Annotated in this window: 61 protein-coding genes (2 of these 61 running past the window's edge); 25 read left to right on the forward strand and 36 right to left on the reverse strand. The window is 62.1% G+C overall.

The window, feature by feature from the left end:
• Positions 1-134, reverse strand: partial view of a DUF6894 family protein gene (locus tag JQ574_RS23420; protein ID WP_212212817.1) — the 5' portion only. 100 nt of this gene lie to the left of the window's left edge; the window shows 134 of its 234 coding nt (coding positions 1-134); its start codon is at positions 132-134; its stop codon lies beyond the left edge, outside the window.
• Between the two features lie 413 nt (positions 135-547).
• Positions 548-730, reverse strand: coding sequence for a hypothetical protein (locus JQ574_RS23425; RefSeq protein WP_212212820.1), 183 nt, complete (start codon positions 728-730; stop codon positions 548-550).
• Between the two features lie 242 nt (positions 731-972).
• On the opposite strand from JQ574_RS23425, the gene JQ574_RS23430 reads away from it, so the two are divergent.
• From JQ574_RS23430 to JQ574_RS23440, 3 genes are all read left to right on the forward strand, one after another.
• Complete coding sequence (locus tag JQ574_RS23430; RefSeq protein WP_212212823.1) at positions 973-2,379, forward strand: adenylate/guanylate cyclase domain-containing protein; 1,407 nt, start codon at positions 973-975, stop codon at positions 2,377-2,379.
• A gap of 158 nt (positions 2,380-2,537) precedes the next feature.
• Entirely contained in the window at positions 2,538-2,924 is a 387-nt protein-coding gene (locus tag JQ574_RS23435) for a YodC family protein (RefSeq protein WP_212212826.1), read from the forward strand.
• Between the two features lie 196 nt (positions 2,925-3,120).
• Positions 3,121-3,699 carry a septal ring lytic transglycosylase RlpA family protein gene (locus JQ574_RS23440; RefSeq protein ID WP_212212829.1) on the forward strand — a complete coding sequence of 193 codons (579 nt, stop codon included), beginning with the start codon at positions 3,121-3,123 and terminating at the stop codon, positions 3,697-3,699.
• A gap of 26 nt (positions 3,700-3,725) precedes the next feature.
• Here JQ574_RS23440 and JQ574_RS23445 read toward each other — a convergent pair whose 3' ends face one another.
• From JQ574_RS23445 to JQ574_RS23455, 3 genes are read right to left on the reverse strand one after another with little or no spacing between them, the layout of a single operon-like run.
• Positions 3,726-4,298, reverse strand: a complete 573-nt coding sequence (locus JQ574_RS23445) for a histidine phosphatase family protein (protein WP_212212832.1) — start codon at positions 4,296-4,298, stop codon at positions 3,726-3,728.
• A 28-nt stretch (positions 4,299-4,326) separates the two neighbouring features.
• Positions 4,327-4,815: a DUF6644 family protein gene (locus JQ574_RS23450; protein ID WP_212212835.1), complete on the reverse strand. Its 489-nt coding sequence runs from the start codon at positions 4,813-4,815 to the stop codon at positions 4,327-4,329.
• A 6-nt stretch (positions 4,816-4,821) separates the two neighbouring features.
• A complete protein-coding gene (locus JQ574_RS23455; RefSeq protein ID WP_212212838.1) occupies positions 4,822-5,178 on the reverse strand; it encodes a DUF6152 family protein in 357 nt (118 codons plus the stop codon).
• 217 nt (positions 5,179-5,395) lie between these two features.
• Between JQ574_RS23455 and JQ574_RS23460 the strand changes: the two genes are divergently transcribed.
• Positions 5,396-6,460 (forward strand): AI-2E family transporter, encoded by a 1,065-nt coding sequence (locus JQ574_RS23460; protein ID WP_212212900.1) that lies wholly within the window; start codon positions 5,396-5,398, stop codon positions 6,458-6,460.
• Between the two features lie 60 nt (positions 6,461-6,520).
• Here JQ574_RS23460 and JQ574_RS23465 read toward each other — a convergent pair whose 3' ends face one another.
• From JQ574_RS23465 to JQ574_RS23500, 8 genes are all read right to left on the reverse strand, one after another.
• Complete coding sequence (locus JQ574_RS23465; RefSeq protein WP_212212841.1) at positions 6,521-7,432, reverse strand: ketopantoate reductase family protein; 912 nt, start codon at positions 7,430-7,432, stop codon at positions 6,521-6,523.
• 7 nt (positions 7,433-7,439) lie between these two features.
• Positions 7,440-8,042, reverse strand: coding sequence for a pyridoxamine 5'-phosphate oxidase family protein (locus tag JQ574_RS23470; protein ID WP_212212844.1), 603 nt, complete (start codon positions 8,040-8,042; stop codon positions 7,440-7,442).
• Positions 8,043-8,079: 37 nt separating this feature from the next.
• A complete protein-coding gene (locus JQ574_RS23475; protein ID WP_212212846.1) occupies positions 8,080-9,162 on the reverse strand; it encodes a helix-turn-helix transcriptional regulator in 1,083 nt (360 codons plus the stop codon).
• 82 nt (positions 9,163-9,244) lie between these two features.
• Entirely contained in the window at positions 9,245-10,330 is a 1,086-nt protein-coding gene (hisC, locus tag JQ574_RS23480) for a histidinol-phosphate transaminase (protein WP_212212849.1), read from the reverse strand.
• A 164-nt stretch (positions 10,331-10,494) separates the two neighbouring features.
• Positions 10,495-10,644: a bacteriocin gene (locus JQ574_RS23485; RefSeq protein WP_212212852.1), complete on the reverse strand. Its 150-nt coding sequence runs from the start codon at positions 10,642-10,644 to the stop codon at positions 10,495-10,497.
• A gap of 95 nt (positions 10,645-10,739) precedes the next feature.
• A complete protein-coding gene (gene pdxY / locus JQ574_RS23490) occupies positions 10,740-11,624 on the reverse strand; it encodes a pyridoxal kinase PdxY (RefSeq protein ID WP_212212855.1) in 885 nt (294 codons plus the stop codon).
• Between the two features lie 222 nt (positions 11,625-11,846).
• A complete protein-coding gene (locus tag JQ574_RS23495; protein WP_212212857.1) occupies positions 11,847-12,191 on the reverse strand; it encodes a tRNA-binding protein in 345 nt (114 codons plus the stop codon).
• A 138-nt stretch (positions 12,192-12,329) separates the two neighbouring features.
• Positions 12,330-12,617: a hypothetical protein gene (locus JQ574_RS23500; RefSeq protein WP_212212860.1), complete on the reverse strand. Its 288-nt coding sequence runs from the start codon at positions 12,615-12,617 to the stop codon at positions 12,330-12,332.
• A 221-nt stretch (positions 12,618-12,838) separates the two neighbouring features.
• On the opposite strand from JQ574_RS23500, the gene JQ574_RS23505 reads away from it, so the two are divergent.
• Positions 12,839-13,900: a dipeptidase gene (locus JQ574_RS23505; RefSeq protein ID WP_212212863.1), complete on the forward strand. Its 1,062-nt coding sequence runs from the start codon at positions 12,839-12,841 to the stop codon at positions 13,898-13,900.
• A 977-nt stretch (positions 13,901-14,877) separates the two neighbouring features.
• On the opposite strand, the gene JQ574_RS23510 is transcribed toward JQ574_RS23505, so the two are convergent.
• Positions 14,878-15,093: a hypothetical protein gene (locus JQ574_RS23510; protein ID WP_212212866.1), complete on the reverse strand. Its 216-nt coding sequence runs from the start codon at positions 15,091-15,093 to the stop codon at positions 14,878-14,880.
• Positions 15,094-15,287: 194 nt separating this feature from the next.
• The gene (locus JQ574_RS23515) at positions 15,288-16,127 is read right to left on the reverse strand and encodes a hypothetical protein (RefSeq protein WP_249119538.1); all 840 of its coding nucleotides are present in this window, start codon (positions 16,125-16,127) and stop codon (positions 15,288-15,290) included.
• A gap of 310 nt (positions 16,128-16,437) precedes the next feature.
• Between JQ574_RS23515 and JQ574_RS23520 the strand changes: the two genes are divergently transcribed.
• Positions 16,438-16,707 carry a hypothetical protein gene (locus JQ574_RS23520; RefSeq protein ID WP_212212872.1) on the forward strand — a complete coding sequence of 90 codons (270 nt, stop codon included), beginning with the start codon at positions 16,438-16,440 and terminating at the stop codon, positions 16,705-16,707.
• Between the two features lie 1,170 nt (positions 16,708-17,877).
• Here the strand turns inward: JQ574_RS23520 and JQ574_RS23525 are convergent.
• The 4 genes from JQ574_RS23525 to JQ574_RS23540 all read right to left on the reverse strand — a co-directional run bounded on the left by JQ574_RS23525 (position 17,878) and on the right by JQ574_RS23540 (position 19,471).
• The gene (locus tag JQ574_RS23525) at positions 17,878-18,075 is read right to left on the reverse strand and encodes a hypothetical protein (RefSeq protein WP_212206593.1); all 198 of its coding nucleotides are present in this window, start codon (positions 18,073-18,075) and stop codon (positions 17,878-17,880) included.
• A 230-nt stretch (positions 18,076-18,305) separates the two neighbouring features.
• Complete coding sequence (locus JQ574_RS23530; RefSeq protein WP_212206594.1) at positions 18,306-18,740, reverse strand: hypothetical protein; 435 nt, start codon at positions 18,738-18,740, stop codon at positions 18,306-18,308.
• Between the two features lie 182 nt (positions 18,741-18,922).
• On the reverse strand, positions 18,923-19,111 hold the full coding sequence (locus JQ574_RS23535) for a hypothetical protein (RefSeq protein WP_212206595.1): 189 nt from the start codon (positions 19,109-19,111) through the stop codon (positions 18,923-18,925).
• Positions 19,112-19,303: 192 nt separating this feature from the next.
• Positions 19,304-19,471, reverse strand: coding sequence for a hypothetical protein (locus JQ574_RS23540; RefSeq protein ID WP_212206596.1), 168 nt, complete (start codon positions 19,469-19,471; stop codon positions 19,304-19,306).
• An 867-nt stretch (positions 19,472-20,338) separates the two neighbouring features.
• Between JQ574_RS23540 and JQ574_RS23545 the strand changes: the two genes are divergently transcribed.
• The 4 genes from JQ574_RS23545 (at position 20,339) to JQ574_RS23560 (ending at position 21,857) form a co-directional block, all read left to right on the forward strand.
• On the forward strand, positions 20,339-20,689 hold the full coding sequence (locus JQ574_RS23545; protein ID WP_249119539.1) for a hypothetical protein: 351 nt from the start codon (positions 20,339-20,341) through the stop codon (positions 20,687-20,689).
• Between the two features lie 151 nt (positions 20,690-20,840).
• A complete protein-coding gene (locus tag JQ574_RS23550) occupies positions 20,841-21,356 on the forward strand; it encodes a hypothetical protein (RefSeq protein WP_212206597.1) in 516 nt (171 codons plus the stop codon).
• 204 nt (positions 21,357-21,560) lie between these two features.
• Positions 21,561-21,707, forward strand: a complete 147-nt coding sequence (locus JQ574_RS23555; RefSeq protein ID WP_212206599.1) for a hypothetical protein — start codon at positions 21,561-21,563, stop codon at positions 21,705-21,707.
• Positions 21,708-21,710: 3 nt separating this feature from the next.
• Positions 21,711-21,857, forward strand: coding sequence for a hypothetical protein (locus JQ574_RS23560; protein WP_212206601.1), 147 nt, complete (start codon positions 21,711-21,713; stop codon positions 21,855-21,857).
• Between the two features lie 84 nt (positions 21,858-21,941).
• On the opposite strand, the gene JQ574_RS23565 is transcribed toward JQ574_RS23560, so the two are convergent.
• Positions 21,942-22,160 carry a hypothetical protein gene (locus tag JQ574_RS23565; RefSeq protein ID WP_212206603.1) on the reverse strand — a complete coding sequence of 73 codons (219 nt, stop codon included), beginning with the start codon at positions 22,158-22,160 and terminating at the stop codon, positions 21,942-21,944.
• A gap of 310 nt (positions 22,161-22,470) precedes the next feature.
• Between JQ574_RS23565 and JQ574_RS23570 the strand changes: the two genes are divergently transcribed.
• Positions 22,471-22,638, forward strand: a complete 168-nt coding sequence (locus JQ574_RS23570) for a hypothetical protein (RefSeq protein WP_212206605.1) — start codon at positions 22,471-22,473, stop codon at positions 22,636-22,638.
• Between the two features lie 363 nt (positions 22,639-23,001).
• On the opposite strand, the gene JQ574_RS23575 is transcribed toward JQ574_RS23570, so the two are convergent.
• The 3 genes from JQ574_RS23575 to JQ574_RS23585 all read right to left on the reverse strand — a co-directional run bounded on the left by JQ574_RS23575 (position 23,002) and on the right by JQ574_RS23585 (position 28,274).
• Complete coding sequence (locus JQ574_RS23575) at positions 23,002-23,634, reverse strand: hypothetical protein (protein WP_212206607.1); 633 nt, start codon at positions 23,632-23,634, stop codon at positions 23,002-23,004.
• Positions 23,635-23,737: 103 nt separating this feature from the next.
• Positions 23,738-24,424 (reverse strand): hypothetical protein, encoded by a 687-nt coding sequence (locus JQ574_RS23580; RefSeq protein WP_212206609.1) that lies wholly within the window; start codon positions 24,422-24,424, stop codon positions 23,738-23,740.
• Positions 24,425-24,500: 76 nt separating this feature from the next.
• Positions 24,501-28,274, reverse strand: coding sequence for a vitamin B12-dependent ribonucleotide reductase (locus tag JQ574_RS23585; RefSeq protein ID WP_212206610.1), 3,774 nt, complete (start codon positions 28,272-28,274; stop codon positions 24,501-24,503).
• Between the two features lie 808 nt (positions 28,275-29,082).
• Here JQ574_RS23585 and JQ574_RS23590 point away from each other — a divergent pair.
• A complete protein-coding gene (locus JQ574_RS23590; RefSeq protein ID WP_212206612.1) occupies positions 29,083-29,982 on the forward strand; it encodes a DMT family transporter in 900 nt (299 codons plus the stop codon).
• Positions 29,983-30,010: 28 nt separating this feature from the next.
• On the opposite strand, the gene JQ574_RS23595 is transcribed toward JQ574_RS23590, so the two are convergent.
• On the reverse strand, positions 30,011-30,922 hold the full coding sequence (locus JQ574_RS23595) for a DUF2189 domain-containing protein (protein WP_212206614.1): 912 nt from the start codon (positions 30,920-30,922) through the stop codon (positions 30,011-30,013).
• Positions 30,923-31,466: 544 nt separating this feature from the next.
• Between JQ574_RS23595 and JQ574_RS23600 the strand changes: the two genes are divergently transcribed.
• The 7 genes from JQ574_RS23600 (at position 31,467) to JQ574_RS23630 (ending at position 37,363) form a co-directional block, all read left to right on the forward strand.
• Positions 31,467-32,300, forward strand: coding sequence for a cytochrome c oxidase subunit II (locus JQ574_RS23600; protein ID WP_212206616.1), 834 nt, complete (start codon positions 31,467-31,469; stop codon positions 32,298-32,300).
• A 76-nt stretch (positions 32,301-32,376) separates the two neighbouring features.
• Positions 32,377-34,152 (forward strand): cbb3-type cytochrome c oxidase subunit I, encoded by a 1,776-nt coding sequence (locus tag JQ574_RS23605; RefSeq protein ID WP_212206618.1) that lies wholly within the window; start codon positions 32,377-32,379, stop codon positions 34,150-34,152.
• Entirely contained in the window at positions 34,149-34,853 is a 705-nt protein-coding gene (locus JQ574_RS23610; RefSeq protein WP_212206620.1) for a cytochrome c oxidase subunit 3, read from the forward strand. Before JQ574_RS23605 ends, JQ574_RS23610 begins: the two co-directional genes overlap by 4 nt.
• Positions 34,854-34,863: 10 nt before the next feature.
• On the forward strand, positions 34,864-35,586 hold the full coding sequence (locus tag JQ574_RS23615) for a heme-copper oxidase subunit III family protein (RefSeq protein WP_212206622.1): 723 nt from the start codon (positions 34,864-34,866) through the stop codon (positions 35,584-35,586).
• 9 nt (positions 35,587-35,595) lie between these two features.
• Positions 35,596-35,997, forward strand: a complete 402-nt coding sequence (locus tag JQ574_RS23620; RefSeq protein WP_212206624.1) for a cytochrome C oxidase subunit IV family protein — start codon at positions 35,596-35,598, stop codon at positions 35,995-35,997.
• Between the two features lie 32 nt (positions 35,998-36,029).
• The gene (locus JQ574_RS23625; RefSeq protein WP_212206626.1) at positions 36,030-36,323 is read left to right on the forward strand and encodes a GYD domain-containing protein; all 294 of its coding nucleotides are present in this window, start codon (positions 36,030-36,032) and stop codon (positions 36,321-36,323) included.
• A gap of 125 nt (positions 36,324-36,448) precedes the next feature.
• The gene (locus JQ574_RS23630; protein WP_212206628.1) at positions 36,449-37,363 is read left to right on the forward strand and encodes a heme o synthase; all 915 of its coding nucleotides are present in this window, start codon (positions 36,449-36,451) and stop codon (positions 37,361-37,363) included.
• 414 nt (positions 37,364-37,777) lie between these two features.
• On the opposite strand, the gene JQ574_RS23635 is transcribed toward JQ574_RS23630, so the two are convergent.
• Positions 37,778-40,012 (reverse strand): CHASE3 domain-containing protein, encoded by a 2,235-nt coding sequence (locus JQ574_RS23635; RefSeq protein ID WP_212206632.1) that lies wholly within the window; start codon positions 40,010-40,012, stop codon positions 37,778-37,780.
• A gap of 14 nt (positions 40,013-40,026) precedes the next feature.
• Entirely contained in the window at positions 40,027-40,434 is a 408-nt protein-coding gene (locus JQ574_RS23640) for a response regulator (RefSeq protein WP_212206634.1), read from the reverse strand.
• Between the two features lie 215 nt (positions 40,435-40,649).
• On the opposite strand from JQ574_RS23640, the gene JQ574_RS23645 reads away from it, so the two are divergent.
• Positions 40,650-41,513, forward strand: a complete 864-nt coding sequence (locus tag JQ574_RS23645) for a DMT family transporter (protein WP_212206650.1) — start codon at positions 40,650-40,652, stop codon at positions 41,511-41,513.
• Positions 41,514-41,568: 55 nt separating this feature from the next.
• Here the strand turns inward: JQ574_RS23645 and JQ574_RS23650 are convergent, their stop codons facing one another.
• Entirely contained in the window at positions 41,569-42,237 is a 669-nt protein-coding gene (locus JQ574_RS23650; protein WP_212206652.1) for a BA14K family protein, read from the reverse strand.
• 269 nt (positions 42,238-42,506) lie between these two features.
• Between JQ574_RS23650 and JQ574_RS23655 the strand changes: the two genes are divergently transcribed.
• Entirely contained in the window at positions 42,507-42,917 is a 411-nt protein-coding gene (locus JQ574_RS23655) for an NADH:ubiquinone oxidoreductase subunit NDUFA12 (protein WP_212206654.1), read from the forward strand.
• 372 nt (positions 42,918-43,289) lie between these two features.
• On the opposite strand, the gene JQ574_RS23660 is transcribed toward JQ574_RS23655, so the two are convergent.
• Positions 43,290-43,976 (reverse strand): DJ-1/PfpI family protein, encoded by a 687-nt coding sequence (locus JQ574_RS23660; RefSeq protein WP_212206656.1) that lies wholly within the window; start codon positions 43,974-43,976, stop codon positions 43,290-43,292.
• A 211-nt stretch (positions 43,977-44,187) separates the two neighbouring features.
• On the opposite strand from JQ574_RS23660, the gene JQ574_RS23665 reads away from it, so the two are divergent.
• Positions 44,188-45,126 carry a GlxA family transcriptional regulator gene (locus JQ574_RS23665; protein ID WP_212206658.1) on the forward strand — a complete coding sequence of 313 codons (939 nt, stop codon included), beginning with the start codon at positions 44,188-44,190 and terminating at the stop codon, positions 45,124-45,126.
• 27 nt (positions 45,127-45,153) lie between these two features.
• Complete coding sequence (locus JQ574_RS23670) at positions 45,154-45,675, forward strand: N-acetyltransferase (RefSeq protein ID WP_212206660.1); 522 nt, start codon at positions 45,154-45,156, stop codon at positions 45,673-45,675.
• Positions 45,676-45,730: 55 nt separating this feature from the next.
• Here the strand turns inward: JQ574_RS23670 and JQ574_RS23675 are convergent, their stop codons facing one another.
• The 3 genes from JQ574_RS23675 to JQ574_RS23685 all read right to left on the reverse strand — a co-directional run bounded on the left by JQ574_RS23675 (position 45,731) and on the right by JQ574_RS23685 (position 48,816).
• On the reverse strand, positions 45,731-46,939 hold the full coding sequence (locus tag JQ574_RS23675; protein ID WP_312014736.1) for a citrate transporter: 1,209 nt from the start codon (positions 46,937-46,939) through the stop codon (positions 45,731-45,733).
• A 34-nt stretch (positions 46,940-46,973) separates the two neighbouring features.
• Complete coding sequence (locus tag JQ574_RS23680) at positions 46,974-47,921, reverse strand: alpha/beta hydrolase (RefSeq protein WP_212206664.1); 948 nt, start codon at positions 47,919-47,921, stop codon at positions 46,974-46,976.
• A 115-nt stretch (positions 47,922-48,036) separates the two neighbouring features.
• Entirely contained in the window at positions 48,037-48,816 is a 780-nt protein-coding gene (locus JQ574_RS23685) for an SDR family NAD(P)-dependent oxidoreductase (RefSeq protein ID WP_212206672.1), read from the reverse strand.
• Between the two features lie 260 nt (positions 48,817-49,076).
• On the opposite strand from JQ574_RS23685, the gene JQ574_RS23690 reads away from it, so the two are divergent.
• Entirely contained in the window at positions 49,077-50,057 is a 981-nt protein-coding gene (locus JQ574_RS23690; RefSeq protein ID WP_212206675.1) for a DUF2155 domain-containing protein, read from the forward strand.
• Between the two features lie 90 nt (positions 50,058-50,147).
• On the opposite strand, the gene JQ574_RS23695 is transcribed toward JQ574_RS23690, so the two are convergent.
• On the reverse strand, positions 50,148-51,281 hold the full coding sequence (locus JQ574_RS23695) for an ATP-dependent Clp protease proteolytic subunit (protein ID WP_212206677.1): 1,134 nt from the start codon (positions 51,279-51,281) through the stop codon (positions 50,148-50,150).
• A 118-nt stretch (positions 51,282-51,399) separates the two neighbouring features.
• A complete protein-coding gene (gene aat, locus JQ574_RS23700) occupies positions 51,400-52,080 on the reverse strand; it encodes a leucyl/phenylalanyl-tRNA--protein transferase (protein WP_212206679.1) in 681 nt (226 codons plus the stop codon).
• 115 nt (positions 52,081-52,195) lie between these two features.
• Here aat and JQ574_RS23705 point away from each other — a divergent pair, with 115 nt between their 5' ends.
• Positions 52,196-53,167 (forward strand): tripartite tricarboxylate transporter substrate binding protein, encoded by a 972-nt coding sequence (locus JQ574_RS23705; RefSeq protein ID WP_212206681.1) that lies wholly within the window; start codon positions 52,196-52,198, stop codon positions 53,165-53,167.
• Positions 53,168-53,283: 116 nt separating this feature from the next.
• Here the strand turns inward: JQ574_RS23705 and JQ574_RS23710 are convergent, their stop codons facing one another.
• The 3 genes in view from JQ574_RS23710 to JQ574_RS23720 are tightly spaced (each overlapping or abutting the next) and all read right to left on the reverse strand, a layout consistent with a single transcriptional unit that may run on beyond the window.
• The gene (locus JQ574_RS23710; protein WP_212206689.1) at positions 53,284-54,375 is read right to left on the reverse strand and encodes a sensor histidine kinase; all 1,092 of its coding nucleotides are present in this window, start codon (positions 54,373-54,375) and stop codon (positions 53,284-53,286) included.
• The gene (locus tag JQ574_RS23715) at positions 54,372-54,812 is read right to left on the reverse strand and encodes a response regulator (protein ID WP_212206692.1); all 441 of its coding nucleotides are present in this window, start codon (positions 54,810-54,812) and stop codon (positions 54,372-54,374) included. Before JQ574_RS23715 ends, JQ574_RS23710 begins: the two co-directional genes overlap by 4 nt.
• Positions 54,809-55,252, reverse strand: partial view of a CHASE3 domain-containing protein gene (locus tag JQ574_RS23720; protein WP_212206694.1) — the 3' end only. Its footprint extends 1,089 nt past the window's final position; only the last 444 of its 1,533 coding nucleotides appear in the window; its start codon lies off the right edge, out of view — the gene reads right to left on this strand; its stop codon occupies positions 54,809-54,811. Before JQ574_RS23720 ends, JQ574_RS23715 begins: the two co-directional genes overlap by 4 nt.

The following is a 55,252-nucleotide window of genomic DNA, read 5'->3' on the forward strand; positions in this document are numbered from 1 at the left end:
CTTTGTTCCATGATCAGCGATCGCACCACGCAGGCGGCGCGGTCGCGCGCCTCGGCGAGGTTGCTCACCACCGCGCCGAACTGATCGACGCGAACTTCGCGGGAGCTGGAGCAGTGGAAATAGACCTGGGCCATTTTCGGTCTCCTTCACAAAGCGAATCGAATCTGCGGTTCAAAAATAGCAGCGGCGGATTCCGCTGGATATTCCGGTAGATCCCCGACGGGGAATTACGGGGATGTCCCGCAACGTGACACCAAACCTACCGGGACGAATCGCGCCCTTCCGTGATTCACATCACGCTGATTCTGTTAACGTTCGATTAACCAAACTCACGCAGGATTTCCGACATAGGATCGCAGCGGAACCGGATTCGAGCCGGCAGTTGCAAGAGAGGCCGGTGGCGTAACGCCCGCCGGCCTTTTCTCTTGGTGGCTCGTGATTGACTTCCGGTTCGAGCTTCAAACAAGCGTGATTGCTAATCCCCTCCAGGATGCGGCGATCACGCTCACGTCAGGGATGACGTAGGCATAGGCGAGTTCGTGATGGCTTACGCGCGCGCGTTGCGCGCAAAGGTCATGCTGATCTCGGAGCGCGTCTTGCTGACGTTGGAGAGGATCTCGCCCATCAGCTTCAGGTTGGTCATCATCTCCTGGATCAGGAAGCCACCCGCCACGAGTTCGAGCTGTTCGGGGGCAAGCTGCTGCACCTTTGTATCGTGATCGCACGTCATGGCGTTCTCCTTGCGGGTTGACGTAGGGGATTGCATCCACGCGCGGCAGCCTCGTTCAGAAACACGGGCTCGGCCGTGATCCCGATCACGTTGTGGGAAAATCGCCTTGGCCTTTCGCCTTCGCCCGTTGGCGCTACGCCGGGACCGGTCGCTCGCAATGACGATTTTTTGACGTCAGGAGTGCTTCGCAAGGGATCGCTTAGCGGGTGTTCCCGTCGCCTTCTTTCAGGTAGAATCGACGCATGAGCGAAACCGAGACCTTGTTTGCCGCCCTGCGCCAGTCGGCCGACGAAACCATCGTGGACATGTTCGAGCGTATGGTGCGGGACGCCCCGGACCATGCGCTGAACAAGATGAACGCGTTGGAGATCGCAACCAAACAGGACCTTGACGAGGAGCGGGTCATCGCAACACTCCTGAATGCGGTCGGGCTCGGCATGTTCGAGATGACATGGAACGTGATGTGCCCGAGTTGCGCCGGGGTGCTTTCCGCCAACAGGAGCCTGAAGACGCTCAACAGTGCGCAGTACAATTGCGCGTTCTGCGCCGCGGGTTATGAGACGACGCTCGACAATCTGGTCGAGGTGACCTTCACGGTAAGCCCGCGCGTTCGGAAGATCGCGGCCCATAGCCCTGACGAATTGTCGGCGGCTGAATATTATCGCCAGATCTTCTGGAGTTCGGCGATCGATCTTCCCGGCGATGTCGAGAAGCTGCTGGGTGAGGTCACGCTCGAAATGGTCGACTTGCCGCCGGGCGAAAGGGCCATCCTTTCCCTGCACGCGCCGGAGGGCACCTTGATCGTGTTCGATCCCGTGACGCATGCGGCGCAGTTCATCGAGGTCAAGGGCGAGGAGACCGGCGAGCGCCAGAATCTGTCCGTGATGTTCAACAAGGTCCAGGTTCCCGTCGACACCGTCGCCTTGCGCCCCGGACCGCTGCGGCTGGCGCTGGAAAACCGTACCGACGGCCGCGTGTTGCCGGCGGTATGGGTGGCGAACGCGGCGCTGGACGCCATCCTGACGCTACGCAAGCCCGTGCTCTCCGCAACGCGTCTCCTCACCAACCAGACTTTTCGCGATATCTACCGGACCGACACGCTCGCGATCGGCCAGAGGCTCAAGATCCTGAGCCTGACGTTCCTGTTCAGCGATCTCAGGGGCTCCACCGAACTCTACGAGCGCGTCGGCGACCTCACGGCCTTCGATCTCGTCAACGAGCATTTCCGCCTGCTGCAGGAGATCATCGCGTCCGAACGGGGCGCCGTCGTCAAAACCATTGGCGATGCCGTGATGGCGACCTTCGAGACACCGGACCGTGCCATCGCCGCCGCGATCCGCATGCGCGAGGCGATGAGCGATCTTGGCGCCGAGCGGCAGCATCAGAGCCTGAGCTTGAAGATGGGTATCCATGAAGGGTCGTGCCTCGCGGTAACGCTGAACGCCCAGCAGGACTATTTCGGCCAGACGGTGAATATCGCTTCGCGCGTTCAGGGCCTTGCGGCGTCACGCTCGATCGTGGTGACGGAGCAGGTGGTGGAGAACGCCAAGGCCCGGTCTTTGCTTGAGACAAAGGGGCTGAAGCCAACACCCAGAAGCGTGGCCCTGAGCGGCATCGCGGACAAGGTGTCGGTCTACGAGATATCCTGAGCCGGCCATTGCGTGTGAACTGTGGAACCGCGACCGGGCAAGTTCCCTTAGCTGCCGGTGCGAGATCTGCTCCAGGCATCTTTAGCGTGTTGCCGCGATTTGCTATTGTTGCGGTGCAACCGAGCCTAGATTCGCATATTTTACCGAGGGTTTTACCAATGACCGCTATCAAGTCAGGCGATCTCGTGGTGCTCAAATCCGGCGGGCCGACAATGACCGTCGATACGGTCAACACGGATATTTTCGACGACAACAAAATCACCGGTGTGCTTTGCGTATGGTTCGTTGGGGACAACCTCCAGCGCGTGAGGTTCGATCATGGCGCTATCGAGCCTGTACAATTGAAGTCAGCGCAATTGGAGAAAGCCCTTCCCGATGATGCGCCTTCGCAGGAAGCGAGCGTTGATTACAAAGGGGTCCTTGAAGAGATGGTTGATGCCTTGAACCTCCCGGCGGAGGAGGCGAAGGCAGCTTCTAGCGCTGTCCCCGGAAAATCGAAGCGCGCGAGGGCTCCCAAGCAAAGCGAAATTGTTCGACACAACTAACTGACGACGTCCGGTTCACCGGGCAAAAGCCGGCAACCAGCCGCCCTGCGCTGTGGCCCAATCACCACACTGCAACGGAATTGCGCTGGCGGACCGGGCCTGACTTGTTCCGGCCCCGGTTCCGCCCCGATTGGATTCGGAACATTGGGCGTGGTGGTTTTCGGCTTGGGCTGGGGCGCAAGTTGGGGATTGCAACATGTCCATCGAGCGCGCTGGTATTTCGTACGTCGACATCGGAACCGACCGCACGCTGCGCTGGGCGCATTCGCCGGCCGCAGGGAAAATAATTCGGCTGCTTGCCGTTGCCGTAGCAGCGGCGTCGCTTGCGGCCTGTCAGACTTCGGCCGTCAGTCAGAAATCCGAATTGCGCGCCAGCCGGGTAGCCTCGCTCGACAACGAACGGGCGACGTCCCCCATGATCAAGCGGCGCGTGGCAGCGACCAGAAGGTATACAAGGTTGGCCGCGCGCAGGAATGGCGGCGAACCCAAGACGACGGCCTCGCATGGCGTGGCGAGCTTCTACACCGAGGGCACCAAGACGGCGAGCGGCGAACGGTTCAACACGATGGACATGACCGCGGCGCATCCGACTTTGCCTTTTGGCACCAAGCTACGCGTGACCGATGTCGCGAGCGGCAAGTCGGTGACCGTGCGGGTCAATGACCGCGGTCCCTACGTTCCGGGGCGCGTCGTGGACGTCTCCTATTCAGCGGCGGACGCGCTGGGAATGGTCGGAAAGGGCCTCACCAACGTCAAACTCGATGTGGTTCAGTAGCCGACAGGGACAGGCCGAATTGCGCGTCAATCGAGCAGCAGGCGGCCGACAGGCTCAACGCCGCCGGCACTTCCGCTTCGGACCACGACGATCTCGCCGCTTGCCGGCGAGATGCCGGTGAGCGCCGATATGTTCGCGCCGTGGGTCACGACCAGCAAGTTTCCGCGCCCGGTCCATTTGCCGATCATCGCGCGGGCACCGGCGGTCAAAGCCTCGGTCTGATCGCGCAGCACGACCACATTGCCGAACGTCGGCGCGGTTTCAACCGGGCCGAGTTCCAGCAGGGTTGCCGTGTCCATGCAGCGACACCATGGCGAGGCGAGGATTTGCTCGACTGCGATCCCCTCCGACTTGAGCCGCGCGCCGATCCTTTTGGCGTCGGCGCGGCCCTTGGCGCTGAGATTGCGCTGGGTGGTGCAGTCATCGACCCGGAAGCCCGGCGGATCGCCGACGCCCCCCGGCGCATCGGCATGGCGCATCAGCGCGACATGCCCGCCCGCGCGCAGCGCTGACCAGGCGGCCTCGTCGGCGCGCGCGGTCTCCGCCGCGGCGGCAAGGCCGAGGACGAGGGCGACGATAGCGAAACCGTTGCGACGCATAGCGGCGACCCCTTTCAGAAAATGTACGTCAAAGATAAGCGATCAGACGCCCGGCGCAGACGGCGCCGAGCCACAGCAGCAGCGACACCAGCGCGGTAACCTTGGCGCCGGCGGGGGCTTCACCGTGCCAGAGCGCCACGCGCCGCCACGGGCCGGCATGGGCGATCACGACGTTGACCAAGGCGGCGGCGATCAGCAACAGCTTGGCCTGGAACGCTGGGTTGCGTACCACGTGCGATGCGTCGGCGCTGAACAACAGGAAGCCCATGCTGATCGCCAGCAGAAAACCGATGCGCGACAACGGCAGCAGCAATTTCGCCATCGGCGCGATCGGGATTGCGCGCCCCCATCCGAGCAGCCGCAAATCGAGCGCGAGGATCGATCCCACCAGCACGACGAAGCCGAGTATATGCAGGATTTCGACCGCGGGATAAAGCGCGGGCGACGAGCGCATCAGATGACCCAGCGCGCTTTCCTGCAAGGCCAGGAAGATCGACGCGGCGGGTTGCTGTTCCACGCGGGTTTATCGCAATTCGATGCGCTTGCCGTCGAGAATGACGTATTCGATGCGCGCTTCGTCCGGCTTGCTGGTGTGGGGATAGCCGAACACGGTGCAGGTCTTGCCGGGCGCGATGAGGTCCGCGGTGATGCCGCGCGCCTGCATGCGCGAAGGCGGCGCCAGCACAAAGTGCCAATGCTTGCCATCGACCACCAACTCGATCTCGCAATGCGGGTTCTCGAAGGTCGATTTCAGGATCTTGCCGGTCACGGTGAACGATTTCGAGGTGTCGTATCCGCCCCAGCCGTGATGGGCGGCCGCAGCGCCCGGCGCAAGGGCAGCCGCCAGCGAGAGGAACAGGCGTCGGGTGATTGTTGTCATGACGGCCTCTGCACGATGAAGGACAACACCGATCCGCTGCCGGATTAATAGCGCGTTTTGCGTGACCATTCAAACGATCCGGACCAACGCACGTCACGATCAGGGTGTCGAAGGGGCAACGATTGAGCCCGTCAAAAGTTCTATACGGGATGTTCGAGGAGTGCCGTCCGGTTCATTGCCGCGGCAGTGCGGCCAAGGCGACAAGGAGATACCGGCGGTGCGCAGGATTGAGGGTCAAAGTTTTCTGTTGTTGCTGCTCGTGGTCAGCGTCGCGTTTGGCTGGATTCTGAAGCCATTTTACGGCGCAATTCTCTGGGCCACCGTCGCAGCGGTGATTTTCGCGCCGCTCAACCGGAAACTGGTGGCGAGAACGGGCGGGCGCTCCGGGATCGCCGCCCTGGTTACGGTCCTGATCATCATCGCCATGGTCATTTTACCCCTGGCCATGATCGCGGCCTCCCTGACACAGGAAGCTTCCAGTCTTTACGCCAAGGTCCAGTCCGGCGAGTACGACTTTGCCCGCTACGTTCAGCGGATATTCGATGCCCTACCGGCCTGGGCAACAGGTCTGCTCGATCGCTTCAACCTGAACAATCTCCCGGCGGTTCGCGACTGGCTGGCATCCGGTGCGGTGAAGGGTGGACAGGTCCTCGCGCCGCAGGCGCTGAGCATCGGTCTGAACACTTTCGACTTCATGATTGGCCTTGGCATCATGCTGTACCTTCTGTTTTTCCTGTTGCGCGACGGCAAGGCGCTGGCTGAACGGATCAAGCAGATCGTTCCACTCCGCACCGATCAAAAAGCGGCACTCTTCGGCAGATTTGCCGATGTCGTCCGCGCCACGGTGAAAGGCGGCATTCTGGTTGCCATTGCCCAGGGCACGCTTGGCGGACTGGCGTTCTGGTTCCTGGGGATTCACGCGCCGTTGTTGTGGGCGGTGTTGATGGCTTTCCTGTCCCTCCTGCCGGCCATCGGATCCGGACTGGTCTGGGTGCCCGTTGCAATTTACCTGTTGGCTAGCGGCGCCGTGTGGCAGGGCGTTGCCCTGATCGTGTACGGGGTGCTCGTCATTGGACTGGTGGACAATCTGCTCCGTCCATTCCTGATCGGGAAAGACGCCAAGCTGCCAGACTATGTCGTGCTGATTTCCACGCTGGGCGGCATTGAAGTGTTCGGCTTGAATGGCTTTGTGATCGGCCCGGTGATTGCAGCGATGTTCATGGTGACCTGGGAAAGTTTCTCCGCCGCCCGGCAGGGCAACGACGCCGGGGCTACGGGCTAGCTCGCCAAATCGGCCGCTTGCGAAAAATCGATCGCGGGGCGATATGACGTTACGGGAACGCTACGTCCGTCTCCCGGACAATTCCTTGCCGCGCTCCGCCAGCTTTACCATCACCTGCAGCGCCTGATTGGTCGGCGTGGGAATGCCGAGTTCAGCGCCCTTGCGCACCACATAGCCGTTGAGAAAGTCGATCTCGCTGGGCTTGCCGCGCGCCAGATCCTGCGCGGTGGAGGACATCTGGTTCGGCATGTTGGCGGGAATCTTCATGATGTGCCCGGTGATGTCGTCGGGGATCGCGACCCCGCTGGCGCGGGCGACCGCGATCGCCTCCTGAACCGCGCGGGCGACGACATCGCTGACGCCATCGACTTCCAGCATCGGTCCATAGGAAATGCCGGCCACGGCGGACAGCGCGTTGAAGGCGCAGTTGATGATCAGCTTGCTCCACAGCGTGACTTCGATATCGTCCGATATCGTAATGCCGACACCGGCGGCTCGCAGCGTTTGCGCCAGCGCTTCGCTGGCGGCCGAGGCGCCGATCGCAAGGTCGCCGCCGCCGTGATGCCTGACATGGCCGGGCCCGGCCATCTCGCTGCCGACATAGACGACGACGGGAATGACGGCGTGGCCGATGATAGCGGCGAGGCGCGGCGCGTTGTCGACGCCGTTCTGCAGGCTGAGCACGGAGGTTTCCGGCCGCACGCGTCCAGCCAGCGACCGCCCGGCCTGCTCGGTATCGGCCGACTTGACGCACACCAGCACCAGATCCGGCGAGGCGAGGGCGCCAGCGTCGGTTGCGGCTTTGGCGGGCAGATGTCCCTTGAACGTCCTGGTGTCGAACAGCAGGCCGTTTGCGTTGATGGCATCGACATGCGGCTGCCGGCCGATGAACGTTACCTCATGTCCGGCCTGCAGCAGCAATCCTCCATAGTAGCAACCGACCGCTCCGGCGCCGACGACCGCGATTTGCATGCTGTTCCTAGCCCTTGAAGGTGGGCTGGAGTGGATGCACGTAATCCTTAAAACTGTCAAAGCCCTTCCACGCCGGCTCTGGCGCCTCATATCCGGCGCGCGGCGCGTAAAACGAGGGATCGTTGAGCTGCATGTCCGGGATGTAGCGCGGACAATTCGGAAAGATCACGCGCGCGGCGACGCGGACGATCAGCTGCGCGCCGACGGTGCTGGCGAGAAGCGGATCTTCGCGGCTGACGGTTGCCGTACCGTTGACACGCAGGCGCTGCGGCCTGCCATGCATGGCAATGAACAACAGGCCGACATCGGCGTTCACCAGAATATTGCCGAGGCTCTTGAACATGCCATTGCCGTCGTAATCGGGGAAGGCGAGCTCGGACGGCCCGGTGACGGTCACGAAGCCCGGCATGCCGCCCTTGAACGAGCAATCGGGCCGGCCCTCGGCATCGGCGGTCGCCAGGAAGAAGTACGGCTGGTTCTCGATGAACACCCGGTCGTCAGGTGTGAATTCCTCGCGGGAAAATTCCTCCAGACGGTCGGAAATCCGGCGGCTGTCGAACTGATCCTGCAGCCGGCGATTGCCCTCGTGAAACATGATGGTATCGGTCATCGCTTGCCTCGTCGGTCACAGGGGGGCGGGCAGGTGCTTACAGCAGCTTTGCCAGCACCGCGACCAGCTCGGCCTGCCGGTGCACGCCGGTCTTGGCGAAGATGCTCTTGAGCTGGCTCCGCGCGGTCTCCTTTCCGATCCCGAATTGATCGGCGACGTTTTCCAGGGACTCGCCGCGCGACAGCTGCGTCGCGAGCCTGGCCTCCGCCTGGGTCAGGCGAAACACCGTACGCAAGTTCGTTTCCGGCGTTGGAGATCGGCTATCGGGATCGATCAGAATGACCATGGCCTGGCAATCAGCCAGTGCATTGGCGGTCGAATGCGAGAGCCGCGCCGGGTACGCAAGCAGCGGCCGGCCGGTCGCACGAGGCAACGCGACCGGCGCGGAAAGGCCACCGGTCGGACGCCACAGCAGATTGTGCAGGGCGCGGTTCAAGGCCGTCGTCGCCCGCGCATCCTTGGCGGTCAGCTGGCCCTGTACGATCCTGATATCATCCACCAGAAGGCGTTCAGCCGGGGCATTAGCCTTGAATACATGGCCATGGCGGTTGATCAGGACCACCGCCGTGCCGCTCATTTCAAAAGCTTCCAGCGCGCCTGACGCGGCCGACGCGCTGAGCGCGCGGGCGATCGCGGCGCCGGTCGAAAGCCGACTCGATATGCGCGCCAACTCGTCCTTCTCGTCCGCCGAAAACGGCCCCTGATCGATCGTTCGCTGCAGCGCCACCGCCCACAGGTCGTCGCCGCAGGCGACCTTGACGCCGGCGTACCAGCGCAGCCGGTGCGGTCCGAGGAACTCCTGGTAATAGGGATGCTTGGCGATCTCATCGGCGCTGTGGCCGTCGAAATCGTCGGCGACCCCGCGCTGCGTCAGGGTCGGGACGGTGCGCATTCGCTCGTCCTGCGAGTGCCAACCATCCCGGAAATAGTCTTCCATCACTCTGGAAACACTTTCCGTATAGGGAACATTCGGGAGGGCATCGCCCGACAGGGGCAGCATGACGGCGCCAAAGCTCCCGGTGGCCGCGGCCACGGAAGTGAGCGCCTGGACCCAGCGCGCGGGATCAAGGCCAGCCTCGGCAAATTCCTGTTCGGCGGGGCCGAAATTCCACGCTGGCAAGGGTTCTCCCGATCGCAAGCTAGAATCTGAAGCTGCCCAGAAATACGCCGTGGCTGATGGGAAGGCAACAACCAGCCTTAGTTTACGGCGCTAACCTTGCCCGCTCCGCGCTACCCAGGATTTCCGACAGTGCCGACAACAACCGGTCGGTTTGCCCGTCGGTACCGACCGTGATCCGCAGATAGTCGGATATCCGGGGCGCGGCAAAATGGCGGACGATCACCGCACGTTGGCGCAGCGCTGCGGCCAGCGCCGCGCCCTGATGCGCCGGATGGCGTGCGAACAGGAAGTTGGCGGAGGACGGCAGCACCTCGAAGCCAAGCCGGGCCAGGCCGTGGGAAAGCCGCTTGCGGCCTTCGATCACGCTGGCGCGGCTCTGCTGAAACCAGGCTTCGTCTTCCAATGCGGCGATGGCGCCGGCTTGGGCAGGGCGGCCGAGCGGATAGGAGTTGAAGCTGTCCTTTACCCGCGTCAGCGCTTCGATCAGACCGGCGTCGCCGATCGCATAGCCGACGCGCAAGCCGGCGAGCGCCCGCGACTTCGACATGGTTTGCACGACCAGCAGGTTCGGGTGCGAGGCGACCAGTGGGATCGCGGTCTCGGCGCCGAAATCGACATAGGCCTCGTCGATGACAACGGGCGCATCGGGGTGTTGCTGCAGCAGGGAAGCGATCTCGGCCCGCGACAGCGCCACCCCGGTCGGCGCATTTGGATTGGGCACGATGATCGCGCCGGCGGGGCGGCGATAATCGACGAGCCGGATCCGCATGGCCTCATCGAGCGGCACGGCCTCATAGGCGATGCCGAACAGGCGGCAATAGACCGGATAGAAGCTGTAGGTGATGTCGGGGAATAGCAACGGCGCATCGTGCTTGAGGAGGGCAGCGAAGGCGTGGGCCAGCACCTCGTCCGAGCCGTTGCCGACGAACACCTGCTCGGGGCGCACCTGGTGGTAGGTGGCGAGGGCCGCGCACAGCGCTGACGCCTGCGGATCCGGATAGAGGCGCAAGCTATCGGCGGCCTCGCCACGGATGGCTTCCAGCACGCGCGGGGAAGGGCCCAGCGGGCTTTCATTGGTGTTGAGCTTGACCAGATCCGCGATGCGGGGCTGTTCGCCCGGCACATAGGGTTTCAGGTCGTGCGTCAGTCGGCTCCAGAAACGGCTCATTTATTCTCCAGCGGGCGTCGTCATTCCGGGTTTGGAATGACACTATCAATTGCGCGCCGCAATGGCATCGAAAACACGACTCGGGTGGACGCACGCGCCAACGGGCGTAATCCGCCGCTCCGGTCAACCCCAGAAGCGGCGGATTACGCTGTCGCTAAGTCAGCCTAAGACTTCTGCCTGTCCATCATCATCCGAATCTCGAGGAGGAGTTCGTACTGCTTCAAACTCACCTGATGGCGTCCACCTGACACGGCGTTGAGTTCCTTGTCGGAGAGCGCATCGATCTTGGCATTCACAGCTTTATCGGCGTTCATGGCATTTCTCCCTGTGGCAGGGGGTGCGCGACCACCGCGTCCCGTTCTGTGATCTGGAGCATGCCGCGCGGCGAACGCCAGTTCCGTGACTCACATCACGCCTGATCGGATGAGGTCTGAACCTGCGATCCGTCGATAACGACCGCCTCGAATAGCCGCTTCGGATTAACGAGCAACTCCGCGCTCTCGACGATCCGCATTTCCTCCGTCCCGCGCGCCGCGGTGCGCTCCAGCACGGCTGATATGGCCGACGCCGCGTGGCCGAGCGCTTCCGGTGTGGCTTTGTTCTGAACGCGCGCGGAGGCGAAGAGCGCGGCGAACAGGTCGCCGGTGCCATTCGGGCTGATGGGCAGTTTCGGCGTGCGCACACGCCAGGCGCTTGTCCGCTCGATGGCGAGGGTCTCGATCTCGCCGTCAGGCGTATCAGACAATTCGGCCGACGTGACGACGACCGTCGATGGACCGCGCGCCATCAGTGCGCGCGCTGCTTCGATCATTTGATCCGATGTGGAGGCCTTCGCCCCACACAGCCATTCGAACTCGAAATGATTGGGCGTGATAATGTCGGCGAGGCCGCACAGCCGGTCGCGCACCAGCGGCGGGATGTCGGCTTTCACGAACAGGCCGCGGTCGCGATCGCCAAGCACCGGATCGCAGACATAGCAGAGGGCCGGGTTGCGGGCCCTGGCGCGTGCGACGAAGTCGGCGACGACAGCGGCAATGTCAGCCGAGCCGAGATAGCCCGACACGATCATCTGACAGGTATCGACCGCCTCACGCTCCTCGATTCCGAGCAGGAGATCGGCGACCAATTGCGCCTCCAGCACCCGGCCGCGGATGGTTGGATAGCCCGGCCGGTTGCTCAGCAACGTCGTCGGCACCGCAATCACGTCGATGCCGTGCATCTGCATCGGAAACACCGCGGCGGAATTGCCCACATGGCCGTACGCGACCTGGGACTGGATGGAGATGACGGTCATGAAATCGAATGTAGCCCGGATGGGGCGCAGCGCAATCCAGGATGCTCACTTGTTTCCCTCTCCCCTTGTGGGAGAGGGTGGCTTCGCGAAGCGAAGACGGGTGAGGGGTTCTATCCCCACGATAAAGCCTGCCGTAAGGAGAGAACCCCTCATCCGGCGCTTCGCGCCACCTTCTCCCACAAGGGGAGAAGGGAAGACAACAGATCATCCAACGCTACTAACTCAAAACACAGGCTCGCCGATCGCCACCTCGCTGCGCGGGCCGAGGACGATCACGCTGCCATCAGCGTCCTTTGCGCCGAGGATCAGCAGTTCGGATGTGAAGCCCGCGATGTTCTTCGCACCCAGATTGCAGACGCAGACGACCAGCGAGCCGAGCAGGGCTGCGGGCTCATAGTTCGTGATCTGCGCGCTCGACCACATGATCCTGTCAGCGCCGACGTCGACGCCGACCTTGAAGGAGGGATTGCGCGCGCGGGGGAACGGCTGGATATCCACGACCTTGCCGATCCGGATGTCGAGACGGGCGAAATCGTCGTAGGTGGCCGGGGGTTTCAGAGCGGACATGTCCTGCGTATGGCATATTCGCGATGTCACCGGAAGTGAGTTGCGCAGGCAACCGGCCGATCGACGTCTCGTGCAAGGCGGCGAGGCGCGGTAGCCGCCATTTTCGTTTCAGCCAAGGCGGCGGACTACGCCTGCGGCTCAATCCGTCCTACTGACTTTTTTCGATATTTTGATCGATACAGATCCCCGGCGCATGTCGGTGATCCCTGACGATCTGAGAAAGGCACGCCGCTGGACGAAACCCTCATCGGGGTCTGCGGTAATACAGCCATCCTGCAGCTCATCGTCGAGGAATACTCTGACATCATAACCGTCCGCGATGAGCGCCAGATGATTGCGGTAGCCGGGATCGAACATCACAGACGATATGCGGCCAAGGAAATGCTGTTGTACAAAGCGGCGGAGTTCAAATGCGTCCGCGGTCATCACACATAGCTCCAACTCGATGCGTGATGCTGGCTGAATAATGCTTTGGCCTCGGATTTGTTCCTCCGGAATCTCTCCCGCTAATCGTCCCCGCGTACGTGTTCGCAGGGACGACAAGCAGCGGGCTACTTGCTCATTAGAGGTTGCACAGGGATCGGTTCTGCGGAAAATTGCAGGCGATCTCGCAACTCGCGATATCTGTCACGGGGCACCTGTAAACAATGACCACCAACATTTCCATCTTCGACGGCCACAACGATGTCCTGCTGCGTCTTTACAAGTCTGAATCCAGCGACGTGGTGTCCGATTTCCTTGATGGCGAAGACGCCGGCCATATCGACCTGAAAAAAGCCAGGGCCGGAGCTTTGGTCGGCGGTCTGTTCGCGATGTACTCGCCATCGCCAGGCAACTTTGCGTCGCTCAGCAAGCAGATGACGGGCGGCCGTTATGCGGTGCCGCTTCCCGATCCACTTCCCATCGAAGAGGCACGGAAATCCGTCGCCGGTGAGCTGGCGATCCTGATGCGGATTGTCAGGGGATCGCACGGCGCCGTGGCGCTTTGCAAGACGACCGCGGAGATCCACTCGGCGATCGAGCGCGGAGCGCTGGCGGTGGTGCTGCATCTGGAAGGCGCCGAAGCGATCGACGGTGATCTGCATTTTCTGGAGGTTCTGTATGCGGCGGGCCTGCGCTCGCTGGGGCCGGTCTGGAGCCGGAATAACATTTTTGGTCATGGCGTCCCGTTCCAGTTTCCCGGCGGGCCGGATACCGGCGACGGGCTGACCGTATCAGGTGAAAAGCTCGTCAGCGCCTGCAACGAAATGAAGATCCTCATCGACCTCTCGCACATCACCGAAAAGGGCTTTTGGGATGTCGCGCGGCTTTCCAAGGCGCCGCTGGTCGCGACGCATTCCAACGCGCATGCGTTGTGTCCTTCGCCGAGAAACCTGACCGACCGGCAATTGGCCGCGATCCGCGATTCCGGAGGAATGGTCGGTCTCAACTTCGCGACCTGCTTTCTTCGCCCTGACGGCAGCATGGCCGCCGATACGGATGTCGAACTGATGGTGCGCCAGCTCGACTATCTCATCGACAAGCTCGGCGAGGACCACGTCGGATTTGGATCGGATTTCGACGGCGCGACCGTGCCGGCGAAAATCGGCTCGGCGGCTGGGCTGCCGGTGCTCATCGGGGCTCTCCGGCAAAATGGATACTCCGAACCGCTGTTGAAGAAGCTCGGCGCGACCAATTGGCTCAATCTGCTCGAGCGAACGATTGGCTGAAACCGGGAGTCGTCGCTCCCGACCACGCCTGCTGCCTGCCGTTCGCGCGGTCCTCGGAAAATTCGGGGTACTCCGAAAGGGTAGCTTTTGGTCACGCAACTTTGCGGACCTGCTTCACGCAAACAGGTCGGCGCCGGCGGGCGTGAACTTCACTTCGGGGGCGGACTGGTGTTTCCAGAGCCAGCCCTTGGCGAACCGCCCCACGATTCGTTATTCGAGATCGGGGTGATAAAATCCCTGTGCAGGGCCGTTGGTCTGCTGGCGCCATCGAACAACACGGTAACGCCCGTGTTGCTATGGCTCACTTCGACAACGATCCCAGTTTGCCCGGCCAGTTCCGGGCATCGAGCGGCACCGAGTTCACTCATCTTAAAACGAGTGCCGGCGACCAATCTGGTGGTTTCCTGATCCATCCCTGAAACTATGCAATGGTGAAAAGGTCTTTCCGGCTAAAATGCAATGATGCCAACTGGTTATAATAATTAATTGCGCGACTCAGGCAGTGACCAATTTAAGTACGTTCCGGGTTCGGTCGTCTGTTCGATATCCGACATTACGGGCGCAGTTACCACTCTTTCCCGGGAATTCGAATGAAGCGAGCGACCTCGAAACCGGGAACGCGGCGCGTGTACGGCGCGGATTAATATTGGTCGCAGGCTGCGCGCTTTTGGTTCAAAGGGCGGGGCCTCAGCCCGCGCTCCTGACCGATTGCCGCAGGATCGTCTTGAGCTTTTCCGGCGGCATCCGGCGTGCATCGCTGAGATAGATCTCGTGATGCGGCCCCGCAAACGTCATCCCCATCGCAGGCATTGCCCTTGCAATGGCGCAATCCATCGCTTGAGACAGGTAGCGGCGGATTACGCTCCGCGAATCCGCCGTGCAGGCTGCGAATGGTTGGCAAACATGTCGCCAACGTCAAGCGCGACGTGGTGCGCTAGCAGGCGAGGGCGGCGCCTCTCATCCGAGAGGCGGCGCATTCATGCTTGGTCTTTGGGCACGTATTTGCCCGCGATGCATTTGTATCGCTGCAGTTTCCATTGGTGATACGGACCCTTGGCGAGCCATTCGGCAATGCCGATTTGCGCGTTGACCATACAGGCGGTCATGGTGATGCCTGACTGCTCACTGTTGGTGACGACTTTCTCCAGGCATAGCTGGCCGTTGCAGAGAACGGCGACAAGAGTAACGAGCATGGTGTCCTTCGTTGATAGGAAATTCCCGGTCAACTAACTCCATGCAGGTTGCATGCCATGATTCTGCATGCGCCGTACGCAGCCAAAGGCTGTCCCGGTAGAACTACGGGCGCGCGAATCCAAACGCCGCAAGCGCGCTCCTCGGTAGGAGATTGGCGCAATGGATCCGCGCAAGGCGCGGCCCACCTATGGCTCTACGGGCTGCGCGGCGACCATGGCCATGACACTGACGATTGCGGTTTTTTGGCTTGCGGCCGCGCCGCGGCTGGCGCCGGCTTTTGCGTCTGGGCGACATTGGCCGGCTGCCGCGGCCGCGGCAGTGGTGTTCCGGGCATTACCTTGGGCTCTTCAGGGATCATCTTTGGTTCTTCAGACATCGCCTTTGGCACTTCGGACATCGCCTTTGGCTCTTCGGGCAGCGTGTTTAACTCTACCGCGCTGGCGATGATGCGGGCGAGTTGTTGCTGGCTTGCGTTGACGCGTTCGGTCAGCGTCTGGCTTTCGCGCGCCATCTGGATCTGGGTCGCCCTAAGCTGTTCGATGATGCCGTTGTTGCGCGCGATTTCTTCCCGCCCCGCCGCCAATTGGCTTCTGAGATTTTCATTGTCGCGGATCAGTTGGTCTTGCGTCGCCTTGTGCTGTTCGAGTGATTGCCTCACGGCAGCGAGATCGCGCGCCATCGGTTGGAGTTGCTGCTCCAACGCGGCAGACGGGGCAATAGCGACAGGTGCGGCGTCCTTCGGTGCAGCGGCTTCCGGCGCCGCCTGTGCCAGAGCTATCGGAGCTGAGGGGGCCGTCATCGCGGTATCAGGGGAGGATGACCACCACCAGGCGACGACACCCATGCATGCCGCCAACAGGCAACCGGCGACAGCCACATGGCGCCAATCCGCCAAGCGATGCTTCGTTGCCGGCGGGGCGTGAGGCGTCTTCATGGGCGGCGGGGTAGAAGGATTAAATCCCGCCTCGCGCGCCAGGTTCGAAAGCTGCTCCTCCAGGCTCGCGATCTGCCCTTCGGCGAGCCTGTTGCTCATTGTGGAATCCATTTGGTGCTCCGTATCACATGCAATGGCACCCGCCTGATAGCGATCCGCACATCTGCGTTTTAACGCAGCCGAGGAGGCGGAACTATGTTCACGGCCGGAGAACTACGGAAGGAACTCTGACCTTTGCGAGCGCGCCGCATCCGTCGCCAGCCCGCGTAGCCCGCACGCGAAACTTGCAGCGAAGCTTCTCGGTTCATCACATTCCAGCATCACATTATTGTGCGTTGCAGCATTGAACTATTGCGACGCAGCAAATGACACCTAGATCCCCGTTCCAAGCCATCGAAGGAGAATTGCCGTGAAGAAGATTTCGCTGTCCGTCGCTGCCGCCGCCATGTTCGCGATCACGGCCGCTGGCGGCGCTGTCGCAGCCGAGTTGCCGTCTTACGAAAAGGCAGGCTTGCCGGTCTCGGCCGTGCAGCTTCAGGTGATGGGCGCTGAAAACGTCCAGCAAGCATCGCCGGCCGCCACGTCGGTCACATTAGTTCAGCTCAGCGTCCTGACACCGCGGAGCAAGATCACGACCGCACAAGGCCGCAGCGAAACCATCGGCCGCGCCATTCAGTGAGGACAGATGCTTGGTCGGCGCTTCAACCGGCGTCGACGCACGAGCACCCTGTCGCGCTTGCAAGAAGCCCGCGATGTCGTCGCGGGCTTTTTGTCGTGACGAGCGCGCACGACGGCGAGGCAACGTCTTGTTAGGAATTGATCCGCGCTGATTTGCGCGATTCCGATTCGTTCTTTGCGAACAAACTGGAGTCGGATGGAGAACAAAGCCGCCTTGGCTGATCCATGCTGCGCAGGGGCCAGGCCGGTAGGGCGCTTCGCTGGTTTCGATCATGACAATGATGGTCCATGCGTCCGCGATCTCGCGGCGTGAAGCGTCCGAGTTTTGCGACTTGACCCTCCTGAAGGAGGGCGCAGGGAATGCCGGATGCGCGCTGCACCCGCGGTCTCGTGTGCGGTTTGCACAAAACAAAGTGCACACGAGCATACAGGGCAGCGGAGAACATCCGACATTCCCTGCGCAATGGCTTTACGGCTTATATCGCGCTCTCCCCGGAGACGAGTTCTTGATTGACTCCGTCGCCCCTGATCAGCTTTTGGCCTCACAGGAACTTAACGCCAGCAACGGGCGCCAGGACCACGCGTCTTCGCCGTACGCCTCTGTCGCGTTACGTCTCCGCAACATCGGCGTCCACCGCAACCCGTCCAACGTCCGTGACGACGGCCGACGCCCTCTGAGTGGGACGGGATGGCAAATATATGCACCTGATTTTCATTCTGGTAAACAGAAATATTTTTTATTTCGGGGCTTGACAAGATTTCCGCAAATCAGAAGTGATTTGCCCGTCGGGTTGATTTGTCGCAGCTGGTGCACGCAAAGCGGTCTTGACTGTTTTGGCATGCGTGTCGGGTATCATTCCGGACACAGCGGTACTTGTGAGCGCACGCCAAACTTTTGCTGAACTCCGCCAAAAGCGCACAGCATCCCCGAGCAGGTTACCGCTGGCCCCATGCGACACGCGACAGCGCTCACCGCCTATGTGTACTTGTCGTACACAAAATTAAAGCCGGGAATGCGCGATCGCAAACATCCTCAAACGTCGCGGTCGCGCGGTACCCGCATCGGATTTTCGGCCTTCACCGTACCTTGCCGCCGACTGCGCAGGTCGCCATCCTTACGACGGTCCCGCACCGACAGTCATCACGCCGCGTCGGCCTGCACCCGGTGCGCTTATCCCTGTTGGGTCAGTTGCTGCATAATCTGCTGAAACATTTGGGCCGGATCGTTCTGACCACCCCCACCACCGTCCGTTCCTCCGCCTTTGATTTCCAGCACTTTGACCGCCACTAGGGGGAGCCGCATAAAGCCGCCAGACACCGCATCAAGCTCGCGCACATTCAGAACTTCGCTCGCGTCATTATTGGTCATCATAATTCCCCTTTGAAGCCAGCGGGATTGCTGGTGCGGCCACCTTTAGCGGTACCGTTCTCGTCGCGATGTGACGGCGATCACACTGCCAGCCCTCGCGACCGGCGACAGCGGCAGTCCAGGCGCGACCGGGCAACGGGCCGCAGCATAGCCCACGGTGGTGCACGAAATTTGAATTGCGCGCGAAGCGACGCAGCGAGCGGAGCGGTCTACGCCTTCGCCTCAGCGCATCAGTCGGCGTCGGCGATCTGCCGCTCGTAGTCGGAGGCATTGGATTTATCCGTCATGACCTGCGGACAGCGGAAGCAGGCCTCCTTGCCTTCCTGACGAAACCAGCGACAGGTGGATCTGATCTGGCACGCAGGAAGCGCGTTGACCACCACAGGGGTGCCCGCAACGATGCGTTCGGCCAGGCTGCACGCGTTGCCTTTGAAGTGCTTGCAGCCGCCGCTGGCGCCGGCACACGGTGCCGCAATTCGGAAAAGTTGCGTGGGCTTGGCCGGTCCTGCCAGCGCCAGCAGCTTTTCGGAGACCGGCAGGGTCTCGGTGAGATAGCCAACCCTGTGTTCTTCAGGTGTGCCTGTCATGACGCCAAAGACGCGCGCGCCATCAGCGGTTGCCTGGGCACTCGGGCAGTCGATCTCTTGGCTGGATGCTCGGGACATCAAACGACCCTCCGGTTCAAGGCCGGTGCCGATCGATTGCCTCACCGCAGTTGGGTGTGCAGTAGGAAGCGCAATCCGCGGCTCTGCCTTGAACGCTCAGTCTCGCAAATGCTTATCTGAAAAGCCTTCGAGACGGCGTCCGGCGCATCACGCGCCAAACGCCATCCCGCATCCGGAATCAACTAACTTGTCAGCTTGGTGGTGGTCGTCTTCGGCCCAACGGCGCCTGTCGTGGTCGTGCCGGTGCCCTTGGGATCGGTGCGCCTGATCATGCCGCCTGCGACGGCTTCGAGTTGCTCCGGCTTGAGCTGAACCGGCGCTTCGACCTTTTTGTCGGCGGACTTCTGGGAGTTCGTATCAGACTTTTTCATCTGCGCTTCTCCTCTGCCGAGACGAAGCGACTATCCGCTTCGACTGTGGACGGATGCTATCACGGACTGGATGATTTACCAGATCGCACAGCGGTGCTGCTGTGTGACCACCATCACAACGCGGCGCCAGCAGACGTGGGGCCTCGGCCCCGCGCCTTCGCTGCTTGCTTGCCGGCGAGGCACAAGTGCTCTTCACTGTTTCATGACAGCCATGGCAACGATCGCTCCGAGCATGAAGGACGTGTTCAACAGGCACGCCGCAGCGAAAACCTTGGTCGTCGTATCCGTCCCGCCAGCGACCGAGTCCAGTTCGTCCATCGTCAGTTCAGTCGACGTCTCATTCGAATTTGCGCGTGCCATGTTGTCTTCTCCTGTTGCCGTTCCGATGCACCATTGCATCGGCATGGACAGGACAATGACGGATCAACGAGGTTCGCCCTGTTATGCGGGGAACAGCAACGCGGTCGGGCGAATGGTTCGCATCACACCTAACGCTTGTTAATTTGCTCCAATTGGCTTCCTAGAAAGCCTGCCGCGCGCCACAGCGTAAGCGGGTTGGTCCGAGCGCAAGGAGACCTTTCACATGTCAGGGTCTCTTCACCCAACATGAACCGCCCGCGACGGAAAGCGTCGTCGGAGGCCCAGTGATCACATGCGGGACGGGCAAGTTTCATATTTCGACTTTTCCATCGCTCGAGAAGCTTGTGAAACCACGATCTCATGGTCATCTCCGGGTTTGGTAATCAACCAATGCTACCAGAGCGGGAAAGTACGGTGCGTTGGTCGAATACGCAATCCGCCGCTTTGGCTGAATCCTTAGCGGCGGATTACGCCGGTACCTGTCATCGGGCCGCGCCTTGCGCGGACCCGTTGGGCTCCAATCCGATCTACACGCTGGCGCCGATACGCGAGCGCCCGCATGCGAAAGCCCGCGACGTCGTCGCGGGCTTGTCGTGATGAGCGCGCACAAACGAAGCAACGTGTTGTTAGGAATTGATCCGCGTCGATTTGCGCGATTCCGATTCGTTCTTTGCGAACAGACTGGAGTCGGATGGAGAACAAAGCCGGTGCTGCTGCGTGGTTCTCTGCAGTCGATGTCTCAATCGTCGGAGCTTACGCCTCTTCATGAGCTGCTGCGGACAAGCCGCTTCGAATCGTGCGCGCTGTGAGACTTGCGACTCCTTGCCGGAGGTGGTCATTTCGGCCCGGGGACAGGCGGAGGCTGATATGACACGAATTCTTTTGGCGATGTTGCTGCTCGCCGGCTTTTGGGCGGTGCCGGCGCTGGCGCAAACCAAGGTTGGCGACTGGGAGGTGGAGAAGCGCAGCGGAGACGATCATTGCAATGCGGCCCGCGCCTATACCGACAAGGACGATGACAACAGCGACTACGTGATCGTGCTGAGTTACTCGAAGGAAGCGATCGTCGTGGCCGTGATTTACGACGGATGGGAGTGGGAAAAGGTCGGCAAGATCCTGCGGGCCGATGTCGGCACCGACGACAAGGACATCATGAAGAAGGCGAAATGGGAGGTTGTCGACAAGACCGCCATCCGCGGCACCTTCGAATTCCAGTAATCGATCCTGGACAAGCTCGGCAAGGCAAAACTGCTCACGATCGATTTCGAGGACGACGAGGACAACAGCGTCGAAATCAAGATCCCCCGCATGGGCGAAGCGCTGGCGGCGCTGAAGTTTTGCGAGGAGAACAAGAAGTGAGGGGGAGGGTATGCGTCATCCGCCACTCTCGAACCGATTCATCGAATTCGCGTCGCTAGCGTCAGCCATCACGCGAACAACCCGGCGCCGGCCGGTTTCTGCCACGAAGTTCGGCTATCAACGATTCGGTCAAACCGGCGCCCCTCAACCCCGCTATGGTTTGACTGGCCCGGCGCGTGGTGGAAACGCAGCGTCGCGCGTCGGGCCACCTGCTCTTGGCAATGATCGTGCGGCGGCGGTGCACGTGATTCAAATCACGGAAACTGAATTGCCGTGGTCTCATCCTGACCGGATGGATCGAAGGATGATCCTTCTTTCTTATCCAACGGAGCAGAACATGAAGACGCGGAACGATGAACTCGGCAGCCTGCAGGACGCGGTCGAATTGTCGGTTGCCGACCTGGACCAGGTGAGCGGCGGCCGGCGCGCGATCGAAGGCGAGATCCAGTACCTGAACTGGGTCAAACAGTTTTATTCGCCCTGGGCGAATATCAACTTCGGCGGCGGCCGGACTATGGTCGCTTAGCGAGTAGGGCGGATTGGAGCGAAGCGTAATCCGCCGCTTTCGAAAACGCGTAACGGCGGATTACGCTGCGCTCCAATCCGCCCTGCGAGCTGACCGGTGGGGCTTTTTCTTCTTGTGTGATGCACGTCACGGCGGCTCCGGTCCGCGCCCGGCATGCTCCCCTCCAGTTCAACGGCGCACAGCGCCACAACACGGAGCGGGGCAATGAGCAAAAAGGCAGTTTGGTTGAGCGATGCGGATCTCGAATCCGTCACCGGTGGCGACACCAAGTCTCCGCCCGTTACGACCGTAAGCCGGGTGAAAACCTCCGACAAAATGCAGCAAGCCGTGCTGGCGTTCATTAAGGGGTGAGCCATGAAGACCGAGCAGGTTCAATCGACCGACAAAATCTCCGACGAACAACTCGATAACGTCACCGGAGGACGCAAAGCCGGCGAAGGGCAGAAGGACTTCCTCGTCGTGAAGCTGAGAGAGGCTTTTGTGGCAAGCTACAGCCTTTGATCTGAAGCCTTCCGCGCTCGCTTTCATGCTGCGAAAACAAGCGGCCCTCGCGTTTACGCACGAGGGCCGCGTCGTGGGTGCAGTTCAAGTGGGACCGACAACGGTTGTCGTGACGCTCTTTTCACCTTCCTTCCGCGAGGTGATGATAATCCCGCCACCTGGAAGGTGAAAATTTCCTACCCACATCTGCTTGCCGTCATTGCAGGTGATCCAGCCGTTATTGTACCAGCCGCCAGCGACCGAATCGAGTTCGCTTGCAGAAAGCGGCCGGATGTCTCCGCTTGTATTGATATCAGTGTTCACGATATCGATCCTCCGGTGATCGTCCCGGGACTATCCCGTGACTGTCGGGCAGCACATCTGATGCTTTGTCGGACCGCAGTGACGGCTGTCACATCTTGACCGATACGAGCGCGGTATGGCGGATTAGCGAAGCGTAATCCGCCGTCTTGGGGAATCCGAAACGGCGGATTACGCTTCGCTCCAATCCGCCCTACGAGCTCTAGTCCGTGGCTTCGGTAAACTCATTGAACCGATCTCTTGCTGGGGTCGTCCAACAAGCGTTCCACTTCAAACCGAGGCCGCCGGAGCGGGCCTCACGAAAGGATCGACTATGAGCACGACCAAAAAGCTGCGTAAGGACGACGTGATCGAGGTTCGCAAGCTGCACCTGGCAGCTGGCAGGCTCTCGAACGATGAACTCGCTATCGTGACGGGCGGCGGATCGATCCGCATCGTTTGCGATGACCATAAGGTGATTGGGACGCGCCCCACCAAATAATTCGCCTTGCTACCACGCGCCGGGCCGAGCAGTATCGGCGCCGCGTTTCCACACGGCACCTCGCTCCCGGTTCGCCAGTTCGGTGGGCCGGGAGTTCTGGTCTGGCGAGGCCATTTTGTATTTTGCGGGATCGTGACCGGCGTCCTCGCCCCCAAACTTGACCGATATCACAGCCTCAGCACCACGTACGAGCGCCACGCAGAAGCCCCGCAGGGCCCGCCTTCGTTCCGCTCTCCGGTCAAATCTGCCAGCGCGGTAGGGCGGATTAGCCGAAGGCGTAATCCGCCGCCTTGGCTGAATCCGAAAAGCGGCGGATTACGCTTCGCTCCAATCCGCCCTACGAGCTACGGGCCTGGCCCGACGCTAAGCGTCGAGTGAGCGGAGCAAACGCCGGGCAACCTCCTCGGCACCGAGCGACCAATCGACGTAGACTCGATCGGCTAGAATTGGAGAGTACTCGTAAACATCCTTAGACGTAACATCGGCCCTTACAGGTAGAATCACTTGCTGATTCTCGAGTGCATCGTGGGAGATGAAAGCTTTGGGCCTTTCAAGTTGATTGCGTCGCTTCATATAAGCTTGGCTTCGTATCGTTACACGAACTCCATTTGCCGCAGACTCTTCAACAAGTTGCCTCTTAAGATCGTCGGGAGGGTCCCGCTCAGAGTAGATGAAAACTCGGCCTGCAAATTTGAGGTCTTTTCCGTCCACGAGTTCATCCGGCAATTCAGAAAACCCGACGCTAACGCCCACGTCAGTAGTTGGAAGTTCGAGAATATCGTTGAGATTGTTCATCAAAATTGCTTCAGGAAATACTGCTCCTGGAAACTCGGGCGTGTAGAATGCTACGTATTTTGCGTTCGCGTCAAAGTTCAAGAGGAGGCGGGCGATCACCTCTATCTCAGTCCCGTCGACTGTACTCTTTAATGTCCACTTTTTTTCCAGTGAGAGGTCGCGCGAAAAATCTTTTGCGAAGTACTCAAATAGAGTGGCCATTCGTTCCCCCAAGAAGAGAGAAAATCGAAAACGGCGGATTACGCTTCGCTCCAATCCGCCCTACGAGCTACGAGCTTGCGTGACCAGCCGACGCAGTGCGCCCTTAGAAGTCGTCGGGATCGACGTATTGCCATTTCTCAAATCGGGGGTTTCCTTCTTCCCAGAGTTTGTAAAGGTAACCCTCCCAGAGCACAAAAACACTTTTGAACTTGGCTCGTGCCGCAGCGGTGTGATCCCGAAGAATGGGCAAGCCTTCTTCTATAAAGGCGCCGTAACACCCAAGATTAACGTAGATCGCCAGGCTAACGCCGGGCGGGTATTCCTTTTTCAGCTTCCTGGAGACTACTCGATCGAGGGCCGCTGGAATGGCCTCAAATCTCCTTCGCCAATTCTCGACGGGGTCCATCCGCGGATGAGGATCGTCCGGCTCGTCGCCGCGTCGTCGCCCTTCCATGTCTGCTTCGGTGGCTTCGAATTGTAGGGTCTGTCCGTCGACTTGAATTTCGAAATCTGGACGTGGGGAGGTGACCAATCTCACCATATCCGATTGCAGTGCACAGGCGACGCGGCTTGCAATCCAAGCGTCGCGCAAGAAAGCGAGGCCACCTTGACGGAAGAATGTGCCTCGAGGAATGCTGCGAGCGATCTGGTCAATACGGGTACGGAAGACTTCGCTCGCAGCCCACTCTGAAAGTTCAGTCTTCCACGCGACGAGACTATCTTTGGGAATACGAATGACGGGAGCAGCATTCGTCCCGTTTGGGATTTCGGCCTCGAGTGCTTTTGCCATCTGGAGACTTAGTCCTTGAATCAAGGAAAAGGCCGCCCTTTCGAGCGGCCTTGCCGTTTCGTCTATAGATTAGTGCTCACGAACACCCCGTCGTACTCCCACACGTATCGCACTTCATGCAGGTCCCGTTGCGGACGAGCGTGAAGTTGCCGCACTCCGAGCACATCTCGCCTTCGTAGCCGCGTGCCTTGGCCTCCGCACGGCGTTCGGCTTTGGTTACGGTGGGCTGGGCGGCCTGGGCTGCGCCGGCCTTGCTCCATTGCAGGGCTTCCAGCTTTTCCGTCGGGGACAGATCGTGCTGGGCTTCCTGCTTCAGCGCGACCGCGCCTTCGACGGCATCGGCGGCGCGGGAGGTGGCGCCGTGGGCGGCGAGCGAGGTGACGCGGGAGCCGCCTGTCGGCGCCTGGTCGGAGCCGGAGGAGACGGCGGTCGAGCCGCCGCGCATCACAACCAGATTATCCGTGCGCGAGCGGGTGAGGCCCTTGGACAGATACTTGGTCGCCTGCTGGCCGTGATCGGCCGGCTCCTTGCCTTCCTCGACGCCCTTGCCGAGCGCGTCGAAATTCGACTCGGTGGGATCGACATGGGCGAGGTCGAAGCGGCTCATGTAGCTGACCGCAAGCTCCCGGAACACGTAGTCGAGGATCGAGGTCGCGTACTTGATGCTGTCGTTGCCCTGCACGGGACCCGCCGGCTCGAAGCGGGTGAAGGTGAAGGCGTCGACATATTCTTCCAGCGGCACGCCATATTGCAGGCCGAGCGAGACCGCGATCGCGAAGTTGTTGATGAAGGAGCGCAGCGCCGCGCCTTCCTTGTGCATGTCGATGAAGATCTCGCCGATCCGGCCGTCGTCATATTCGCCGGTGCGCAGATAGACCTTGTGGCCGCCGACGACCGCCTTCTGGGTGTAGCCCTTGCGGCGGTCCGGCATCTTCTCGCGCTCGCGCATCACGACGATACGCTCGACCAGCTTCTCGACGATCTTTTCCGAGACCTGCGCGGTGCGCGCGGCCATCGGCTTCTCGTAGAGCGCCTCCACCGCATCATCCTCGTCGTCATCATCTGAGATGAGCTGCGAGTTCAGCGGCTGCGACAGCTTTGAGCCGTCGCGGTAGAGCGCGTTGGCCTTCAGCGCCAGTTTCCAGGACAGCAAATACGCCGACTTGCAATCCTCGACGGTGGCGTCGTTCGGCATGTTGATGGTTTTTGAGATCGCACCCGAGATGAAGGGCTGCGAGGCCGCCATCATGCGGATGTGGCTCTCCACCGACAGATAGCGCTTGCCGATTTTGCCGCAGGGGTTGGCGCAGTCAAACACCGCATAATGTTCTGCCTTCAGATGCGGTGCGCCTTCCACCGTCATCGCGCCGCAGATGTGCACGTTGGCGGCTTCGATTTCACGCTTGGTGAAGCCGACGGCGGCGAGCAGGTCAAAGCCGGGGGCGGCGATCACTTCCGGCGCGAGCTTCAGCGTCTCGCGCAGGAATTCTTCGCCAAAAGTCCACTTGTTGAAGGCGAACTTGATGTCGAAGGCGGTCGGCAGCGCGGCTTCCACTTTTGCAAGAGCTTCGTCGGTAAAACCCTTGGCCTTCAGGGTGGAGACGTTGACGCCGGGCGAATTGGAGAGCGAGCCGTGGCCGACGGCGTAGGCCTCGATCTCGGCGATATCAGCTTCGCGGTAACCGAGCGTGCGCAGCGCCACGGGGACGGCCTGGTTGATGATCTTCCAGTAGCCGCCGCCGGCGAGCTTCTTGAATTTCACCAGCGCGAAATCAGGCTCGATGCCGGTGGTGTCGCAATCCATCACGAGGCCGATGGTGCCGGTCGGCGCCACCACTGTGGTCTGCGCGTTGCGGTAGCCATGGGCTTCGCCCAGTTGCAGCGCGAGGTCCCAGGCGGCCTTGGCGTGCTCGACGATGTCGGTCTGCGGCACGCTGGCGTAATCCAGCGGCACCGGGTTGACCGCGAGCGCCTCGTAGCCGCGGCTTTCACCATGGGCGGCGCGGCGGTGGTTGCGGATCACGCGCAGCATGTGGGCTGCGTTCTTCTTATAGCCGGGGAAGGGGCCGAGCTCCTTGGCCATCTCGGCCGAGGTCGCATAGGACACGCCGGTCATGATCGCGGTCAGCGCGCCGCACAGCGCGCGGCCTTCCTTCGAGTCATAGGGCAGGCCCATGGTCATCAAGAGGCCGCCGATGTTGGCAAAGCCGAGGCCCAGCGTGCGGAACTCGTAGGAGAGTTCGGCGATCGCTTTTGAGGGGAACTGCGCCATCATCACGGAGATTTCCAGGACGACGGTCCAGAGCCGGCACAGGTGCTCATACGCCTCGACGTCGAAGCGTTTTGTCGTCGTCGAGTAGAACGTGATCAGGTTCGCGGACGCCAGATTGCAGGCGGTGTCGTCCAGGAACATGTATTCCGAGCACGGATTGGAGGCGCGGATGTCGCCGGACGCCTTGCAGGTGTGCCAGTCGTTCATGGTGGTGTTGAAGTGCAGGCCGGGATCGGCCGACGCCCAGGCGGCGTGACCGATTTTCTCCCAGAGATCCCGGGCCTTCAGCGTCTTCGTCACCTTCTTGCTGGTGCGGCCGATCAGATTCCAGTCGCCGTCGGTCTCAACCGCGCGCAGGAAATCGTCCTTTAGCGAGACCGAGTTGTTGGAGTTCTGGCCGGATACCGTGAGGTAGGCTTCTGAATCCCAGTCGGTGTCGTAGGTCGGGAAGTCGATGTCCTTGTAGCCCTGCTTGGCGAACTGGATCACGCGCTTGATGACGTTGTCGGACACCAGCGCGCGGCGCGCGAGCTTGATCTCGCGGCGGAGGGCAGGGTTCTTCTCGGGATCGAAGCAGTCGTCGCCGGAGCCTTCGCAATTGACGCAGGCCTTGAGCACGGCTTTCAGGTGCTTCTGGTTGATCTTGGAGCCGGTGACGAGCGCCGCGACCTTCTGTTCCTCCTTCACCTTCCAGTCGATATAGGTCTCGATATCAGGATGGTCGGCGTCGACCACGACCATCTTGGCCGCGCGGCGCGTGGTGCCGCCGGACTTGATCGCGCCCGCCGCGCGGTCGCCGATCTTGAGGAAGCTCATCAGGCCGCTTGAGCGGCCGCCGCCGGACAGGCGCTCGCCTTCGCCGCGCAAACGCGAGAAGTTCGAGCCGGTGCCGGAGCCGTATTTGAACAGGCGGGCTTCGCGGACCCAGAGGTCCATGATACCGCCCTCGTTGACGAGGTCGTCATCGACGCCCTGGATGAAGCAGGCGTGCGGCTGCGGGTGCTCGTAGGCCGACTTCGATTTTGTCAGTTTGCCGGTTTTCCAGTCGACATAGTAGTGGCCCTGGCCGGGGCCATCGACGCCGTAGGCCCAATGCAAACCGGTGTTGAACCACTGCGGGGAATTCGGCGCGACCATCTGCTTGGCCAGCATGAAGCGCAGCTCGTCGAAGAACGCTTGCGCGTCTTCTTCGCTCGAGAAGTAGCTGCCCTTCCAGCCCCAATAGGTCCAGCAGCCGGCGAGGCGGTCGAACACCTGCTTTGCCGAGAGTTCGCTGACGAAGCGCTCGTTCTCAGGCAGCAGGGCCAAGGCCTCGGTGTCGGGCACCGAGCGCCACAGCCACGACGGCACAGTCTCTTCCTCGACCTTCTTCAGGCGTGCGGCGACGCCGGCCTTGCGGAAATATTTTTGCGCGAGGACGTCGGAGGCGACCTGCGACCAGAACTGCGGCACCTCGACATTTTCCAGCCGGAACACGATCGAACCATCGGGATTGCGAATCTCCGATGTCGTTAATCTGAAATCAATCCCTGCGTAGGGTGACTGGCCTTGAGTCGTGTTGCGCCGTTCGATTCGCATGGTCGTGCCCCGTCTTCTTCTGACCGGTCCGCTCTACCGCGGGTTCCGGAATGTTATCCTTGAGCGGACCTCCCGAACCATGGCTGCCGTCGGGACTATAAGAATAGCCCGGGCAACCCTGATCCCTTGATCCGCAGCTCAACCGGTGAACCCGGTCTGTCTCTCTGGCACTTCCTGCCGGGCCCGATCCGGGCCTTCCAGGTCATGCAATCAACGCCCCAATGCTCCACTTACCGCGTCACTTTGGGCCTGTTCCGGCCCGTTTTTTCACGCCCCGAACTGCCCGGTTTTTGAGGGCAGAAAGTCCTCACCCGCAGCCCTAACCGGCGGGCGGAGTGGTCGTTTCGGAACCCATTTGGGATGACCGGCGGGGACCCAAAACACACTCGCGCCGAACAGGAAGAAAGCTAGGCCAAGTCCGTTGCGCCCGTCAAGGACTAGTACGAGTTCCTGAATCAAATACTAAATATGGTGGAAAGAGGGGGATAACAGGGGGTGATCGCGCGCCTGTGATCGGCCCAAGTATCAGTGAGTCCTCACAGATTCGACAAGGAAAAAAAATGTTCAGGGCCTGTGGAGCGAAGGCTTCTCCCGGCTGTTCACAGGGCAAGTATTTATTCTCCTCTTCCGGGCCTTCCGGGATTGCGCTCCTGAGACTCACGTAAGGCTACGGAGAACTCCACCCTGACATGCCGGGGAGCCGGTGGTCGCGGGCCCCGATAAGGGCCAAAGTCGCCGCGATTCCTCCGGCTGATTCTCGAGCCGATTCTCTTTTCACCGATTCCTTTTCGGTCCCTGCCGGTCGTCCATGACAGAGCTTGTGCCACCAGCCGCGCGTGCGCGTATCGCACCCGCCGGCCTCATGTTCCTCGCCATCACCTCGGTGGGCTGGGGCTTTAACTGGCCGGTCACAAAATTCCTGCTCGGCGAACTGCCGCCGCTGACCCTGCGCGGCGTCACCGGCGTGATCGGGGCCTTGCTGCTGGCGGCGCTGGCGCTGTTGCGGGGGCAGACGCTGCGGGTCGACCGGGCGCTGTGGCCGCGGCTGATGCTGGCCGCAACGCTCAACGTCACCGGCTGGATGGTGCTGATGGGGCTGGCGCTGCTGTGGCTGCCGGCCAGCGAAACCGCGCTGATCGCCTACACCATGCCGGTTTGGGCCTCGCTGTTGGCCTGGCCGGTGCTGGGCGAGCGGCCGACTTTATTGCGCACGGTCTCGCTGGTGATGGCGTTCGCAGGTTTAGCGGCCATCATGGGCGGCAATGGCGTGACGGCCTCTGCCGCCAAACTGCCGGGGATATTGATGGCGCTGGCCGGCTCGATCGGCTTTGCGCTCGGCACCGTGCTGGCCAAGAAACTGCCGCTCGACATGCCGCCGATCCCGGCCGCCGCCTGGCAGATCGGGCTCGGCTGTTTTCCGGTCGCCATCGTCGGCCTCGCAATCGAGACCACGGATCTGGGCAAGGTCAGCCAGATCGGCTGGTGGCTCTTGATCTATTCCACCGTGATCCAGTTCTGCATCGCCTATGTGAGCTGGTTTGCCGCGTTGTCGCGGCTGCCGGCCTCGGTCGCCGCGATCGGCACCATGGCGGTGCCGGTCATCGGCGTGGTGGCCTCGGCCGCAGCCCTGGGCGAGCCGCTGGGCCCGGTCCAGATCGTGGCGCTGCTGTTCACGCTGGCGGGCGTCGTGCTGGCGACGCGGTCGTGACGGCTTAGCAGCCTCGTATCACTTGCGCTTACTTCTCGCGGCTCCACGGAAACAGATTGGCCGGGAAATCCGCGGCGTAGCGGTGTCCTTTGCGCAAATGGGGTTCTTCCTCCTGTGGGGGATTGGGGTCCGGCTCCACCACTTTCCGGTACAGATGCCAGGTGGCATGACCGAGCACCGGCAGAACGACGGCCAGGCCAACGAACAGCGGTAGCGAACCGATCACCAGCAGCGCCGCGACGATCAGCCCCCACGCGGCCATCGCAACCGGATTTTTCATCACCGCCCAGATCGAGGTCCGGATCGCGTCTATCGCCGTCGCATGCCGGTCAAGCATCAATGGAAACGACACGACACTGACGCACAGTGCCACGACCGCGAACAGAAAACCGACGCCGCAGCCAACGATGATGAGCGACCATCCTTCCGGCGTCGTCAGCACGCGCGTTGCGAAGTCAGGGATGCTCGCAGCCGGAGCATGGCCGAAGATTGAAACGTAGATGGCGTTCGCTACGCCGATCCAGGCTCCGAACAGGACGAGCAGGAGCACGCCGAGTTCGATCATGGCGCCGAAAGCCGGCGCGCGCAGCACGTGAAGCGCTTTCGATACGTCGACTTCCTCGCCGCGCTCGCGGCGGCGGCTGAGCTCGTAGAGGCCAATCGCTGCAAAGGGTCCGAGCAGGGCAAACCCGGCTGCCAGCGGAAACAGCAGTGGCAGTACCGAATAGCCAAGCACCATCCTGAACAGGGCAATACCGAGAACGGGATAGATCACGCACACGACAACCGCGTGGCTTGGCATTGCCTTGAAGTCTTCCCAGCCCAGGCGCAGCGCCTCGTGCAGGTCGGACAGTCCGATTTTGCGAATCGGATATGTGGCGGCGTCGCCGAATACGTGCCGTCCAACTTTTGCGATGTTGTCGGAATACATGGTGGCCATGAACGCACCTCCCGTGCTGAAAGCCGTGGCGGTGACACCGACGCGGTTTTCAGCCACGCGTGTCCGCCGCAAAGTGCGAGAAACGCGATCGAGCCGAGTGCGGCAAACCCGAGGTCAACGAAGAGGAGCTTAGCCGGACGAAACTTGTCGCGACCTGCAGAGGCAGATTAACGCGATTGGGATCAGGCGGCGCTCACGGTTCGGTGAAGTGTGCACGTTCCCGGTCATTTGGTGCGTTGCGTTATCCTCAAGCGATCGAGCCGGCTGACACGCGCTGCTTGCGGCATCAGCCTGGCGCTCCGACGAGGTAGTCCTCTATCATCTATTGACGCGCGGCTGGACGCGTACCATCTTACTCTCTGACGCCCCGGATCCGATGGTTAGCGGTCGTAACGTGTGCTCCGTGCCACGTTTGGATGTCGCGACCGGTCATATGGGCGAGGCAAGACACACTGCGATGGCGCATGTGAAGTCGGCCATCGCGACAGTGAGCTGCGCCCTTTAATCCGTCTCCGTTGCCTTGAATGGCAAGGAGGACTGAAGGATGGTTGTCGCACTCATACTGCTTCTGGTCGCAGTCGGCTCGGTGCTGTTTCACATCTACAGCCCGTGGTGGTGGACGCCGATCGCCACGAACTGGAGCTACATCGACCACACCATCAGCATCACCTTCTGGATCACCGGAGCGGTGTTCTTCGCGGTGATCGCGTTCATGGCCTATTGCGTCTTCCGCTTTCATCACAAGGAGGGAAGGCGGGCAGCCTATAATCCCGAAAACAAGAAGCTCGAATGGTGGCTCACCATCGGGACTGCGGTCGGCGTCGGAGCCATGTTGGCGCCCGGCCTGGTTGTCTGGCACCAGTTCGTCACGGTTCCGGCTGATGCCACCGAGATCGAGGTCATGGGCCAGCAGTGGCAATGGAGCTTCCGCCTACCGGGGAAGGATGGCCGGATGGGCACAACCAATGTCCGCAACATCAGTCCCGAAAACCCCATGGGCTTGAATCGCGACGATCCGAATGGACAAGACGACGTCGTGATCGACAGCGGCGACTTGCACCTCCCGATCGGGAAGCCGGTCAAGGTTTTGCTCCGCTCGCTCGATGTCTTGCACAATTTCTATGTGCCCGAGTTCCGGGCCAAGATGGATATGGTTCCAGGCATGGTGACCTATTTCTGGATGACCCCGATCCGGACCGGAACGTTTGATGTTCTCTGCGCTGAGCTATGCGGCGTGGCACACGCGCAGATGCGGGCCAAGGTCATCGTCCAGGAGGTGAGTGAATATCACGCCTGGCTGGAGACGCAGAAGACGTTTGCAGAACTGTCAGGCCGAAACGCCGTGACGAAGGCGACGTACAAATCGGGCGGCAAGTAGGAAAGCGCCGCTGCAAAGATCAATCGGGCGCGTGAACGGATCGCCCCCGATGGAAACGACCAAGGAGGGTTTTTCTATGGTCGATGTCCCATATGACGCACGCGCGGACGCGCCGCCTGCCGAAGTGCCGGAGGTTGAGCTCTATCATCCCAGAAGCTGGTGGACGCAGTACGTCTTTTCGCAGGACGCCAAAGTCATCGCCATCCAGTACTCGCTGACGGCGTCCGCAATCGGGCTGGTGGCCCTGGTACTGTCGTGGCTGATGCGACTGCAACTGGGATTTCCCGGCACGTTTTCCTTTATCGATGCAAGCCAATATCTCCAGTTCATCACCATGCACGGTATGATCATGGTGATCTATTTGCTCACGGCATTGTTCCTGGGAGGTTTCGGCAACTACCTTATCCCGCTGATGGTCGGCGCCCGGGACATGGTTTTCCCCTATGTCAACATGCTGAGCTACTGGATCTACCTGCTCGCGGTCCTGGTGTTGGCGTCGACCTTTTTCGTGCCTGGCGGGCCCACCGGCGCCGGCTGGACGCTCTACCCACCGCAGGCGGTTCTCTCCGGCACCCCCGGGCAGGATTGGGGCATCGTTCTCATGCTGGTCTCGCTGATCCTGTTCATCATCGGCTTCACCATGGGCGGGCTGAATTATGTGGTGACGGTACTGCAGGCGCGCACACGCGGCATGACGTTGATGCGGATGCCGTTGACGGTGTGGGGCATTTTCACGGCCACCGTGATGGCGCTGCTGGCCTTTCCGGCGCTGTTCGTTGCTTCGGTCATGATGCTGTTCGACCGTCTGCTGGGAACCAGCTTCTTCATGCCGGCACTCGTCGAGATGGGCCAGCAGATGAAGTATGGCGGGGGCAGCCCGATCCTGTTCCAGCACCTTTTCTGGTTCTTCGGCCATCCGGAAGTCTACATCGTCGCCTTGCCGGCCTTCGGCATCGTTTCCGATCTGATCTCTACCCACGCGCGAAAGAACATCTTCGGCTATCGCATGATGGTCTGGGCGATCGTCGGAATCGGCGCTCTCAGCTTCGTCGTGTGGGCGCACCACATGTATGTGAGCGGCATGCACCCGAAATTCGGGTTCTTCTTCGCCACCACGACGCTCATCATCGCCATCCCGACCGCTATCAAGGTCTACAACTGGGTGCTGACCCTGTGGCGCGGCGACATTCATCTCACCGTTCCGATGCTGTTTGCCCTCGGCTTCATCATCACGTTCGTGAACGGCGGGCTCACGGGCCTCTTCCTCGGCAACGTCGTCGTGGACGTCCCGCTGTCGGATACCATGTTCGTCGTCGCGCATTTCCACATGGTGATGGGCGTGGCGCCGATCATGGTCGTGCTGGGTGCGATCTATCACTGGTACCCCAAGGTCACCGGGCGAATGCTGGATGACTGGATGGGCAAGTTTCATTTCTGGGTGACGTTCCTCGGCGCCTATCTGATCTTCTTCCCGATGCATTACATTGGACTGCTCGGCGTTCCGCGCCGGTACCACGACATCGGCGAGGCGGCGTTCATCCCGTCATCGACCCATACGCTCAATGCCTTCATCACCGTCATGGCCTTGATCGTGGGCTTCGCCCAGATGGTGTTCCTGTTCAATCTGGTCTGGAGCCTGTTCAGGGGCAGGCCTTCGGGTGGCAATCCATGGCGGGCGACAACACTGGAGTGGCAGACGCCGGAAACCCCGCCCGGGCACGGCAACTGGGGCAAGGAGCTCCCGGTGGTCTACCGGTGGGCGTATGACTACAGCGTGCCCGGTGCTGCGCAGGACTTCATTCCGCAGAACCAGCCGCGGACGACGCCGGCCGTTCAGGGAGCTGCTCCGTGAGCGCCATCATCCTGTTCATGGCTGTCATGGCGGTCATCGCTGGATGGTGGCTCTCGCAGCAACGGCTGACAGCCAAACCCTGGCTGGAAGAAGGTTCGATCGACGATTTCCCGGGAACGGGTGCAATCACCTTGCCGGCAGCCAAGCTCGGACTGGGCGTGTTTCTCGCTGTCGCCGGCTCGCTGTTCGCGCTCTTCATCAGCGCTTACTCCATGCGCATGAACATGATGGACTGGCGCGCGATGCCGGTGCCTTCGCTGCTGTGGTTCAACACGGGCGTCCTGGTCCTGAGCAGTGTCGCGCTGCAATGGGCACACGTGGCCGCACGCCGGGACGACATGGACGGTGTGATCATCGGTCTTTGCGCAGGCGGTGCGTCCGCGATTACATTCCTGATCGGGCAACTGCTGGCGTGGCAACAGCTGCGCGCAGCGGGCTATTTCGTCGCGTCCAATCCAGCCAATTCCTTCTTCTACATGATGACGGCGGCGCACGGCCTGCACCTGATGGGCGGCCTGGTGGCGCTCGGCAGAGCGACTGCCAGGGTCTGGCGCGGCGCCGAGATGGCGCAGGTGCGCCTGAGCGTGGAGCTCTGCACGATCTATTGGCATTTCCTGCTGTTGGTCTGGCTGGTCTTGCTTGGCCTGCTGACGGGCTGGACGGACGATTTCGTCGACATCTGTCGCAGGTTGCTCACCTAGGAGAGACCAGATGGCAGAGACTGTGCTGACAAACCCTGGAGAATCGCCCGCGCGGGCCGCCGGCTTGCGGGGTATTGCCGACGACTGGTCGTCGGATCAGCGCACGTTCAAGAATGTCTCCTGGGGGAAGGCCATGATGTGGATCTTCCTCCTGAGCGACACCTTTATCTTCAGCTGCTTCCTGCTGTCCTACATGACCGCGCGAATGTCCACGACTGTGCCGTGGCCGAATCCGAGCGAGGTATTCGCTCTCACGATTGGCGGGCATCATATCCCGCTCATCCTGATCGCCATCATGACCTTCGTCCTGATCTCCAGCAGCGGCACCATGGCGATGGCCGTCAATTTCGGTTACCGCCGCGATCGCGTCAAAACCGCAGTCCTGATGCTGGTCACAGCGGCGCTTGGCGCAACGTTTGTCGGAATGCAGGCCTTCGAATGGACCAAGCTGATCACGGAGGGCGTACGGCCCTGGGAAAACCCCTGGGGCGCGGCGCAGTTCGGCTCGAGCTTCTTCATGATCACCGGCTTCCACGGCACTCACGTGACGTTCGGCGTGATCTTCCTGATCGCCATCGCGCGAAAGGTCTGGCGGGGAGACTTCGACGTCGAAAGGCGCGGCTTCTTCACGAGCAGAAAGGGACACTACGAGATCGTCGAGATCATGGGCCTTTACTGGCACTTCGTCGATCTGGTGTGGGTGTTCATCTTTGCATTCTTTTATCTTTGGTGAGGTCGGCGCATGACAAACGTGGCGGTACATCTGGAAGCCCAGCAACCTTCGCTGCACGCGCATGTGCATGACGTGCCCGCATCAGGAGCCACGCACGCAGAGGGCCAGCAGCACCCGATCAAGCTCTATCTCGTGGTCTGGGGATGGCTGTTCGTTCTCAGCGCCTGCTCCTATCTCGTCGACTACTTCCACTTCCAAGGCTATCTCCGATGGTCGCTGATCCTGTTGTTCATGGTGTTGAAGGCCGGCTTGATCGTCGCCGTCTTCATGCACATGGCCTGGGAGCGGCTGGCGTTGAGCTATGCCATCCTGCTGCCGCCGGTGCTGGTGTTGGTGTTCGTGGCGATCATGGTGTTCGAATCCGACTACACGCACCTCATCCGGGTCGTGTTCTTCGCGCCTTCGACGTAGGCGCTGTTGCCTCGTACCAATGGAGGATGGCCATGACCACATATGTCATGCTTGCAAACTGGACCGAGCAAGGCATTCTGAAGGTGAAGGACTCGCCAAGCCGCCTGGACGCAGCAAAGAAATCGCTCAAGGATATGAGCGGCGAGTTTAAATTCTTTTTCCTGACCATGGGCGACTTTGACATCGTCGCGATCTATGAGGCTCCCGATGACGCCGTGGCGGCACGTTTCAGCCTGCAACTGGGCTTGCAGGGAAATATCCGGACGCGCACGCTGAAAGCGTTTCCTGAAACAGCCTATCGGGAAATCATCAAGTCGCTGGGCTAGACGGCAAAAAGGTGTGCTGGTGAAGTTTTCAGTCCTGGTTTTGCAAAGGGATATTTCAGGACGATCGCATCGTTTTTTACTACGCAGACGCCGCCATGTCGCCGGCAAGAGGAGGCATTAATCTCATGCAAATCAATCGTTCGATGCTCCTTCGCGGGAGCTACGCCGGCATCGGGGACTATGTCGCGCTGACGAAACCGCGCGTTATGTCGCTGGTCGTCTTTACCGCACTGGTTGGTCTCATGGTTGCACCCGGCGACATCGATCCCTTCGCCGGTGCCGCTGCTCTTCTTTGCATAGCTGCCGGAGCGGGCGCTGCAGGTGCGCTCAATATGTGGTACGACGCCGACATCGATGCGGTGATGGCGCGTACCGCCATGCGTCCGATTCCCAGCGGCCGCGTATCGCGCCCGGAAGCATTGGTTTTCGGATTGATGCTTGGAAGCTGCGCCATCCTGGCCCTCGGCACGTTGCTGAACATGGCCGCGGCTGCGCTGCTGGCTTTCACAATTTTCTTCTATGTCGTCGTCTACACGATGTGGCTCAAACGCCGAACGCCGCAAAATATCGTCATTGGCGGTGCGGCTGGCGCACTTCCACCGGTGATCGGCTGGGTTGCGGCCACGGGAAGCGTCGGGATCGAGCCGCTCATCCTGTTCCTGATCATCTTCCTTTGGACGCCACCTCACTTCTGGGCATTGTCGCTCAATCTTGCCGGAGAATATGCCAGAGCCGGGGTGCCGATGTTGCCGGTCGTAGCCGGCAAGGCCGAAACAAAGCGCCAGATTCTTCTCTATAGCGTTGTTCTGGCTCCGATCTCGCTGACACCCTGGGCACTGGGGTTTGCGGGCGCCATCTATGGCGCGGCTGCAGCGATGCTCGGCGCGATCATGATTTTTCTCGCATGGCAGGTACGTCAGAGCGACGACGGCAAGGAAAGGCGGCCCGCTCGTCGCCTGTTCGTGTTTTCGATGCTCTATCTGGTCCTGCTTTTTGGGGTGTTGCTGATGGATGCTGTTCCCTCCGTTCAGTCTCACTAGCCAGCGCTTATCGACAAGAAAGGCCCCGGATCGCTCCGGGGCCTTTGGGGCATTGGCGAAGCTAGAAACCGGACCCCGACACCAGCAGAATTGCGCCGATCACCATAAGGAGAATGCCCGGCCAGTTCGTTGCCAGGCCCAGGAATCGGAGACTGCGCCGTGGCGGCTCCAGAGTGCCGCGAACCGGCCGGGAGGAGTCCGGGCCGCTAAGCGATCCCCGCCAAATGGCGGTGCGGGCCATGTACAACATTCCGCCGAGAACGAGCAGCGCGCCAAGCCCCATCAGGAACATTTTCGCCTCTCAGTTCATGGTTGCCACGCAGAACAGAACCGGGATTCAAGCGCCAGGTGGTACGATTCGTTCCTACGCGGTAATGAGTCCGCGGTTCTGATTCAATTTGAACTGATAAGGCTCTAGTCCAGCGCCTGGCGGATCATTTTTGCCAGCTGCGACTTGCGATAGGGCTTGCTCAGCAGCAAGACGCCGGGGTCGAGCCGCCCCTGGTGCACGATCGCGTTGTCGGTATATCCAGAGGTATACAACACTCTTATACCGGGCCGGTGTTTGACGACTTCGTCGGCGAGCTGCCTGCCGGACATGCCGTTGGGCAGGATCACGTCGGTGAAGAGCAGGTCGAAAGGCAGGCCGTTTTTCACGGCCTGCAGCGCCGAGGGACCGTCTGCGGTATCGAGGGTCTGGTAGCCGAGGGTCTGCAACTGCGTGGTGACGAAGTTGCGCACCAGATCATCGTCCTCCACCACCAGGATGGTTTCGGCGCCGCCTACCAGCGGGGCGGCCGCAGCCACGGCGGCCGGCGCCTGGCCGCGGGCGGGCGGCAGATAAAGCTTGATCGTGGTGCCGTGGCCTTCCTCGCTGTAGACCCGGATGTGGCCGCCGGACTGCTTGACGAAGCCGTAGACCATGCTCATGCCGAGGCCGGTACCCTTGCCGACTTCCTTGGTGGTGAAGAACGGCTCGAACACCTTGTCCTGGATCTCCTTGGACATGCCGGTGCCGGTGTCGCTGACCGCCAGCATCACGTACGGGCCGGGCAGCACGTCGGGATTGGCCTGTGCATAGGCCTGGTCGAGCACGACGTTGCGGGTCTCCAGCAGCAGCTTGCCGCCTTCGGGCATCGCATCGCGGGCATTGATCGCCATGTTGAGCAGCGAGTTCGCCAGCTGCGAGGGATCGATATGCGCGGCCGCAACCTCCGGCTCGAGGATCGAGTCGATCTCGATGTGTTCGCCGAGGGTAGGGCGCAGCAGCTTGGCGATGTCGAGGACGGTGCCGTTGACGTCGATATTGCGCGGCTGAAGCGGTTGCCGGCGCGCGAATGCCAGCAGATGCTGGATCAGCTCGATGCAGCGTTCCGCCGCCACGTCGATCAGCTCGGCGGTTTTTTTCAGTGCCGGCTGGTCCTCGAGTGCGGCGACCAGCCGTTCGGTGGTGCCGGTGATGACGGTCAGCATGTTGTTGAAATCGTGGGCTACGCCGCCGGTCAGTTTGCCGATAGCGTCGAGTTTTTGCGACTGCTGCAGCTTGCGCTCGATTTCGCGCGTCGCAGTGATGTCATGATAGAGCAGCGCCGCGCCGCTGATGGCGCGCGATGCGTCGCGCAGCGGCCGGCCGCTGATGACGAGGTGAACCGGCGCGCTGCCGCTCTTGGGCCGCACCACGATTTCGGTGGCGTCGAACTCCTCGCCGCGCAGCGCGCGCGCCGCCGGCATCTCCCGGGTAGGCAGCGGCGTGACGCCATCGGCGCGAAAGACGGTGCTCAGCTGCCGCAGCAGTTCCACGGTCATGCCCGGACGGTAGCGCAGCATCTTTTCCGCGGCCGGGTTGGAGAGCAGCACGCGGCCCTTGGCGTCGATGACGAGCACCGCTTCCGCCATGCTGTGAAAGGTGCTCTGCATCACTTCGGTCGAGTGTCGGAGTTCCTCGTGTGCCGTGACCAGGTGTCCGGTGCGTTCGGCGACCGCGGCCTCCAGCGCCTCGTTGGTGGCTTTGGTTGCAGTCAGGGATTCTTGCAACTCACGGCGCGACCTGCCGCTCGAGCGCGTGAGGACGGTCGCAAGGATCAGGATCAGCAGCACGCAAGCCAGGTCAACCGCCAGCAGGAAGCCGCCGTTGGTTTCGGACTGGGTGCGCCGCAGCGTGAGACGCCTTCGCTCTTCGGCGACGGTCTTTGCCAGATTTTCACCGATCGTCTCTGTCGCCTTGCGGTCCTCGTCATTGGACAGCAATGCGGCGATTTTTGCCTGGTCGCCCGCATTCTTGAGCCTGATCAACTCGCCGCCCGTCACAATCTGGCGGGCCACCTGGGCCTTGGCTTCCTCGATCAGCCGGGTTTGGCCGGGATTGCCCTCGACGGTCTTGATCAGGTCATCGAAGGCCGGCAGGATTGCGTCACTGGACTCGTTATATTCCTTCACGAAGTCCGGGTTGCCGGTGAGCGCAAAGCCGCGCGCAGCGCTTTCGGCGCGGCGCAGCAGCGGCCGGATATCCGAGATTCGCTTCAGCACTTCCAGGGCATGGTCGACCGACGCCGTATCGGCCCGCGACTTCAGGTCGAGGCCGATGGAAGCAGCACCGATAAGGAGAAGGATCGCGAGGCCGATTCCAAGGATGATACGCTGCGGGAGCATTGACGCTTTTATTTTCATCTTTTTGAGAGGCGCGCAGACTGTATCGGTTTCGTGAGGCATTCGTTGACGCTGGTCAACAGCGCGTTGGGCGTGAACGGCTTGCGCAGGCAGCATGCCGCGCCGAGTTCGATGGTCATCCGCAGCAAATCGGGCTCGCGGTCGGTGTTGGCGAAGGCGTAGCCCGACATCGCAATGATCGGAACCTCGGGCCGGCGCTCGTGGAACGTCCGAATTGATTCAAACCCGCGCATGTGCGGCATGAAGACGTCGATCAGCATCACGTCGAAATCGGTCGCTTCGAGCGCCTGCATCCCGGCCTCACCACCATCGGCAATGGTGACCTCGAAACCCTGGCGCTGCAGACAAACTTCGATGGCAACGCAAACCATCGGGTCGTCATCGACCACGAGAACGCGCGGCACGCGGATTCCTTTTGCTCGGGCTGCAGTCGGCGACTCGCAAAAAACCCCTGACAAGGATTAAGGCGGAACGTCGACTGGCCGTCTGTATGATAGAGTGCATATAAGATTTGCCTAGAGGCGAATTCGGTAGTCTGTGTCAGAACGAGAACAAATGCGTCCCCGGTTCCGGATCTAAACCCGCCGTGTCCACACATCGCCCAGCGGGTCGTCCCCGAATGTCGCCGCTCGGCCTCATCGTCCTGTCGATCGCCTCGGTAGGGTGGGGCCTCAACTTCCCGATCATGAAACATCTGCTGACGGAGTGGCCACCGCTGTCGTCGCGCGGCCTGTGCGGCATCGTCGGCGCTGCAGCCCTCGCGTTGATCGCGCTGGCGCGGCAGGAGACGCTCCGCGTTCCCAAGGGAATGTGGCTGCGGCTGTGGCTGGTTTCCACGTTGTCGCTCGGCGGCTGGGTTGCGTTCATGGGGCTCGCATTGTTGTGGCTGAGTGCCAGCGAGGCTGCGGTGCTCGGAATCTCGATCCCGGTCTGGGTGGCGTTTCTGGCGTGGCCGATCCTCGGCGAACGGCTGTCGCTGTTGCGGGCCATATCCTTGACGGTCTCGCTGGCCGGCATTGCGGTGCTGCTCGGCGGCAACGGCTTCGACGCCAGCGTCGAGAAGCTGCCGGGAATCCTGTGCGCCCTGGCCGGCGCGGTATGCACCGCGCTCGGCACCGTGCTGACCAAGCATTTCCCGCTCGCGATGCCGCCATTGTCGCTCGCCGCTTGGCAGGTCGGCCTCGGCTGCCTGCCGATCGCGATCGTCGGGCTCGCGGTCGAGCAGCCGCAATTGGCTGCGCTGTCATCGATCGGCTGGGCGTCGATGATCTATATGACGGTGATCCAGTTTTGCCTGTGTTACGTCTGCTGGTTCGCCGCCCTTGAGCGGCTGCCGGCGGCGACCGCATCGATCGGCACCCTGCTGGTACCGGTGGTCGGCGTGCTGGCGGCGGCGGCCATGCTGAATGAGCCGCTCGGCTTGCGCGAGGTCGCGGCCCTGGTGATCACGCTCGGCGGCGTCGCGGTGGCGCTACGCGCATGAAAAGAGCGGCGCACCGGAATGCGCCGCTCTTCCAATTCAGGTTAACTGGCCAGCGTTACGGGCAGGGATGCCGCCGCCCGTCATAGCCGAGATAGGTTTGCGTCCGGACATTGTAAGAGCGATATTTCGCCCTGCAGGAAGCAACGGTGTCGCCGCCCGGGACGACCGCGACCACGCCGTCATCGACATATTCGTCGCCGTAGTAATAGGGGTCGTTGTAGTAGCCGTAGCTGCTGCCGTAATAGCCAAGCCCGCTGCCGATAACGACGCCGGTTGCGAAACCAGGGTAGAAACCGCCGTGGCGATGGCGATGATGATGGCGATGACCGCCATGATGGAAGCCGCCACCGCCGCTAAACCTCGGGCCGGGGGCCACACCGCCGCCGATGACGCCGCCGCCACCGCCGCCGCGAATGCCGCCCGCCATCGGTGGGGGTGCACCGCCGCCGCCTCGGAAGGCGCCGCCACCGCCACCAACCATCGCGCCGCCACCGCCACCAATCATCGCGCCGCCGCCACCACCGCGGAAACCACCGCCGCCGCCACCGATAGCGGCTCCGCCGCCGCCACCACCGCCGACAGCCGCTCCACCGCCGCCACCTCTACCACCAATGGCCCCCCCGGCGCTCGGAGGCGCCTGGGCGAAGCTCGGGTTGGGCAGCACCGTCGGTGCAACAAGCACCGCGATCGCTGCCGCGGAACATAGAATTTTCAGATTGATCATTGTTGGCTCCATCTCCGGGATACGGACCCTAACCATTTGAGAAGGAGGGCGTTCCCGAGCCCGCGCACCGGTCGTGCGCAACAGCGAGCCTGTCAGATCGGAACTGTATGTCGAATGAACAGGTCGTTATGATTCCGCGACATTTGGACGCCAAAAACGGCCGGAACAGCGACCGGGCAAAGTGTCGCCGCAATTGGCGATCGCGTCTGGACAATCGGGCGCGCCGATGGCATCACCGGCCCACGCCTTCTCGAACCGGCCGAGCCCTCATGAAGCTGTTTCTGCTCAAAATATTCACCTGGTGGAACGGCCAGACCTTCGGCACCCAATTGTGGACGTGGCGCTTCGGCGAGCTGGTCGGCCAGGACGAGCAGGGCAACACCTATTATCGCACCAAGGGCGGCAAGATCGATCCGACGCTCGGCTTCCAGCGGCGCTGGGTGGTCTACAACGGCTATGCCGAAGCGACGAGGGTGCCGCCATCGTGGCACGGCTGGCTGCATCACACCGTCGACGTCGCGCCGACCGAAGAGACGTACACCCCGCGCGAGTGGGAAAAGCCGCACCAGCCGAACCTGACCGGCACGTCGGCGGCCTACCGTCCATCCGGCTCGACGCTGGCGAGCGGCCGCCGTCCGAAGGCGACCGGCGACTACCAGCCCTGGACGCCGGGAAGCTGATAGACAGCTGATTCACCGTTATGTTGAGCGCGGACCACCGCGCGGCAAGGCACGCGTCGTGAACGCGGATGCGTCGCTCGCCTGTGAATAACGGGAACAGCGGGGACATCGGCCGCTGCGTGGTTGCGCACTTGCCCCGTTCGCCGTTCAATGAACCCATCTTACGGAGATGGGAAACCATCGCGTACGGTTCGGGCTCCAGTTCGCGACTGTCCCGATGAGCAGCGGCACCCGATCAGGATACGGCTGGGAGATAGGCCCCCGGTGCAGAAGTTCTGAAATCGCCCGTCAATGTGGCGCCGCCGTAGGAAAGGAAAGGCCGTCTGGGCAACCAGGCGGCCTTTTTCTTTTTGCCTTAGCGCAGGCGGCGCGTTACGTCATCCTTGCCGCGGCGCGGCCGATCATTTCGGTGCGGCGGGCTTGCGCGGGCGCGATCTTGTCCTTCATCAGCGCGAGGATTTCCGGCGGCGCGGTGTCGGGCGAGCCTGAATTGAACGGCGGCGCCGGGTTGTATTCGAGCCGGAGCTGGATCGCTTCGGCGGTCCGCCGGTCGACCAGCAGCGACACCAGCGTCAGCGCAAAATCGATCCCCGCGGTGACGCCGCCGCCGGTGACGCGGTTGCGGTCGACGCAGACGCGGGTCCGGGTCGGTGTGGCGCCGAACGCGGAGAGAAAATCCATCGCGGTCCAGTGCGTCGCCGCGCGATATCCTTTCAGCAGGCCGGCCGCGCCCAGCACCAGCGATCCCGTGCAGACCGAGGTGATGTATTTGGCGCCGTCCGCCTGCTTGCGCAGGAACGCCAGCATCTCCTCGTCATTGATCATGTCGTCGGTGCCGAAACCGCCGGGCACGCAGATGACGTCGAGCTGCGGGCAATCCGCAAAGGTCATCGTCGGCGTGATCGTCAGGACGGAGTCGCTGGGCACAGGCTCGATGCGCTTCCAGATCAGATGCACCTGCGCGCCCGGCACGCTGGAGAACACCTGCAGCGGCCCGGTGAAGTCGAGCTGGGTCACCTTTGGAAACAACACGAGACCGATCTGAAGCGGCACCGACATGAGGACCTCTTTGCTTTGCGAGTTCTACCAGCAGTTCGTCATTGCCGGGCTTGACCCGGCAATCCATCCACTTCGCAAAGACTCTTGCGAAGAACGATGGATGCCCGGATCAAGTCCGGGCATGACGACCGCGGCCTTGACTTGTGCATCCTGACATGATGGCCTCTTGTCAGAAATGCCATATTTCCCTCATTTAAGGACATAACCTCAAATGATCGGTGTGCTGATCTTTCCGGACTTTCAGCTGCTCGATGCCGCGGGGCCGATTTCGGTGTTCGAAATCGCCGCGCGCTTCTCGGGGGCGGCGCCTGCGATCACGACTTTGGCGGCGACGCCGGGTCCGGTGCGCAGCACCTCCGGCGTCGAGATGCTGGCGCGTGGCTTCAAACCTTCCAGCGCGATCACGACGTTGATCGTGGCGGGTGGCGAGGGCGTGCGAACGGCGGCGATCTGCCCGAAGACGCTGGCCTTCGTGCGGGCTTTGGCCAGGCGCGGCGTCCGCGTCGCCAGCGTTTGCTCCGGCGCTTACGTTCTGGCCGAGGCCGGTCTGCTCGACGGACGTCGCGCCACCACGCATTGGCAACGCACGCGGCACTTCGTGTCGGCCTATCCGAAAGTGAAGCTGGAAGCCGATCGGATCTACACACGCGACGGCAATGTCTGGACCTCGGCGGGGATCTCAGCGGGCATCGATCTCGCGCTCGCGATGGTCGTCGAGGATTACGGAGATGAAATCGCGCAGCGCACCGCCAAGCAGCTCGTTCTCTATCATCGCCGCAGCGGCGGCCAGTCGCAATTCTCGTCGCTGCTGGAATTGAAGTCGCCGACCGGACGGTTCGGACCGCTGCTGGCATGGGCGCGCGAACATCTCGATGCGCCGCTCACGGTGGAGGACCTGGCCGAGCAGGCCGGCATGAGTTCGCGGCATTTCACCCGCGCTTTCATTGCCGAGACCGGCACTACGCCCTCAAAGGCGGTCGAGCGGTTGCGGATCGAGGTGGCGCGGCAGCGCGTGCAGTCGTCCAGCGAGGCGATCGAACGCGTCGCCGAGACCACCGGCTTTCGCGATCCCGAACGGATGCGCCGCGCCTTCATCCGCGCCTTCGGCCAGCCGCCGCAATCGCTGCGGCGGGCGGCACGCGCGGGGTGATGCGCTGATGCGGCGAGATCAGCCGACATGATCCGGAAGGCGAATGAACACGACGCGTCGACGCTCGCTGCGGTGAGCATCGAGGTCTGGATGAACACCTATCTTCGAAAGGGCATCAGTGCCCACTTCGCGGACTATATTCTCTCGGAATTTACGGCGCAGAATCTTCGCGATGCGATCGGCGATCCCGGCAAGGCGAGTTGGGTCTCGGAGAACGGCACCGGAATTGACGGGTTCGTGACCGTGTGTTCGTCGGCAACGCCGCCTTTGGCCGATTGCTCGCCGCTGGAAATCAAAACCCTCTTTGTTCGGCCGAGGCAGCAGTCGGGCGGAAGGGGCACCGCATTGTTACACTGTGCGCTGGAGCATTGCCGGGACCTCGGCGGCGAGAGCGTCTGGTTGACGGTCAATGCCAGGAACAGCCGAGCGATCGGCTTCTATCTCAGGCATGGCTTCAACAAGATCGGCACCACGCAGTTTCGGATCGGCGACCAGGCTTACGAAAACGACGTGATGAAAATCGATCTTCGGCGTCCGGTCGCAACGTAGACCACCGCCGGCATATGTGTGCATTCGCAGCGGCGTGGGCGAGGCGAGCGATGCGCTAAAGCGGCGCGTCGGGACGCCAGCCGAGAATGGCGAGCATGACGAAGAATCCGACGACGTAGGCAACCGCAATCGGCCAGCCCTGGGTGATCCATCGGCCGACGGATTTTGCTTCCGGATACATGTTCGCCAGCGCGACGCCCGCGGAGGAGCCGAACCAGATCATCGATCCGCCGAAGCCGACGGCGTAGGCGAGATAGCCCCAATCATAACCGCCCTGTTTCAGCGCGAGCGCGGTCAGCGGAATATTGTCGAACACCGCGGAGACAAAGCCGAGCCCGAGCGTCGTCGGCCACGAGGCGGCGGGGAGTTTCTCGACCGGCATCATCGATGCCGCCGTCACCAGCGCCAGCAGGAAGATGGTGCCCTTGAAGGTCTCCGGCATCACCGACCAGTCCGGCTTGCGCAACGCCGCGGTCGACAGGATCACGGCCCACACCGCGATGCCGAGCACGGGGAGGACGTCGAGCAGGTCAGGGAATTTCAGATTGGCAGTGATGTTGGCGGCCAGTGCGGCCACGAGTATGGCGGCGACGATGAACACCCTGATGGAGTCGATCTTCACTCCGCTCGGTGGATTCTTGACGATCGGCGAATAGCGCTGCTGCTGCAGCGACGCCGGCACGGCGAAGATCAGCATCGCGGCGATGGCGGCAATATAGGCCTCGACGACGGCGAGGGGACTGACCCCGGCGATCCACATCATCGTGGTGGTGGTGTCGCCGACGACGCTGCCGGCGCCTCCCGCATTCGAGGCCGCGACGATGGCCGCGAGATAGCCGATATGGACCTTGCCCCGGAAAACACTGCGCGCCACGGTGCCGCCGATCAGGGCGGCGGCGATATTGTCGAGGAAGCTGGACAGTACGAACACCAGCACCAGGAGAATGACGCCGCCCTTCCAGTCTTCTGGCAGCAGCGCCGGCATTTCGGCGGGAATCCGGCTCTCCTCGAAATGCCGCGACAGCAGCGCAAATCCCATCAGCAGCAGGAACAGATTGGCCAGCGTTACCCATTCATGCGCCATGTGGTGGCCGAGGCCACCAAGGCCGGCGCCGTATTTGAAGCCGGTGAAGATCAGCTTGTAGAGGATGATGGCGGCAAGCCCCGTCAACGCGACGGGCAGGGTGTGGCGATGAAACAGCGCCACGCCGAGCAGCGTGAGCGCGAACAGGATGAAGTCGACGGGTATCCCGAAGATGAGCATGGTTGCCGTCAATTCTGTCGCGCGAGCGAGTTTGTCAATTCAGCGCCTTCATCCAGTTCGCGATCTCGGTGACCGCGACATTGGCCTGTGGCAACAGCTTGCCCATGGTGAAGAATCCGTGGAACTGGCCGGGGAAGTGCTTGTAGGTCACGGGTACGCCGGCCTGCTTCAGCCGCGCGGCGTATTCGTCGCCTTCGTCGCGCAGCGGATCGCCGCCGGCGGTCAGCACATAGGCTGACGGCAATCCTTCAAGCGTTTTGGCGCGCGCCGGTGAGGCCTGCCAATTGTCGATGTCGGCGGGGCTGCTGAGATAATGGTTGCAGAACCATTTGATCACGGAATGCGTCAGCAGAATGCTGGTCTCGGGCTCGCTGTGCGAGGGATGCTTCATCCCAAAATCCGTCGCGGGATAGATCAGCACCTGACCCGCGAGCTTTGGCCCATCGCCGTCACGCGCCGCGAGCGCGACTACGGCAGCGAGATTGCCGCCGGCTGAGTCGCCGCCGACCATGATGCGGGCCGTGTCGATGCCGAGGTCCTTCGCATTGGCCGCGACCCATTTCACCGCCGTCACCGCGTCGTCGACGGCGGCGGGGAATTTGTGTTCGGGGGCGAGGCGATAGTCGATCGAGATCACGATCAACTCGCCCTCATGCGCGAGCTTGCGGCAGACCACGTCGTGAGAATCCAGATCGCCGATCACCCAGCCACCGCCGTGATAGAATACCAGGCAGGGCGCGAGGCCATCCATCCTGCGCAGCGTCTTCGGCGTGTAGATGCGGGCCGGTATCTCGCCATGCGGGGCGGGGATCGAAAGCGGCTTTGCGGATTCCAGATCCGGCGGCTCGGGATTGGCGACGGGCCGGGCGGCCAGATACATCAAACGGGCTTGGGTCGGTGTTCCCGACTCATAGGGCGGGCGGCCGGCTTCCTGGAAGGCCTTGTAGACGGCGGCGGCATCGGGATCGAGAACAACGGGCATGGTAGTGAAGACCTCTGTTTTTTGGCGTGTCATTCCGGGGCGATGCGAAAGCATCGAACCGGAATCTCGAGATTGTGGACTCACTCGCTTCGCGAGCGCCCCGGAATGACGAATGCTACGCAGCCGTCCGGCCGCCGTCGACGGTGTAGGAAGAGCCGGTGACGTAGCTGGCCTCATCGGACGCCAGGAACGCCACGACGGAGGCGACCTCGGAAGCATGTCCGAGCCGCCGCGCCGGAATCCGGTCGACCATCTTTTCGATCGGCATCGGGGCATTGCCGCCGTTGCGTCCCTGATAGATCGTCGACAGCATCCGGCTGTCGATCAGGCCTGGACAGACGCAGTTGACGCGGACGCCGGTGCCGGTGCATTCCCAGGCTGCGGTCTTGGTTAGTCCGATCACCGCATGCTTGCTGGCGCTGTAGACGGCGATGTAGGGCGATCCCATCAGGCCCGCGATCGAGGCGGTGTTGATGATGCTGCCCTTGTTCTGTTTGAGCATCACCGGCAGCACATGCTTCATACCGAGGAAGACGCCGACCACGTTGACGTCGAGCACCCGGCGAAAACTCTCCAGCGAATATTGTGGGATCGGCTTGATGTCGCCCTCGATGCCGGCGTTGTTGTAGAAGGCGTCGATGGTGCCGAATTTGTCGACGCTGGCGCGGACATAGTCGGCGACTTCGTCCTCCTGGGTGACGTCAGCGGCGATCGCCAGCGCCTCGGCGGATACCGGCAACTCCTTGATGGCGGCCTTGAGGTCGGCCTCCTTGCGGTCGACGGCGACAATGCGTGCCCCGCGCTCGGCGAGCAGCCTGATGGTGGCGGTTCCGATGACGCCGGCCGCACCGGTGACGACGGCGACCCGGCCGTCCAGGCGAATTCGATCGGTCATGTCTGGGGTTTCCTCTGGCTCGTCCGGTTGTCCCGGATTTTGACGGTTTTCGCACGAGGGACCGCGCAAGCGCTCGCTCGGGGCGACTATTTCATTTGTGGCGGGGGCTGACCAGAGGTCGCGGGGCGGGCGAAGCCCGTCCCTAGAGAGGGGTAACCGCCCTTTCCCCGCCGTATTCCACGTGTTAACCGGTGGGCACGCGAGCGGCGGATAGATTGTACTATGTCGCGAGCCCGATTCGCCCTTTAAAGCCGCGCGAGATGTTTCGAACCATTGCCCTGACTGGTATTGCGGCCCTGGTGGCCGCCTCGACAATGTCGCTTGCGCCGCCCGCGCGTGCGCAGATCGGCAATATTTTTTCCGATCCGCCGCTGCGGCCGCCGGGCGCGATTCCCCGTGGCAACCAGCAGCAACAGCAGCAATTCGACGACGAGGAGGAAGTGCCGGAATTGCCGCGCGGCCGGCTGTTGCCGACGCCGAACCGCCCCGCCCCGGGGCAGGGCGTACCTCCGCCCGGCAGCGTGCAGACCCAGCCGCTGGCGCCGCCGCCCGGCACCACCGTCGTTCCGCAGAACACCCAGCCGGGGATCGCGGTAGCGCCGCCGCAGCCGGGTGCGCCGGGCGCCGCGCCGCCGCCACCGGGGCAGCGCCAGCCCAAAGGACCGGTGCCGCCGGCCTCCGCCAGCCTGCAGCCGGGCGACGAGGTGGTGTCCGAGCCGCCGGCGTCGAAGGTTACCAACAAGAAGGCGAGCTTCTCCGGCCTCGACAAGATCACCGGCCGGATCATCAATTTCGACGAGGATATCGGCGAGACGGTGCAGTTCGGCGCGCTGCGCGTGAAGACGTCGGCCTGCTACACGCGGCCGTCCACCGAAGCTGCCAATACCGACGCCTTTGTCGAGGTCGACGAGATCACGCTGCAGGGCGAGGTGAAGCGGATCTTCTCGGGCTGGATGTACGCCGCGAGCCCCGGGCTGCACGGCGTCGAGCACCCGGTCTACGATATCTGGCTGACCGACTGCAAAGGCCCCGACCAGACCATCGTCAGCGCGCAGCCTGAACTGCCCAAGCCGGCTCCGCCGCCGCCTGCCGCCAAGCGCCCGCCGGCGCCGAAGCAGGCCGCGCCGCGTCCGCCGCCGTCGGGGCTGCCGCCGCAGCCGCAGTTCCAGCAGCAACCGCCGCCACCGCCGCCGCAGCAACAACGGCCCGGCGGGCTGTTTGGCGGCTTGTTCGGGAATTAGGCGGCGTCGCCGGCGCATCGGTTCTCGTCGATGCCAGCAGTACGCCAGGGCGAATTTTCCCAGCCGGGATCGGGCACGCTCCGCAATCCCTTATAGCCGCGCCCCCTGATAGGCCGCCTGCGTCTTCGGCAGCACGGGCACGCTACGCGAAGCGGGAGCAGATGGCGCCGGCGCCGCGCTTGCCACCGGCTTCGGCGGCTGCGGGTTGAAGATCGACGTCACCACGCGCTCGCGCAGCAACTCGCTCTGTTCGGGAAACCACATGCCCGAGGGACCTGCGCTGTTGGCGCGTTCGGCGAAGGCGGCGCTGAGGCCGAACTTCTCAAGGCGCGCCTGCTCGCGGGCAATCGAGATGCGCTGTTCGTTCGGGGTCATGCCGCGGAAGTAAGGCTGGTGGAAGCCGAGCCGTGCGTTCGCATGCAGATGGCGCTGCTTGCCGCCAAGGAACATGATGGTGCAGGCGGAAGCGCATTGATGGGTAACGTAGGTCGACAGGCCTCGCGCCTTGATCAGGTCGGAGATCTTCTGCGCCTCCGCGACGCGCCCGCCGTTCGAGTTCAGCCGCACGGTGCGCACATTGTCCAACGCCTTCAGAATGGTCTCGAACTCCTTCGCCGTGCCGAACGAGATACCTCCGGAGAAATCCAGCATGGTGCCGTTATTCAGCACCTTGAACTGGTGTGACGCGAGGCGCGCATCGCCGGCCGCGATCTCGTAGATGCCGAGGCCCTGCGGAATCGCGACGTAGTAGACACTGTAAACGAGGTGGAAAGCGCCGAGCGCCATGGTCGCCTTGGCGGCGGTGCCCCAGAAGCGCTTTCCTGTCTGTCGGTAGGCGATCGCCGCGCGCCAGACGCCGATCGCGCCCCAGATCGTGAACAGGATGACCGCGATCCAGGTCAGGCCGTGGGAGATCAGCCAGCGCACCGGCTGTTCGCCGACGCTTGGGTTGATCGCAGCGCCCAGAACGGCGGAGGCAAGTCCGAAGCTCGTGCCCAGCACCACATAATTGATCCAGTAGGAGCGCGGCAGCGAGAGTTCGCCGCGCCAGTGCCGCGCAATGACGTTCTGCGCCGGGCGCTTGGGCAGCGGCGGCGGCAACCGGGCCGGCACGATGAAGGTGAGCGGCGGCGGCACGCTGGCAACGGCCTGTTCGGCGCCGTGGATCGCGACGAAGTTTTCGCCGGGCTCGGCCGCCGGTGTCGCGTGCAGCGCGTTGCTCATCTGAGCGATCCCTGTCGTTGTCGGAGGCGGAGCATTCCCACCAGCCGTGCAAACAGGGATAAGAGAGGTCGCGGGGAGGGGCTGTGACGGATGTCACAATGCCAAACAGGTCAGGTCTTCAGCCGCGCGCCGCGATGATCGCGAGTGCGTCGGCGCCGCTGACCGGGCGATCGGACGGTAATTTCAGAAAATCCGCCGGCTCGCCCGTGATCGCCCGGTCGAGCATCGTGCGGTAACGGCGCCTGGAAAGTTCGACCGCGCCGAAGCTCTTCAAATGCTCCGTGACGTATTGCGTGTCGAGCAGCTCAAATCCTCCTGCGATCAGCCGCGCCACCAGATGCACCAGCGCCACCTTCGAGGCGTCTCTGGCGGTGTGGAACATGCTCTCGCCGAAGAAGGCGCGGCCGAGACTCACGCCATATAATCCGCCGACCAGATCGTCGTTCTGCCAGACCTCGACGCTGTGGCAGTGCCCGATCTGGTACAGTCCGACATAGAGATCGCGGATCCGCTTGTTGATCCAGGTGTCGTCACGCCCGGTCTGCGGCGCCGCGCAGCCCGCAATGACCGCCTTGAAAGCGGTGTCGACGGTGACGGTGAAGGCGTCCGAGCGCACGGTGCGCGCAAGCCGCGAGGCGATGCGAAAGCCGTCGAGCGGGATCACTCCGCGCATTTCCGGCTCGACCCAGAACAGGGTGGGGTCGTCGGCGCTTTCGGCCATCGGGAAGATCCCGCAGGCATAGGCGCGCAGCAGCACCTCGGGCGTGATTTCGGAAACGGCAGACTCGCGCGATGTCATGGCGGGAGAATAGCAGGGAGCCGGTGGCCTGTGCTATGCCTTGAAAAAAAGCGGCGGCACGGCCTGGATCCCGGGAAAGAAGAAGTACGGCCGCCGGAGGACTGGAGGAAAGAAAATGAACCGACGCCGCTTCCTGCAATACTCGATTTCAACCGCTGCAGCCGCCGTATTGGCTACCGCCTCACGCGCGCAGCAGTACCCATCAAAAATCATCCGTTTTCTTGTCGGATTCCCTCCGGGCGGCTCGGCCGATTTGACGATGCGCCAATTTGCACATCGCCTCGATGCAGTATTGGGCGCCAAGCATCTGATCGAGAACGTTCCTGGCGCATCTTCGACACTGGCGGCCGTGCAGGCCCTGCGCGCCGAACCGGATGGACATACGCTTTATCTCGGCTCGAACGTCGCCCAGGTGATCGCGCCGACGATGCTGAAATTATCGTATGATCCACTGACGGCGCTTGCGCCGATTTCCCAGGTTACAACGAATTCGAATCTCGTCGCCGTATCAGCCGGGTATGGCGTGAAGAACTGGGCAGAATTCCTGGCGAAAGCCAAGGGAGAGCGCGATGGGGTGTTCTATGGAACCTCCAACGTCGGCTTCCAGATCCCGGCCGTCCAGATCTCCAAGATCGCCGGGATCAAGCTTGTCAATATTCCCTTCAAGGGCGGCGCTGAAACCGTTACCGCGGTGCTGGGTGGCAACATTCCGATGATCATCGGAACGCCCCCATCGATCCTGCCGCATGTCAACTCAGGTGCACTTGTAGCGCTGTGCGCAACGAGCGCGGAGCGCTCCTCCGTCATGCCGGAAATTCCGGGAGCCAACGAAGTTGGCCTCAAGGGAATGGATTCGGTTGGGTGGTTTGGCCTCTTCGCACCCGCGAAGACCCCTGTTGCCGTCGTGACAAGGCTGCACGAGGCGATCCAATCGGTGATAGGGGACAAGTCGCTGCAACAGGCACTCAGCAAGGAAGGTTTGGAGCTGCGGGGCTCCGCGAGTCCGGAGCGCTTTGCGAGCTTCCAGAAGAAGGAGTTCGAAGAGACCGCAGCGATCATACGCGAGGCCGGACTTGCGCCGACCTAAAGCGTTTTCGAGCGAAGTGGATGCCCGGTTCGCGTGAAGAAAACGCGTCAAAATAAGAGTCTAGGCGCCGGGGCGCTTTCTTAGCAGGTCGCGGTTCAAATTCCGCAAAAGACATATTACCCGGCCGCGGCTTCATTCGGCCGCGGCGCGGGCTTGTTGACGCGGGCAAATCGCAGCACGATCTTGGTGCCGGCATGATCGGGATCGCGCGCGACGTCGGCTTCGAGCTTTGATGCCATGGCCGAGACGATGCGCTGTCCCATGCCGGTCGAACGCGGGTCGGCCTTGACGTTGAGGCCCACGCCGTCGTCGGTGATCGACAGCAGGAGTTCGTCGCCGAGAGGCTTGAGCTCGACGTGGATCGGGCCGGCGCCGTCGGGGTAGGCGTATTTGACGGCGTTCATGATCAGCTCGTTGACGATGATGCCGATCGCGACCGCACGATCGGGGTCGATCTCGATGGGCTCGGCCTTGAGCGTCAGCCGCGACATCCGATTGCCCTCGGCCGAGCGCCGCAGGTCCTCCAGCAGCGCTTCGAGATACTGGTTCAAGAGCACACTCTTCAGATCGTGCGAGGTGTAGAGCCGGCGATGGACCTGGGCGACCGCGGCGACGCGCCCCATCGCATTGGTGAGCGCCGCCTTGACGTCGTCCTGAACAGCGGAATTGGCCTGCAGGTGCAGCAGCGAGGCGATGATCTGCAGAGAGTTGCCGACGCGGTGATTGACTTCGCGCAGCAGCACCTCGCGCTCGGCGGCCAGCGCCGCGTAGCGGTCGCGCGAGGCGTGGACTTCGGCCTCGGCCTCGTCGCGGGCTCTTTGAATCTCCGCCTGCCGCAGCGCGCCGTTAACGGCGACCTGGAGCAGGGGAATGAACTCGCCCTGCACGTCCTTGACGAGATAGTCCGCCGCGCCCGCCTTCAGCGCGGTGACGGCAATCGCCGAATCCTGCGAGGCCGTGACGAACACCACCGGCGGCGCCCCCGGGATCGCCAGAATCCGTTCCAGCGTTTCGAGGCCGTCGAGACCCGGCATGTACTGGTCGAGCGCAATGGCGTCGATGCCGCCTTGCGCCAGACGGTCGAGGCCCTGCTGGCCATCGGCGGCATGCACCACCTTGAAGCCGAGCCGCGTCAGGCCGCGATCGACCAGCCGCGCCAACCCGGCGTCATCATCGATATACAGCAGTGTCGGCGTGGCTGTTGTCATGTGGCGGCTGGCGGTACCTGGATGACGGAAAAGAACAGGCCAAGCTGGCGAATGGCGTTGGCGAAGCTTTCGTAATTCACCGGCTTGGTGATGTACACGTTACAACCGAGGTCGTAGCAACGCTTTATTTCATGGGAATCGTCGGTCGTGGTCAGCACCACGACCGGGGTCGTCTTGAGATATTTGTTGTCCTTGACCTGCTTCAGGATATCGATGCCCGACGCGTCGGGCAGGTTGAGATCGAGCAGGATCAATAGCGCGTTGCCCTTGTGAACAAGGCCCGTTCCATCCTTGCCGAACAGGTACTTCAGCGCGGCTGTACCGCTGGTGAACGGGATGATCTCGTTGTTGACACCGGAACGGCGGATGTTCCGCTCGATCAGGCGGGCGTGGCCCTCGTCGTCCTCGATCATGATGATAGTGACTGGATTACTCATGACTGTGTGTTCCGGTTACGAATGGTCCAATTGATCGGCAGTGTAATCGTGAATGTGCTGCCGTTGTGAAGTTCCGAAGCGACCGACAGGGTTCCGCCGAGCCGCCGCACCAGCGCGCGGACGTGCGCAAGGCCGATGCCTTGCCCCGGTTTGTCCTGGGTTCCGGCGCGGCGGAACAGCTCGAAAATGCGCTGATGGTCCTTGGGGTCAATACCGCGCCCATTGTCGGTGATCTCGAAAATAGCAAAGCCGAGTTTGGTGCGGCCGCGCACCTGGATGTCGCCGGGAACGCCGGTCTTGAGGTATTTCAGTGCATTTTCGATCAGATTGGAGAAAATCTGCTCCAGCGCCAGGCGGTCGCTGACGATGTTCGGCAGCGGCTCGATGCGGATCTGGGCCTGGGCTTCAGCGGCCTGGTGCGCCACCGTCGCGACAATGCC

Origin of the sequence: Bradyrhizobium sp. AUGA SZCCT0158 (assembly GCF_018130065.1) — a bacterium.
GTDB lineage: Bacteria > Pseudomonadota > Alphaproteobacteria > Rhizobiales > Xanthobacteraceae > Bradyrhizobium.

Coding starts and splice junctions, on each gene's coding strand:
- JQ574_RS23710 (WP_212206689.1), bottom strand. CDS start 54,375: ATGACAACAGCCACGCCGACACTGCTGTATATCGATGATGACGCCGGG.
- JQ574_RS23505 (WP_212212863.1), top strand. CDS start 12,839: ATGACCACCAACATTTCCATCTTCGACGGCCACAACGATGTCCTGCTG.
- JQ574_RS23515 (WP_249119538.1), bottom strand. CDS start 16,127: ATGAGCAACAGGCTCGCCGAAGGGCAGATCGCGAGCCTGGAGGAGCAG.
- JQ574_RS23455 (WP_212212838.1), bottom strand. CDS start 5,178: ATGACAACAATCACCCGACGCCTGTTCCTCTCGCTGGCGGCTGCCCTT.
- JQ574_RS23675 (WP_312014736.1), bottom strand. CDS start 46,939: ATGCTCATCTTCGGGATACCCGTCGACTTCATCCTGTTCGCGCTCACG.
- JQ574_RS23465 (WP_212212841.1), bottom strand. CDS start 7,432: ATGCAAATCGCGGTCGTCGGCGCCGGAGCGGTCGGTTGCTACTATGGA.
- JQ574_RS23620 (WP_212206624.1), top strand. CDS start 35,596: ATGACAAACGTGGCGGTACATCTGGAAGCCCAGCAACCTTCGCTGCAC.
- JQ574_RS23650 (WP_212206652.1), bottom strand. CDS start 42,237: ATGATCAATCTGAAAATTCTATGTTCCGCGGCAGCGATCGCGGTGCTT.
- JQ574_RS23660 (WP_212206656.1), bottom strand. CDS start 43,976: ATGTCGGTGCCGCTTCAGATCGGTCTCGTGTTGTTTCCAAAGGTGACC.
- JQ574_RS23630 (WP_212206628.1), top strand. CDS start 36,449: ATGCAAATCAATCGTTCGATGCTCCTTCGCGGGAGCTACGCCGGCATC.
- JQ574_RS23680 (WP_212206664.1), bottom strand. CDS start 47,921: ATGCCCGTTGTTCTCGATCCCGATGCCGCCGCCGTCTACAAGGCCTTC.
- JQ574_RS23625 (WP_212206626.1), top strand. CDS start 36,030: ATGACCACATATGTCATGCTTGCAAACTGGACCGAGCAAGGCATTCTG.
- pdxY (WP_212212855.1), bottom strand. CDS start 11,624: ATGACCGTCATCTCCATCCAGTCCCAGGTCGCGTACGGCCATGTGGGC.
- JQ574_RS23655 (WP_212206654.1), top strand. CDS start 42,507: ATGAAGCTGTTTCTGCTCAAAATATTCACCTGGTGGAACGGCCAGACC.
- JQ574_RS23605 (WP_212206618.1), top strand. CDS start 32,377: ATGGTCGATGTCCCATATGACGCACGCGCGGACGCGCCGCCTGCCGAA.
- JQ574_RS23590 (WP_212206612.1), top strand. CDS start 29,083: ATGACAGAGCTTGTGCCACCAGCCGCGCGTGCGCGTATCGCACCCGCC.
- JQ574_RS23635 (WP_212206632.1), bottom strand. CDS start 40,012: ATGCTCCCGCAGCGTATCATCCTTGGAATCGGCCTCGCGATCCTTCTC.
- JQ574_RS23510 (WP_212212866.1), bottom strand. CDS start 15,093: ATGCTCGTTACTCTTGTCGCCGTTCTCTGCAACGGCCAGCTATGCCTG.
- JQ574_RS23500 (WP_212212860.1), bottom strand. CDS start 12,617: ATGACCGCGGACGCATTTGAACTCCGCCGCTTTGTACAACAGCATTTC.
- JQ574_RS23545 (WP_249119539.1), top strand. CDS start 20,339: ATGACACGAATTCTTTTGGCGATGTTGCTGCTCGCCGGCTTTTGGGCG.
- JQ574_RS23600 (WP_212206616.1), top strand. CDS start 31,467: ATGGTTGTCGCACTCATACTGCTTCTGGTCGCAGTCGGCTCGGTGCTG.
- JQ574_RS23690 (WP_212206675.1), top strand. CDS start 49,077: ATGTTTCGAACCATTGCCCTGACTGGTATTGCGGCCCTGGTGGCCGCC.
- JQ574_RS23530 (WP_212206594.1), bottom strand. CDS start 18,740: ATGTCCCGAGCATCCAGCCAAGAGATCGACTGCCCGAGTGCCCAGGCA.
- JQ574_RS23585 (WP_212206610.1), bottom strand. CDS start 28,274: ATGCGAATCGAACGGCGCAACACGACTCAAGGCCAGTCACCCTACGCA.
- JQ574_RS23645 (WP_212206650.1), top strand. CDS start 40,650: ATGTCGCCGCTCGGCCTCATCGTCCTGTCGATCGCCTCGGTAGGGTGG.
- JQ574_RS23570 (WP_212206605.1), top strand. CDS start 22,471: ATGAGCACGACCAAAAAGCTGCGTAAGGACGACGTGATCGAGGTTCGC.
- JQ574_RS23715 (WP_212206692.1), bottom strand. CDS start 54,812: ATGAGTAATCCAGTCACTATCATCATGATCGAGGACGACGAGGGCCAC.
- JQ574_RS23470 (WP_212212844.1), bottom strand. CDS start 8,042: ATGACCGATACCATCATGTTTCACGAGGGCAATCGCCGGCTGCAGGAT.
- JQ574_RS23580 (WP_212206609.1), bottom strand. CDS start 24,424: ATGGCAAAAGCACTCGAGGCCGAAATCCCAAACGGGACGAATGCTGCT.
- aat (WP_212206679.1), bottom strand. CDS start 52,080: ATGACATCGCGCGAGTCTGCCGTTTCCGAAATCACGCCCGAGGTGCTG.
- JQ574_RS23550 (WP_212206597.1), top strand. CDS start 20,841: ATGCGTCATCCGCCACTCTCGAACCGATTCATCGAATTCGCGTCGCTA.
- JQ574_RS23695 (WP_212206677.1), bottom strand. CDS start 51,281: ATGAGCAACGCGCTGCACGCGACACCGGCGGCCGAGCCCGGCGAAAAC.
- JQ574_RS23525 (WP_212206593.1), bottom strand. CDS start 18,075: ATGACCAATAATGACGCGAGCGAAGTTCTGAATGTGCGCGAGCTTGAT.
- JQ574_RS23670 (WP_212206660.1), top strand. CDS start 45,154: ATGATCCGGAAGGCGAATGAACACGACGCGTCGACGCTCGCTGCGGTG.
- JQ574_RS23705 (WP_212206681.1), top strand. CDS start 52,196: ATGAACCGACGCCGCTTCCTGCAATACTCGATTTCAACCGCTGCAGCC.
- JQ574_RS23535 (WP_212206595.1), bottom strand. CDS start 19,111: ATGAAAAAGTCTGATACGAACTCCCAGAAGTCCGCCGACAAAAAGGTC.
- hisC (WP_212212849.1), bottom strand. CDS start 10,330: ATGAGCCGTTTCTGGAGCCGACTGACGCACGACCTGAAACCCTATGTG.
- JQ574_RS23615 (WP_212206622.1), top strand. CDS start 34,864: ATGGCAGAGACTGTGCTGACAAACCCTGGAGAATCGCCCGCGCGGGCC.
- JQ574_RS23540 (WP_212206596.1), bottom strand. CDS start 19,471: ATGGCACGCGCAAATTCGAATGAGACGTCGACTGAACTGACGATGGAC.
- JQ574_RS23430 (WP_212212823.1), top strand. CDS start 973: ATGAGCGAAACCGAGACCTTGTTTGCCGCCCTGCGCCAGTCGGCCGAC.
- JQ574_RS23685 (WP_212206672.1), bottom strand. CDS start 48,816: ATGACCGATCGAATTCGCCTGGACGGCCGGGTCGCCGTCGTCACCGGT.
- JQ574_RS23440 (WP_212212829.1), top strand. CDS start 3,121: ATGTCCATCGAGCGCGCTGGTATTTCGTACGTCGACATCGGAACCGAC.
- JQ574_RS23435 (WP_212212826.1), top strand. CDS start 2,538: ATGACCGCTATCAAGTCAGGCGATCTCGTGGTGCTCAAATCCGGCGGG.
- JQ574_RS23665 (WP_212206658.1), top strand. CDS start 44,188: ATGATCGGTGTGCTGATCTTTCCGGACTTTCAGCTGCTCGATGCCGCG.
- JQ574_RS23560 (WP_212206601.1), top strand. CDS start 21,711: ATGAAGACCGAGCAGGTTCAATCGACCGACAAAATCTCCGACGAACAA.
- JQ574_RS23445 (WP_212212832.1), bottom strand. CDS start 4,298: ATGCGTCGCAACGGTTTCGCTATCGTCGCCCTCGTCCTCGGCCTTGCC.
- JQ574_RS23495 (WP_212212857.1), bottom strand. CDS start 12,191: ATGTCCGCTCTGAAACCCCCGGCCACCTACGACGATTTCGCCCGTCTC.
- JQ574_RS23485 (WP_212212852.1), bottom strand. CDS start 10,644: ATGAACGCCGATAAAGCTGTGAATGCCAAGATCGATGCGCTCTCCGAC.
- JQ574_RS23425 (WP_212212820.1), bottom strand. CDS start 730: ATGACGTGCGATCACGATACAAAGGTGCAGCAGCTTGCCCCCGAACAG.
- JQ574_RS23555 (WP_212206599.1), top strand. CDS start 21,561: ATGAGCAAAAAGGCAGTTTGGTTGAGCGATGCGGATCTCGAATCCGTC.
- JQ574_RS23575 (WP_212206607.1), bottom strand. CDS start 23,634: ATGGCCACTCTATTTGAGTACTTCGCAAAAGATTTTTCGCGCGACCTC.
- JQ574_RS23595 (WP_212206614.1), bottom strand. CDS start 30,922: ATGGCCACCATGTATTCCGACAACATCGCAAAAGTTGGACGGCACGTA.